We start from the raw sequence: 54879 nt of genomic DNA, 5'->3' as shown, positions 1-54879 counted from the left end.
CTCCTGGAGCGGATATCGAAGGAGCAAGTTGACTTGCTTGTCGACCAGTTCGCAGAGAGCGATATCCTCACTCCGCCTCTAGAAACTTGCCTCTTTCCGCTGGTCACCATCCAGATGAGAGATGCGTTTGAGGGGGCGGTATTCTCGCTCTCGACAGCGACTGGTCTTGCAGCACAAACGCCGCTCGCGAACCTGCCACGCGGCTACGTCGATGGTCATCTATTCCCGCCATTCAGCGACTGGAAGCACAAGACCCAAACCCCGACGAGCTGGCTCCTTGTCACCGCTCCATCGCCTGAGGTGGCAAAAAAATATCGAGCATCGATCTTAGGGGCGATCTCCCTCACCGTAATGCATCACTACCGACACCAGTTTACCGGCCGGAAGGTTTTCGGCGGAGTGGTGGGCGTTCGTGATGGATGGTCCTTTTCCGACAGCTCGCCACATACGCCGGCACTCGGCGAGGACGTTGTGCTAGGGGTCGAGGATGGTGTTTGGCTTGAAGTGATTGATAGGGCTCTCGCTTCCAGCAGCGAGGCCGATATCAAGAAGCTGAAATCGCTGCAGTACTTCTACAGGGCTTGGTTTCTACCGGACAGCGAGCGGTTCCCAATAGACTGCATCACGATCGACTCGATGTTTGGGGATGCAAACGGCGCAACGGAGGCTGTTGCGCGCGGGGTGGATGAACTGTTCGGGGGAAAGCTCGATCGTACCCGTGTGCTTCTGCTGATGCGATTGCGGAACTCGGTAATCCACGGCGGAGCGCCGGATGTCTACGATTCCTCGAAGTACGCGAGGTACTACCGAGACTATGGCGACGATCCGATCGCCGACATGAGCGCCCTTGTCGCCGAGTGCCTCCGACGAAAGGTTTTCGATGGGCAGCTTCGAGAGCAACCTGACCCCTACGCTGAAGTGATCGCGCAGGCTGTCGCAGCGGGTAGGTTTCCTGCGAGGGAGCCAGCGGGAATCCTCGCTCCCTTAGCCACGGCGGCGGCGTGACCACTTGACCACTTGCGCCGTCCACAACAGAATTCGTGGCGATGGGATGCAGCTCTGCATGCTCCCCCGGTGCTTCCCCGAGGTTTCAAGGGAAGCTTCCGGAGAGGCCAATGCTTGTTAAGACATCGAAATCGTTGGTGCCGCCGGCAACGTCAGCTATCGGGCAACAGGAAAGATCACCTCAACGGCCGACATCGGGCGCATTGCTGACCGGCTGATTTTGGGCCGTATCCGGACAGTCCGCTTGGGACCCTGGATCGGTGTACTCGGACGCTCGGAGGTCGTCTCGGCGGGGCCCTCTACTCTCGCTTCATACCTGCGCCGACGCAGAACCGTCGTTAGGTGGCCGAGCGGGACAAAACGCGACAGAAAGAAATGGCGTGAGGCCCTACCAATCCGCCAACGGCGGCGATAATTGTGCGAAATGCCGAAGCGATCCCGAAGCCACCAGCTTGAAGCCGAATCCATCCGGCGGTACGAGCAGGCCCTGCCGAGCCGTTGGGTTTGTCGGCGCAAGGACGAGGATTATGGTGTCGATCTCGAGGTCGAGGTCTTCGACGACCGCGACGAGGCAACGGGGCTGATCTTTCTTGTGCAGCTCAAAGCGACCGACGATCCGACAGAGGCGCTTTCAGTTGCGATGAAGATGGATCGGCTCCTCTACCTAGGTAGCCTCGACTGCCCCTCGATCGTGGTGCGCTACTGCAGCGTGGACGATAGCTTCCACTGGAAGTGGCTTTCCAATGTGTTCGCCGAGATCGGCCAACCCGAGACCAAAACCGTGACCATACGCTTCTGCGAAACCGATGCTTGGTCGGACGCTGATCCAGAAGCCATCGTCCGCACGTTTAAGGTGTACCGGACAATCCGCCTGGCCTCGCGACAGCTGTCGCTCGGCTTGGGCATCGATGAGAGGCGCTGCGGTGGCCCACATTCGTTTGAGCTGAGTTGCGCAGTCGCCGAGATCACGTCTTCCTGCCGGATCGTAGGGACGTCATTGGACCCCAGCGAATGCCTCCCCGTCATGGTTCACCTCGACGGCGAATATCTGCGGTCGCGGATAGACATGATCGCGTCGATCACTGTCCACCTTAAGAGTTTCGATCGTCACGAGATTGCGGCACAGCTCTCCTACGTGCTGGCCCACTTCGCATGTGGATATGAGTTCATCTCGCAAGCACGCGATTTGGCAACGCTGATTCGGCAGCGCCGCTACAGATGTCAAAGCCGAAATGTTGCGGCGGTAGTCGCTGCCCGACTGAACGAGCACCCAACTTTGGCAGGTGACCTTGCCGCCCTGAACGGCATCCACGAGCGCCAGGATGAGGCATACCTTCTCTACGTCCACAGCCTCCTGAGCAGTAGCCTTCCCTTCGAAGAGCGTCTGGCCACGGCGTCGAGGTTCTATGTCGACGCGCTTGAGTTCCATGCGGCGGAGACGCCGGAGCGGCAATCGGCGATCCACTATTCCTTCGGGAATGCCCTGCGAATCTCCGGCGCGATGTCGAGGGCTGTCCGGCAGTACAACTTGGCCCGCCGGAAGTATCCCGACTACCTTAGACGAGGCTATTTCCTGGCAGAACTGGCTGCTGCTCTTTTTTTTCGCGGCCGTCACCGAATGGCAGCTACTCTTTACGACCATGCGTATGAGGCTGACGCGAAACCGCAGGTCGCGATCTGCGCGGGTGACGCGCATTTGTTCTGCGGGCACTTCGCCGAGGCGCATCGATGTTACGATGCCGCAACCAATTCTGACGACATTTGCGAAAGCAGCGAAGCTGCGCTGAAGGATTGGATGGCCACTTGGGTGGAACAGTTTTCTTACCGTAACTACCTCACTTACAGTCCCCATATCTGGATGTCGGTCCTTGAGCAGAGCGTCGAGGCAGAGCGGCGCGACCATGCGATAGGGGCCTGCCTGATGTTGTGTTACTTGACCGAGGACAATCTTCCGTTCTGGGCTCGGGCGATCTCGTTGACGACCGGTGGCGAGGACCGCGACCTTCTATTTGCAGTGATCGCTGGCGCGGTATGGACACACGGCCAAGCTGCCTATGCTCTGTTTCGCGACGGTTTTCGTCGAGCGGGGGGCTCAAGTGATGCGCTGCGAAATCTCGACGGAATGGTAGGCGATCTCTTCGCGCAACGGACTTCTAGTAGTAAGGGTGGCGTCACCACACGACTTCTTCGCGAACATCACTACGACAGTGTAGTCGAGGAGCCAACCAATCCCTAGAAGGGGAATCTACGAGGCGACGATTAAAGGTCTTTTTGGCGATGGCTAAGACTACCGCATTCAGATTCGCGATCGCGGACGCCAAGCCCCGGTCCGAATGCTGGTCGTTTTTTGTCAACCACAATGACGTCTACCTAACGAGTAACGCATATAGGCGCATGCTTAAACTCAGCCTTCACCAAAGTGGTGTTTGTCAGGTCGCGCTGTTGGAAGGGTTTTTCGCGCAACACTTGGAATGGCGGGAGGACGGTCCCGATTTTCGTTCGATATTGCGGTGGCAACGTCTCTCGACACAAGAGGACCGGGGGCAGGTTGCCGCCTCAATCCTGTTTGCGTCCGACGGTTTCTGGCCTGAACAGGAAGCCATACCAAATACGAAACAATACACGGCATTGGCACCGCCTCCCCACATGTGCGGGCGGATGGTGAATGTCGTCTACAGCCGCGAGGATCCAAATCGAATAGCCAAGCTTGGAGTATGGACCGACGAACTGCTCTTCTCTACTCAGCTCCCGAGCGGCGAATTCGTTTGCCTTATGCAGTCTATCGAACCATTGCCGGAGGACTTTTTCGCCTTTGCACCCGTTTTGAGTCCATACAGCATTACACTCGGCATCGATGAGAACGAAATGGACGATGCGCGAGGCATATCATGCTTCGATTGTGCGCAACTTTTTGAAGGGCATGGCTGCATCCGCTCGCTTCACAATATGCGCTTGATGTCGGTTGCCGTGGCGAATGAATAGCTTTCGGCTACCTCTAAGGCGGTCCGATAGAGAATCCTGGTATGGCATGGCTTTCCGAAGCAAGAAGACGCTCGAGAAACTAGACGACAGCAGCTTCGTCCCGCAGCCCGGACCTCCGTTGAGCAAGTGGCAAAGGTCTGCTTCCCGCCTAATTCGACATTTTGTCGAAGAGAAGGATGTCTGCTTCCGGGCTGGTCGAGCACGACCATACACGGCCGACTTGCGGCGCAAAGCTGCCGTTCAAGCATGGTACTTGGGAGTTCGTGTCGGCGCGCTATCAGACACAATGTACCAGAAGTCGATCCCTTCAGAGCTATCTAAAAACCGAATCTAGTATCCTGCCTTATCCATGAGCACTCGCAATTCGGGCTGAGGAGCGACCCAGAAAGTTCGAAAAGCTTCCAGGAACCCCAGGGGAGTTGGAGGCGGATCGTACGTTGCGGCCCATAGATATGGCAGCGAACGCCGCAATGAAGCGGCTGTCATCGTCGGCAAAAGAGGGTCCAAATCGGACTGTCGGCGGCTCCGTCGTGCGAACGAAAAATGACGAGAAGCAGAACTTTCGTGTGCGGTTTTTGCACACAACATATCGTAACTAGCTGATATTGCTTATCTATCGGCCCTGTCCATCATCGCCACGGGTCGCGATTTTCTACCGCACGGCATCGAACGCACCTTGCTCACGCTGCATGCCGGCGATAGCAAAAGAACGCGCCCTCAATAGTGGGTCTTGCGATGTAGCGGTCTCCCGACTCGAACCCCCGCAGCCGCGGTCTGCTATCCTATTTTCACGCCGTTACCGCCGTTTGTCGCATTGGCCGGACAGATCCATTCCAAGCATAGCAAGGAAAGGGTAGCGTGATTGCTTCTTAGGTGAATGCTCCACTGTCGCGGAACTCAGCCCGCGAGGCGATGTGCAGCGAGAAAAGCAATGAAACGCGCACTTGGCGGGCTCCTGCTGTTCGGCATTAATCGAGAACAGGCAGCGGTAGCTATCGGCGTCAGTCCAACGACGTTCGACCAGATGGTCGCGGATGGCCGTATGCCACAACCGCGGATGCCCAGCAAAGAGCGCTATGTCTGGGATGTGGAGGAACTGGCAGAGGCATTCGGGCGGCTACCACACCGCAACAACAAACTTGACGGCGTGTCCTCCAGCGATAATCCTTGGGATCGCAGATGATGGACGTGGCGAGCACCATGGTGAAATTCAATCTGAAAGGCGTTGTCGAAGACAGGGATCGGCACGGCAATATCCGGCTGTACTTCCGGGCACCGGGTAGAAAAAAGATCCGTCTGCGAGAAAAGCCAGGTTCAGCCGAGTTCCACGAAGAAGTGCGCTGCGCGCGAGATGGCGTTCCCTATGCTTCGGCTCAGAATGTGGTCGGGCCTGTAGTGAGGCCAGTTGCCCCTCGCGGCAGTCTGATGTGGCTTTGCCAGGAGTATTTCCGGCGCGGTGGCGCAGAGGTCGGCGAAGGCACGATGCTTCGACGACGAACAATACTCGAAGGCGTTGCAAACTGCCTCACCCGCTGAGCGGGCCAGTCAATCCGGACTTCTCGACGAAGGGTTCATTACCGTTCGCGGCCATGAAGCGGGCTCACGTCAAGGAGCTCCGTGATACCCGGTCAGACGCTCCGGGGGCAGCCAACAATATTACAAAAGCCATTAGCGCAATGTTCGCTTGGGCCAAGGATGCCGAGATGGTCGAGGTCAATCCGGCAAACGGAATAAAGCGCCTGACTTCCGGCAATGGCGAAGGTTTCCACACCTGGGAAGTGTCGGAGATCGTCCAGTATGAGAAACGACATGCGCGCGGCACTATGGCTCGTATGGCGCTGGCGATTTTCATGTTCACGGGTTTGCGACTGTCCGATGCCGCAATCTTCGGCAGACAACACATTACCCAGGTTCGCAACAAGGATACCGGGATCTGGGAGAAGTGGATCAGGATCAAGCCTGGCAAGACCGACAAGAGCAAGGTGCGCAAGGAAGCGATTGTTGTCGAACTGCCTCTGCTCCCAGAACTCGAGGATGAGCTTTCCTTCGCCCCGGCCGGCAACCTGACATTCCTCGTCACCGAGTATGGTCGGCCTTTCTCGGAAAACGGCCTTGGTAACAAGATGCGCCAATGGTGCGACGAAGCGGGGCTCCCGGGCTGCAGCGCCCACGGGGTCCGCAAGGCAGGCGCCACCGTTGCCGCAGAAAACGGAGCCACACATGAACAGCTGAAGGCGATTTACGGCTGGACGACCTATCAGCAGCCTGATCATTACATCCGCAAGGCACGCCGCCGGATAGTGGCGCAGTCTGCCCGGACCCTTCTGGTATTCGATCGAAACGAGAACGAAAATGTCCCACTTTTGGCGGGGGTGGAAGAGAGTGGGACAAAAAAGTACAAAAAACCCAATTAATCAACGGCTTCGAAAGCTAATGGTGGGCCCGGAGGGACTCGAACCCCCAACCAAGCGGTTATGAGCCGCCGGCTCTAACCATTGAGCTACAGGCCCCACGCGGGCTGGATTAATGTTTTTCGCATCGCGGCACAAGGCTTTCCCCGACGGGCTTCCGCAGATCGCCCAAATCAACCCATAATCACGCTCTACGCGACCCCTTGCGACTTGATCGCAGACCAAGGAGATTTTCATGACCAGACATCTTTTGCTTCTCGCGCTCGCCACTGCAATCGCTTTTCCGGCGATGGCTGGAGCCGCCGATCTGCCGACGCCGCCCCGCATCATCGTGTCGGGCGAAGGCGAAGCAACCGTAGCCCCCGATCTGGCGGTCCTGACGCTGAGCGTCATGCGCGAGGCCAAAACGGCGCGCGCCGCGCTCGATGCCAACAATGACGCCATGGCCGCCGTGATCGCGGCGATGAAGTCCGCCGGCATCAAGGACCGCGATCTGCAGACCGCTGGCATCCAGATCAACCCGCGCTACAACTACACCAACAAGCCGGACGGCAGTCAGGAAGCCGAACTCGTCGCCTACCAGGTGACCAACACGCTTTCGGTGCGGGTGCGCGACGTCGACAAGACAGGCGAGGTCCTCGACAAGGCGGTGTCGCTGGGCGTCAATCAGGGCGGCGGCATTGCCTTCACCAATGACAACCCGGCAGCCACGGTCACCGAGGCGCGCAAGAAGGCGGTCGCCGACGCCATGGCCAAGGCCAAGACGCTGGCCGAAGCCGCCGGCGTCAGCCTGGGCCGGGTGCTCGAGATCACAGACCAGAACATCAGGCCGGCGCCGATGCCGATCAATGCCAAAGCCTTCGATGCCGCGGCCGGCGCGGCTCCGGTACAGGCCGGTGAGAACGCCTACAATGTGCAGGTCACCGTCACCTTCGAACTGAAATAAGCGGCTCTGACGATCCGTGGCTGAGCCTGGCCACGGCAATCATCAACCAATGGCGTGCATGAAAAACCCGCGGGATTGCTCCCGCGGGTTTTTTCGAGCCACACCCTTCAAACGGAAAAGGGCTCGGCTAGTCCAGACCAATCTTCGCAGAAGATCGCGTCTCCCGGCTGATCTTCGCAGAAGATCAGCCTCTAGGGTCCGCCAAACCCAAGCTTAGCGATAGATGACCGGGCAGCCGCGCTCATTGGCGAACACGACGACGACGCGGTCGCCATCCTGGCGGCCCGCCACTTTCACCGTACGACGGCTGACGTCGACGATCCGGACGCGGTGGAGGCCCATGCGTTCGGCCTTGTCGAGGGCGCGGTCCGGCGAGCAGCCACGGCGCCAGTTGCCACGGCGCTCGTCACGGCGATGGCGATAACCGTCGTCACCGGTATAGACGCCAAAACGCGGGTCGTTGTTGTTGCCGAAGCCGAGATAGAGGCTGTCGGCGTGAGCAGGAACGGCCGCCAGCGTGCCGAGACCGACCAGGGCCGAAAGGGCTGCCGTCTTGATCGTGTTGAACATCGTCTTCTCTCCTTTTTGCGGGCCTTCGCCCCTTGTGAACCGATGAGGGGAGAATGCGCTTGCCTGTCTGAACTCTTTACGAACCTGCCGTTCATCTCCGGTTCATATGGCGGGAAAAGGAAAGTTCCCGCCATTCGCCATCGTCCCCAGCCCTCGGTGAAGGCCAGAACGCCTGACTCGGCGCCCGGTTCCGACCCCGCGGATTGGCCGAATGTCTTCAAACGCGAGGCTCTTGCTCACCGCCGCTGGTCCTACGGCTCCTCGTCCAGTACATAGTCAAAATAGTCTTCCGGCTCGGCAAGATCGGTTTCGCTCGCCTTGACCCGGCCGCGCATCGAGATGCCGGCTTCATGCACGGTCTCGGCGCTGCCCGACACCAGCCGGTGCCACCAGTAGAGGTCGCAGCCCTCGGCCACCAGCCGATAGGCGCAGGTGCTGGGCAGCCAGCTGATGGTTCGCACATTCTGTGGCGTCAGCCCGACGCAGTCGGGAACGCGCGCCAGCCGGTTGACGTAGTCCGAACAGCGGCAGGTCTCGGCATCGAACAGCCGACAGCCGACGCTGGTCCAGTATATCTCGCCGGTGTCCTCGTCCTCAAGCTTCGAAAGGCAGCATTTACCGCAGCCGTCGCACAGCGATTCCCACTCGGCCGGGCTCATCGCCTCCAGCGCCTTGGTTTTCCAGAATGGCGTTTCCATTTCCGGGATGTGGCCCCAGCCGCGGGCAAGGTCAAGCGCGGCAATGGTCGCAATTGCGGCTATCGCCAGGTGAATGACATGAAGTTGCCTTCAAAAGGTCGGTCAATCGCCCCGTACGGCCTCTATCCGTGCCAGACTGGAACCAATCGGCACAAGATCGGTTTCGGCAAGGATGGGACCCCACAAGGAGAATTTCGATGAAACGCCAACCACGGATTCTGGCAGGCACGGCACTCGGCCTGCTTATGGCATCCGCGCCGTTGGGCGCGTTCCCGCTTCAGGGAAGTGTCGCGTCCGGCCTTGCCCAGCGCACGGCAGCCCCATTCATCCTGGCGCAAGCAGCATGCGCCGAAGGCGAAGCCTGCGCACAACAGCAGCAGGCGGAACCCGAACAGAAGCGCGAGCGCAAGAAGGCCGAGCCTGAACAGCAGGCCGCGCCTGCCCAGAGCGAACAGCCCGCCGAGGAGCAGCAGCCACGCCGGAAGAAGCGCGACCAGCAGCAGCAGGCTGAGCAGGCGCCGGCCGAACAGGCCGCTCCGGCCGAGGAACAGCAGCCGCGCAGGAAGAAGCGCGACCAGCAGCAGCAAACCGAGCAGGCGCCGGCCGAACAGGCCGCGCCAGCCGAGGAACAGCAGCCGCGCAGGAAAAAGCGCGACCAGCAGCAGCAAACCGAACAGGCGCCGGCCGAACAGGCAGCGCCAGCCGAGGAACAGCAGCCGCGCAGGAAAAAGCGCGACCAGCAGCAGCAGACCGAGCAGGCGCCGGCCGAACAGGCAGCGCCAGCCGAGGAACAGCAGCCGCGCAGGAAGAAGCGCGACCAGCAGCAGCAAACCGAGCAGGCTCCGGCCAACCAGGCGGAACCGGCCAACGACAATCAGCCCGGCGAGCAGGCCAAGCCGCGCAAGAAGAACAGGCAGGACCAGCAGGCCCAACCTGAAGTCGCCCCGGCACCGAAAGAGGCTCCCGCTGGAGAGGCGACGGTCCCTGCCGGCGAACAGCCCGCGGCCCAGGGCGAGCAGCCCCAGGACACGACGAAGAAGCGTGTCAGGAAACCTGTTGGCGAGCAGCCGGCCACAGCCGAACAGCCAGCCACCGGCGAACAACCGGCCAATGGTCAGACGGCAGCACCGGCACAGGGCGAAAACCCGGTGCAAGGCGAAGCACCGGCCGATCCAAACGCCGCTCCCATCCTGGACAGCCAGAAGGACGCCGAGCGCAGGGGCGGCCGCAAGCAGGGCGACAAGATCGTCCCCCAGGATGGCGAGCAGCAGAATGGCGGGCAAAATGCCCAGCAAGGTGGCGATCAGGGCCGCAAGCCGGTGGCTGCTCCCATCGACCAAGGTCCGCCGCCCACCGACGACAGGGCCGCACAACAGGAGATCAAGCCCGAGAAGATCGCGCCGGTGACCGAGGAAAAGGGCACGCGCGTAGAGCGTGCGCCCGATGAGAACGTCCGTGACCGCCGGCGTCCGAAAGGCGTCGACGTCGTCAGGGAGCTCGGCGACCGCGTCATCCTGCAGTTCAACAACCAGACATTCGTCGAGAGCAATGACGCCCCGCGCATGACCCGCGGCGCCAGGAACGTCTATTATGAGGATCTCTCGGGCGACCGCACCCGGGAAATCGTCGAGCGCGACAACGGTGTCCAGATCGTCACCATCCGCAACCGCTATGGCGACGTCATCCAGCGTTCGCGCATTGCGCCGGATGGACGCGAATATGTGCTGAGCTATGTCGACGAGCGGCACTATCAGGATGAGAGCGACTGGCGCGATCCAGGCGATGACCTGCCGCCGATGCGGCTGACAATCCCGCGCGAGGAGTACATTCTGGACTCCGAGGATGTCGAAGATCCGGACGACTACTACACCTTCCTCGAACAGCCACCGGTGGAGAAGGTCCAGCGCCTCTACTCGATCGACGAGGTCAAACGTTCGGCCCGCGTGCGCGACATCGCACGGCGCGTCGATCTCGACACGCTCAACTTCGAATTCGGCTCGGCCTCGATCTCCGACACCGAGGTGCAGAAGCTCGAGGGCGTCGCCACCGCCATGGAGAAGCTGTTGAAAAAGAACCCGGCCGAGACCTTCCTGATCGAAGGTCATACCGACGCGGTCGGCACACCGGAGGCTAACCTGGCCCTTTCCGATCGCCGCGCGGAATCAGTGGCGGAAGCGCTCACCAACGCCTTCGGCATCCCGCCGGAAAACCTGACGACGCAGGGCTATGGCGAGGAGTATCTGAAGGTCAACACGTCGGCGCCGAACCGCGAGAACCGGCGCGTCGGCATTCGCCGCATCACCTCGCTGGTGGCACCGGTCGCCAGCAACAATTAGGTCATGATTTCAAAACCATGACCCGGTTTGTGGAATCGGCACGAGAAGCACCCATCCCCGGCACCGCCGGGGATGGGTGGATGTGACGGGTTCAACAAGAATTGTACGGGCATTAGACACGGCTCATTGAATCGCGAGCCCAGCCACCCCAGATTCGGTGCTGGGCGTTCCCTGCCCCGTCCCGACTCCAGCGGGACGCATTGAACCCCGCCGGACCTTGTTCGGCGGGGTTTTTTGTCTTGCAAACGGTGGCGGCGTGGCCGAATACGACCATTGTCTGAGAGATAACCAGCCGGAATCATCCCATGAAGCGTCTCGAACTCGCCATCGAATCGATCATTCTCGCTTCACGCTGGTTGCTCGTCGTTTTCTATATCGGCCTGGCCCTGGCATTGGCCGTCTATGCGCTGTCATTCGGCAAGAAGCTTTATGAGTTCATTACCCTGGCGTTCACGCTCGGTGACACCGACACCATCCTCAAGATGCTCGGCCTGATCGATGCCGCACTGGTTGCCTCGCTGGTGGTGATGGTCATCATCTCGGGCTACGAGAACTTCGTCAGCCGCTTCGACGACCAGGAGGGTGGCGTGCACTGGCTGGGCACCATCGATGTCGGCTCGCTGAAGGTCAAGGTTGCCTCGACCATCGTCGCCATCTCGTCCATCCACCTTTTGCAGGTGTTTTTGAACTCGTCGACCTACACGACCGACCAGCTGATGTGGCTGACCATCATCCATCTCGCCTTCGTCGTCTCGGCCCTCATGCTCGCCTATATCGACCGGCTGATGGGCCTCGGCAAAGGCAAGAAGGATGAGGCGTAAGCAAGCGCCTGCCGGACCTTGAATCACTCCGGCAGGTTGGCGCCCTATCGCTTTGTGAGCAAGGCTTTGCCGTGGCTCAGCCACGGCGGATGGCTTAGCTCGACGCTCACAATGACGCGGATCTAGTAGATGCTCTTGATCTTGCTGTCCGTGCGGGCAAACACCTCGTCAGGGACAAAGAAATCTCCGGCCAGAGGCCCGGTCGCACCTGGCGCATAGGCTGAAAAGTCGCTGACGCCCTCGGCGCGCAGCACCTCCTCGTCGATGTAGAAATTACCTGTTGTCTCGCGCGCCGGCCGCATGAAGATGGCATGCGCGGCGTCGGCCATGATGTCGGGCAAACGGCTCATCGCCGCCACCGTCGCGCCGCCGAGCAGATTGCGCACCGCCGCCGTGTCGATGGTCGAGATCGGCCACAGTGAATTGACAGCGATGCCGTCCTTGGCGAACTCCGCACTCATGCCCAGCGTGCACATCGACATGCCGAACTTGGCCATCGTGTAGGCGACGTGATTCCTGAACCACTTGGCCTTCATGTCGAGCGGCGGCGCCAGATTCAGGATGTGAGCATTTTGCGCCAACTTCAGGTGAGGAATGCACATTTTCGAGACCAGGAAGGTACCGCGCGTGTTGATCTGATGCATCAGATCGTAGCGCTTCATGTCGGTCTCCAGCGTGCCGGTGAGTTGGATGGCGCTGGCATTGTTGACGCAGATGTCGATGCCGCCGAATTTTTCCACGGTCCTGGCGACCGCCTCGGCCACCTGCGCCTCCTCGCGGATGTCGCACAAAACAGGCAGCGCCTTGCCGCCAGCCTGCTCGATCTCTTCGGCAGCGCTATAAATCGTGCCCGGCAGCTTCGGATGCGGTTCGGCGGTCTTGGCCGCGATCGTCACATTGGCGCCGTCGCGCGCCGCGCGCAGCGCGATCGCCAGCCCGATGCCGCGCGACCCACCGGAGATGAACAGCGTCTTTCCCTTGAGCGACATTTCCTTGCGCCTCCCTTGCAACACAACAGGCGCAAACCTTTGCGCGGCGGGCGACCGCAGCGCAAGACCCGACACGCTGGACACCGCGTTACGCAGCGTAGGGTTTATGACTAAACCAGCACCAACCCTTGGCGCATCGCAATGGCAATCGCATCGGTGCGGTTGGCCGCACCGAGCTTGATCAGGATTGCGGCGACGTGGAACTTCGCGGTGTGCACCGAAATGTTCAGCCGCCGCGCAATCACCTTGTTTGGGGCGCCCTCGGCCAGCAGCGCCAACACTTCCGCCTCACGCGGCGACAGCGAAGGCCGGGCGGCATGCTCGTCGGAGGCCTCCTCCTCGAACGGCTCGCCATCGCCGGCACGGAAATCCTCATGGCGTCCGCTTCCGCGCTCGCCCGAGACGCGATAGCCGGCCGCGGCCAGCCGCGCCGCCGCGGCGATCAACAAATCCTCCGCGCCAGCGGACATCACGGCCAGCACCTCACCGGCGGGCCGCTCGCCGCCAGCGCGTCCGGTCAGCAGCACCCGTGGAATGAGGGCCGGCACGCCATCACCAATGCTGTCGTCAACGATGGCGACGTCGGCTCTTCCACCGCCGGCCACGACCGGCAGCAGGTCATCGCTCGCGGCCAGCGAGGCCGCCAGGCGCTCGGCGCGTGACGCATCGCCAAGCGCAATCAGCACCACCAGCCGCCGCGAGACGGCACCGTCATGCATGATCCTGTCGCTGGTGAGCGTGTCCATGGATGCCCTCAGCTCAGCGGCTTTTCGCCGATTGTCAGCACGACATCGCGCTGTTCGCCGCCGCGCACGACACCGAGCGTCACCGAAGCGCCGGCACTGTCGGGTCCGAGCCTGCGGATCAGGTCCCGCGGGCCGTGCACCGCCTCACCGTTCCACGCCACGATGATATCGCCAAGAGAGAGACCGGCGGCCTTGGCGGGACCCTCGTCATCGAGGCTCATCACCATTGCGCCCTGCGCGTCGCGGTCTCGTACCGGGTGCAGGCCGGCGCCGAGATAGCCGCGCGCGACATGGCCCTTTTCGCGCAAGGTCGCGACCGCCCGCTCGATCGTCTCGTAAGGCATGACCAGCGCCCGGTGACGCGGTCCGAACAACAGCATGCCGATCAGCGCACCCTTGGCGTCGAGAACCGGGCCGCCCTCGAAACGGCCGCCGGCGCCGACGGCAAGATTGATGCGCCGGTCGATGGTGCCGCCGCGCATCGAGCGCCAGGCCGGGCCGACTTCGCCCACCGAGCCCGAAACAGCCAAAGCCGAACCGTCGCTGCTGCCGATGGCAATGGCGATGTTGCCCGGCCGCACCGCATCGGCCTTGGCCAGCGGCGCGGCGCTGACGGCCTCCGCCGGCTTCAGCAGGGCAACACCGGTCGAAGGGTCGCGGCCAACCAGCTCGGCCTTCACCGTTTCCCCCGAGGCCAACACCAGATCGATCTCCTCGCCGGCCTCGACAGCCTCTTCAGCGGTGACGAAATAGCCGTCACGCCAGTGGAAGGCGCTTGCCGTGCGGTGATGATGCGTAGCGAAGCCAGCCGTTGCCGGCGCGGCCTTGGCGGCGAGATCGGCGACGGCTTGCGAAAACGCGCTCAGATTGAAATCGCTCATTAATGGTCTCCTGGGTTCATCCATGCCCCAGATATCGCTCGACAGCGCGTCCGCGGGTACTCGCCTGACGGCTAGTTGCCGGTTTGACTGGCCATCTGGTCAGGTCGCTGCGGTTCCAGCCGCTCCGCACATATAGTCACGATCAAGCCTGAACACACGGAGCCCTCCCATGGCCGTCGCCGTCGCCAAATTCCAAACCGATGACACGTTGCTCGACGCCTATTCGACGACGGTTGCCGACGCGGTCGACCGCATCGGTCCGGCCGTCTGCCGCATCGAGCGCGTTGGCGGTCAGGGCGGCCATGGCTCCGGCTTCGTCATTGCGCCGGACGGGCTGGTGGTCACCAACTTCCATGTCGTCGGTGATGCCAGGACGGTGCGCGTTTCGATGCCGGACGGCGCTTCGAGAGAAGGGCGTGTTCTTGGCCGCGATCCCGACACCGACATCGCGCTGGTGCGCGCCGACGGCAGCTTTGCCGACGTCGCACCGCTGGGCGATTCCAAGCGGCTGCGGCGCGGCCAGATCGCCATTGCAATCGGCAACCCGCTCGGTTTCGAATGGACCGTCACCTCCGGCGTCGTCTCCGCGCTCGGCCGCTCGATGCGCGCCTCCACCGGCCGGCTGATCGACGACGTCATCCAGACCGACGCAGCGCTCAATCCCGGCAATTCCGGCGGACCGCTGGTATCGTCGGCCGGCGAGGTCATCGGCGTAAACACCGCCATGATCCATGGCGCGCAAGGCATCGCCTTCGCGGTTGCCTCCAACACCGCCAATTTCGTCATTTCGGAGATCATCCGCTTCGGCCGCGTGCGCCGCGCCTTCATCGGCGTCTCGGCCGACACCGTCAATCTGCCGCGACGCGCCGCGCTCCTGTCGCAAGTGTCGACGAATACAGCGGTGCGGCTGCGCAGCGTCGAGAAGGATGGCCCGGCGGCCAAGGCCGGCTTGAAGGAGGGCGACATCATCGCCGCAATAGACGGCCGCCCGGTCACCGGCGTCGACGACCTGGTGCGCGTGCTCGACGCCGAGCGCATCGGCCGCGAGACACAATGCACCGTGGTGCGCCGCACCGGCGTCAGCCAGGTGACGGTGATGCCGGTTGCGCGAAGCTAGTGCAGTCACCCAGAAGTGTGCCGCGGTTCTGGGACAACGACATGTATCAACACAAAGACTTTAAGGCCGCCGTTGCTCACTCCCCCTTCGAGGGAGCAACGGCGACATAGGCTCCCTTCAGGAGAGCTACGAGTTGCGCCTGATGATGCGTGCCTGTCTTGTCGAAGATACGACCAAGATACGTGCTGGCCGTGCGATAGGTGATGTTGGCGCTTGTCGCCGCCACACCAAGGCTATCCCTCGATGCCAATGCCGCCGCCAATCGCGCCTCGGCCGGCGAGAGGTCGAAAAGGCCCGTCAGGATGGTCGGCGAAGGCACCAGATTCGTCGGGTTGAGAGCCGTGGCTGCGATCAGTATGTCGGCGCCTGAGAGAAGTTCGTGCGCCAGACGGCGAAGAGGGATGAGGTGAACGATCATGGCCTCGCTATTCTCGCTTGGCGCTATGGGCACGGAGCGACCCGACGCAGCGTCACCAGTCCCGCTTGCAATCGCCTGCTGAAACAACTTGTTTGCCTTGGCATCGGCAAGGGCGAGCCCATCACGGGCCGTCGGCACGAACACAAGGGGCAGAGCGTCAAGCAGTTGATTGGTCGCCAGAACGCGTCCCCTGCTCGTCATCACCGCGGCCGGCAGGCCGATCGCCGCAAGCGCCGTAGTCGTAGCGCGCGCTCGTTCCAGCCGCAGGCGCGCACCAATCAGGCCGGCGCGCGCCAAATGTGGCCTCATGCGGTTGAGCTGGTCCAATTCGTCTCGGGATGGCCGATCATTGGTCAGCCAACGCTCCATCGTAAACAACAGAACTTCGCCTGTAGGCAGGGATATGAACGTACCGACTTCGCCACCGATTCCCAATGGCAGCGTCCGGTCGAGCCGCGTCCGATTGTTCTCGAGCGCCTCCTTGGGGAAGTAATCCGCGTCGTAGACGAATTCCGAGGGTGGGGGCAGCGTCAGCAGGAGTTGGGAGACACTGCTGCTCTTGAACCCGCCTTCCGCAGAGATGCCCTCCAGTATCGGCCGGACCAGGTCCGACGCGATGAGCATCGGGTCCAGCCGATCATCGAATAAACCCATACCGCCTCCGGCCGAGTTCGACAGTTCGCTCAACCTGTCGAAGACGTCTGGCCATAAATCGGGGACGAACGCCGCTTCATAAATTCGATCGACAAGATCTTCGGTCATTCAATGGTCCGCTCGCCACCTGCACTCGCATGATTGCATCGCACATCTGCTCAGAAATCAAACCTTTCTCGGCTTGGCATTACCGGATGATCATAAATTGCGTAGGAAACAGCCAACACGAAAACATCGTTCAGGTGCCCACCGCCCCCTCCGCGTACTGCGCCAGAAACGCCTCGCTCGGCGGAATCGGCTTGATCACGTCGATCAGCACGCCATTGGGATCCCGCGTGATGAAATGGCGCTGGCCGAAGGGTTCGTCGCGTAGAGAGCGCAGGATCGGCAGCCCGGCCGCGACGATCCGTTCATAGACCGCATCCGGGTCCCTCACCTCGAAGTTGATCAGCAGGCCCGACGCGCGGCCGCGCCCCTCTTCCGGGATCGTCTCATGATCGCCCTGGACGATGCCGAGATTGACTCTTCTGTCCTCCACCGATTGCAGATGCACATACCAGTCGCTTTCGAATAGCGGCTGGAAGCGAAAATGCTCGATATAGAACGCCGTCGTGCCGGCGACGTCGCCGGTCATCAGCACCGGGTAATAGCTCGTCGTCTTCATCTTTCCTTCTCCCGTCGATTAACATACAGTCTGCATGTAACTTCATTTAACATACAGGCTGCATGTATGCAACGCGATTCCGCGCGTCGTTCCAACCGTGACCGCACCGAGGCGACGCGCGCCGACCTGATTGCCGCGGCACGAAAGCTGTTCACCGAAAAATCCTATGCCGAGACCGGCACGCCGGAGATCGTCGCTGCCGCCGGCGTCACGCGCGGCGCGCTTTACCATCACTTCGCCGACAAGCAGGCGCTGTTTGCCGCCGTGGTCGAGCAGGAGGCGATGGCGGTGGCTGAGGAGATCGAGCGCGCTTCGCCGCCATCGCTCAATGCCCGCGACGCGCTCATTGCCGGCTCCGACGCCTATCTCACTGCGATGCGCGCGCCCGGCCGCACGCGGCTGCTGCTGCTCGACGGCCCGGCCGTGCTTGGCCGCGCCGTCATGGACGCGATCGACAACCGCCACGGCAACCGTTCGCTGCGCGAAGGGCTGGTCGCGGCGATGCGGGCGCAGACGATGACGAGATTGCCGGCCGACGCGCTGACCGCGCTGCTCGGCTCCGCCTTCGATCGTGCCGCCCTGGCCATCGAGGCCGGTGCGTCAGCTCAGGACTACCGCGCCGTGCTCATGGCACTGATCGATGGCCTGTCTCTTCCTCAGGCACCTCGCCCGGTTCGAACTCGTTGAAGCAGCCGAGCTGGCGCTTGAACTGGTCGATCAGCCAGGCCGCCGCGGGCTTCGGGCTGCGATCGTTGCGGTGCATGGCAAACAGCGGCGAACTCACCTCCCTGAAGGATTCGAGGTCGATTTCGACCAGCCGGCCACTCGCCAGGTCGTCTGCTATCAGCCAGCGCGGCAGCCCGCCCCAACCCAGCCCCTCGCGCATCAGCATATGCTTGGTGCGCACATCCGTCAGCCGCCAGGTGCGGTAGGCGAAGACGCCGAAGTCGCGCCCCTTGGTGCGCTCCGACTGGTCGGTGACGACAAGCTGCGTGTGTTCGCGCGCATCCTCGATCGCCACCGGCTTCGGCAGCAGGGCCAGCGGATGGCTGGGCGCGGCGGCCAGCACGATCGACATGAAGCCGATGCGCACGAGATGCACATCGACATCGCCCAGCAGGCCGCCAATGCCAAGGTCGGCCTGCCCGCTGACGACATGATCGGGGATCAGGCCGAGCGTACCGATATGCAGGCGCAGCATCACGGTCGGAAACTGCGCCTCGAACGCCTTCAGCACCCGCACCAGCACCGGCGACGGCAACGCTGCGTCGACCGACAGCGCGACTTCAGCCTCGAGCCCTTGATGATGGCCGTCGACGCGCGAGCGGATGCGCTGCAGCACACCGATCATGCGCCGCGCATCCTCCAGCATCGCCCGGCCGATCTCGGTCAGTTGCGGCTCGCGGGTACCCTCGCGCTCGAACAGTTTCAGCCCCAGCTGCGCCTCGAGATTGGCTATGCCGTAGCTGATGACGGACTGTGCCCGGTTGAGCCTGCGGCCGGCGGCCGAGAAGCTGCCGGCTTCGGCGACTGTCACAAAGATCTGAAGTTGATCGAGCGTCGGATTGGGCCGCATCGTGATATCTAACTTATAGATGGATCGTATAGAAAGTATACCAGTTTATTGAATGGATCGAAAGTCCCATATCTGGCGGGACAAATCATTCCAACCGCTGGAGAGCCCAAAATGTCCATTCTTCTCATCACTTCGAGCCCGCGCGGCGCCGCCTCCCATTCGACCCGCATCGCTACCGAATTCGCTGAAAAGCTCGTCGCCGCCGATCCGTCGAACACGCTCGTCGTGCGCGACCTCGTCGCCAATCCGCTCCCTCATATCGACGCCGACTACGCGAGCGGCATCTACGTGCCGGCGGAAGCGCGCACTGCGCGCCAGGCTGAGGTCGTCGGCGTCTCCGATGTCGTGCTCGACGAGCTGTTTGCTGCCGACACCGTGATCCTGGCCACAGGCTTCATCAACTTCAACATCTCCTCGACGCTGAAGTCCTGGGTCGATCATATCTCTCGTTCCGGCAAGAGCTTTTCCTATGGCGAGAACGGCCCCAAGGGTCTCGTCACCGGCAAGAAGGTCTATATCGTGCTGGCTTCGGGCGGCATCTATTCCGAAGGTGCGGCCGTGCAGTTCGATCACGCCATTCCCTACCTGCGCGGCGTGCTCGGCTTCCTCGGCATGACCGATGTCGATGTCATCCGTATCGAAGGCGTCGGCATGGGTCCTGACGCGGTGACCGCAGCGCTCGCCAAGGCGACCGCCAAGGTCGATGCCGTGGTGGCAGCCAGCCAGGGTGTCGCGGCTGCCGCATAGGGAAAAGACTTAAATTGGAGGGCAGGCGCTTGGCGCCCGCCCTTTTTCAATGCGCTCCCCGCTTGTTTTCCTGACAGTAAACAGCGCGAAGCGACCAGAGTCCTTTGGGTGTGACTTGACGATCCACCTTGGTTCACTCACAATCACAATGAACCAAGTGGATCGAAACCATGACGGCTTTCACCGTACGCCTCCCCGACGACACGACAAACAGGCTCGACCAACTTGCCGAAAAGCTCGATCGCTCGCGCTCTTATGTGGCCGCCAAGGCCATCGAAGACTTTGTAGCTCGTCAAGAGTGGCAACTCGCTGAGATAGAGGCCGGATTGGCCGAGGCCGAGCGCGGTGAGTTCGCCAGCGAACAAGAGTTGGCCGCCGTGATCGGGAAATACGTCAAGCCCGCCGGCTGATCCATGAGCCGCAAGACAATCCGTTGGACCAAGCGGGCTTTGCGTCGGCTTGGCGAAATCGGCGCGCATATCGAGAAAGACAGTCCCGAAGCTGCCGCCCGTGTCATTGGGCGCATCTTGTCCGCAGCGGAGTTGCTTACCGAACAGCCGGCTATGGGTCGCGTTGGACGCATCAAGGCGACGCGAGAACTCGTTTTGGCCGATATCCCATATATCGTCCCCTATCGCGTAAGCGAAGATGCCGTCGAAATACTTACCGTCATACATGCCGCCCAACAGTGGCCAAAGAGCCTCTGAGCCAACTGGCCGCTGCCTTTCTAGCCGATGAAATGCCTGAGCAACCCCGCCGAAGCGACTCCGATCAGCACAGTCGGCAGCATGGAAAGCCGCGTGGCGGCCACCAGCGTAACAGCCAGCGCCAGAATATCCGCCGGGGACTTCGACACGAAGGCCGGTGCGATGACAGAGATCAGCACGCAACCGGGCGCAGCTTCCATCACAGCCGTGGCACGGGCGCTGAGTGTGCGGTTGCGCAGCACGACATAGCCGCCGATGCGCGTGAGATAAGTGACGCCGGCCATCAGCACGATGGTGAAAAAGGTCGTTGCATCGATCATGCATCACTCGCCATCAGCCAGGCCGCGACCAGACCCGACATGGCGCCCGCGGCGACATACCAGGCGCCGGGAACGAAGAGATAGACCAGTGCCGCCACGACCAGGCTGACCAGCCAGGGTCGCGCCGCCGCCATCCCCGTCCACATGCCGCGCATCAGCACCAGGAAGACAGCCGGGAACGCCATGTCGAAACCATAGGCCCCGACGTCGCCGAGCATCGGACCGAGCAAGGCACCCAGCGTGGTGAAGACCACCCAGGTGAGATACATCGCCAGCGCCGCGCCCATATAGTAGCGCGGGCTGAAGGCCGGCATGATGCCGGCAGCAGTGCGCTGTCTGGCATCGGCCAGACCCAGCGCCCAGCTCTCGTCGCACATAAAGAAAAGCGCCGGAAACACCTTGCGCCGCGGCAGGTGGCGCAGGAACGGCGCCAGTGCCGCACCCATCAGCAAATGACGGCTGTTGACCAGGAAGGTGATGGCGACGATGAGCACGATGTGCGGCGGCGACGTCCACAATTGGATCGCCGCGAATTCCGAACCGCCGGCGAAATTCAGCCCTGTCATCGCGGACAGTTCGACCGTGCTCAGCCCTTTTTGCGTGGCCTGGGCGCCAAGCACCAGCGCATAGGGGATGGTGCCGAACAGCACCGGCGCGCAGGACGCCACGCCTCGGCGGAATTCGGATCCCGAACCATTGCCCGCCGCCTCGACTGCCTGTGAAATGCTCATGTGTCTCCACTGGCGCGCCTCGCGGCCGCCGCTGCCCTGCGTTTGAACTCTCATGACACTGGCGGCAAACATACCCACAATTCTCCGCAATATGGTTGCGAATATTGTTGTACTTCAACTAGGTTCGGCATTGAGTGCCATTAATTTCAAAATAGATGGAATCTAGAGCCATGAAGCTGGATGAGATCGACAAGCGGATCCTGCGGGCGCTGCAGCGCGACGGCCGCATGGCCAACAACGATCTGGCCAAAGAGGTCGGCCTGTCGCCCTCTCCTTGCCTGCGGCGCGTGAAGCTGCTGGAGGAAGCCGGCATCATCGATCGCTACGTCGCAGTGCTGAACCCCGGCAGCATCGGCAAGGGCCTCACCTTCTTCACCCGCATCTGGCTGAAAACGCAGGATGAGGACACGATCGAGCATTTCGCCACCGAAGTCGCCAAGCTGCCGCAGGTGATGGAGTGCTATTTGATGCTCGGCGATTGCGACGCCATGGTGCGCGTGGTGGCAGCCGGCATCGACGATTACCGCCGCTTCCAGTCGGAGCATCTGAGCCGCATCAAGGGCGTGCAGAACGTCAAGACCGACGTCCCCAGCCAGACGATCAAATACACGTCGGAACTGCCGATCTGAGCTGCCGAAAACGGCGTCACGTCAAACTGGATAAAAAATGCAACCGGATTGTAGGATCGAACCCGGTGCCGGCGTCCTTCGGGTGCAAGCAGCGCGCAGCGCTGCCTTTAGGCATGGGAGATTTGAATGAGCCTTTCCTATCGTTGGGTCATCGTCGCCGCTGGCGCGCTGATGTCCTGTGTCGCCATCGGGACGATGTTTTCGCTGGCGATATTCCTGGAGCCGATGGCGATCGACACCAACTGGTCGCGCGCCGGCATTTCCAGCGCCATGACGCTCAACTTCCTGGTGATGGGCCTTGGTGGCTTCGCCTGGGGCGCGATATCGGACCGTTTTGGCGCCCGCATCGTCGTGATGATCGGCGCGGTGCTGCTCGGGTTGGCGCTGGTGCTGGCCAGCCGCGCCGGTTCGCTGCTGAGCTTCCAGATCACCTATGGCGTCCTGGTCGGTCTCGCGGCAAGCGCCTTTTTTGCGCCGATGATCGCGCTGACCACAGGCTGGTTCGACACCAACCGCAGCCTTGCCGTCTCACTGGTCTCGGCCGGCATGGGCGTGGCGCCGATGACGATCTCGCCCTTCGCCCGCTGGTTGATCTCCGCCTATGACTGGCGCACCGCCATGTTCGACATCGGCATTACCGCCTGGGTGCTGCTGTTGCCGGTGGTGCTGCTGGTGCGCCAGCCGCCGAAGCCCCTCTTGGTCGACACCGGCTCCGCGCCGGTTGCCGAAGGTGCCGGCCTGACAGTCAGCCAGGCGCTGCGCTCGCCGCAATTCATCGTGCTCGGGCTGACCTTCTTTGCCTGCTGCGCGGCGCATTCCGGACCGATCTTCCATATGGTCAGCTATGCCATGCTGTGCGGCGTCGCCCCCATGGCAGCGGTCTCGATCTACAGTGTCGAAGGTCTGGCAGGCCTTGGCGGCCGGCTCTTCTACGGCGTGCTGGCCGACCGGCTGGGCGTCAAGCCGGTGCTGATCGCGGGCCTGGCGATCCAGGCGATCGTCATTGCCGCCTATCTGTCGATCAGCCAGCTTGAGCAGTTCTACATGCTGGCCGTTATCTTCGGTGCCACCTATGGCGGCGTCATGCCGCTCTATGCGGTGCTGGCGCGCGAATATTTCGGCCAGCGCATCCTCGGCACCGTGTTCGGCGCCGCCACCATGCTGTCCAGCCTCGGCATGGCATTGGGACCGCTTGCCGGCGGCATGGTGTTCGATGCCTACGCCAACTATTCCTGGCTTTTCATCGGCTCTGCTCTTATCGGGCTCGGCGCGGTCGGCATCGCCATCGCGTTCCCGCCACTGCCACGCAGGGAACTGCAGCCGGCTTAGTTCGGGTCGACTTCCAAACCTTGCTGGCCAGGCGCGCAATCAGCCTGGCCCGTTCGGTTCGCCGCGGATCCTGTCCTCTGTTTCATCCGTTCTCCCTTGTGCGAGTGCGGAAGTCCACGGCCAACGTTTGCACCAAGCGACGACTTCGCGCACCCGTCCACCAGTGAGGGTACGATTTGAGCCGAAGGCGCGCGGCTCCGCCACGGCCAGGCTTGAATGGCAGGCAACGGTCGATGGATCGAAAAGCTCTCTTAAGCATTTAAGCTTTGGCTAATAGTAGCCTCAGGAGAGAAACGATGAAAAAGACGCTGCTCATTTTGAGCCTGCTCATTCCGCTCTCGGCGTGCTCCCGTACCGAACAAGGCGCCGCCGTCGGCGGCTTGGGTGGCGCGGCCGTAGGCGCCGCGGTGGCCGGAGACCCTGTGGAAGGAGCGGTTGTCGGCGGTGCGGTCGGAGCGATAGCCGGGGCGGTCATCGGCCACGCCAGCGAAGCCGGCCAGTGCAGATATCGCGATCGGTACGGCCGGGTTTACGTCGCACGGTGCCCGGACGGTTACTGATCTCAAGACGCGTGATCTCCTTCGATCACGCGTCTGCTTGGGGGTTAATCGAATGGCCTATCGGATCAAAAAGTTGCCGGGTTTCTTGTTTGCCGCTGTTGGCGCTGCCGCGTTGAATATCGCGTCCACGATTGCGATTTCGGCCGCGCCGGTTGATGCGAAGACGATTGCCGATCACTTCTCATCGGTGAAATCTATGTCAGGGGATTTCGTGCAGTCGGGCCCGAAGGCGGAAAGAAAACATGGCAGGTTTTTTCTCCAACGCCCGGGCAAGATCCGGTTCAATTATGCTGGCCAATCTGGGATCAGCGTGATTGCGGATGGTAAATCCCTGGTGGTTTACAACAGGAAACTGAAGACATCGCGGCTCTATGCTCTCTCGAAGACGCCGCTGAAGCTGCTGCTCGACAACAAGGTCGACTTCTCCGGCAGTCGCCTCAAGAGCATCAGAGACGACGGCGCCCAAGTTACCGTCAAGCTGGCCGACAGATCGGCTTTCGGCAATTCGAACATCTCCATGGTGTTCGACAGAAAATCGCTCGATCTGCGCAGATGGAGCCTCACCGACGAGAAGGGACTTACCACAACGGTGACTATATCGAATGTGAAGCAGGGCGTTCGCGCTCCCGAGGGCACCTTCGTTATCGATTATGCGGCGAACCGTGAATTCAACACCACAACGAAATAGCGGCGGCCGCAGAATGGTCACAGCACCGGAACCAATATGATCAGCGGCGGTTTAATCCGTGAAGGGACCGGAACCGCAAAGGACGCGGCACAATGATTGAAATTCACAGCATCGAAGCGGCCAACGCCAGACTGCGCATAAGGAGAGCTGAGCACTCTCTGAAGCGCGCGAATGACTTGCTGGACGAGGAAGGCGGCGTCGCTCTTAATCTGGCATTGTGCGGCCGGATAAGGGCCGCGAGAAGGCATCTGATCGAGGCCAGGGCCCGCCTGATGACGATCGATCCCGCCAGGACGAGTTGATCCGCCGGCGGTCGTAGGTCAACCCGGACCGAGAGGTCCATCGTGGCGCAAAGGCCCGCATGGACCTGTGGCGGTGATCTACCCAAAAATCCGGTCGCCCTGCTCGTCGACCAGTTGGATGCCCTTCTTGATCGAGATGTCGACGGCGTCGTCGAGCCCGGCGAAACGGTCGGCACGGATGAATTTGTGTTCCTTCACCACACCGTCGATCTCCTTGGAGACGACGCCGCACGTCTGGTATTGGCCATCCGCCTTGTAGGGCGTGGCGCTGATCAGGAAGCCCTTGTGCTCGACCTGCTTAGCTGGCGCTGCACTTGTTGGTCCAGCCGTTTCGGCTCCGCTGGCGCCACCGCCGAAAAGACGCTTCAGAAAAGACATCGGGCTTCCTCCAACAGCATTCATCCCGCACCATGTAGAGTGACGCGGGATGAATTTCACTATCGGTCCTTGGCCCAGCGGGCAAGGGCTGCGTCCGGTCGGCTGGACGAGCTTACTTGCGCGACAGCGCTTCCAGCGCCTCGGCGGCGGCTTCGAGGATGGCGATCGCCTCGGCCTGCTTGTCGGCCGGGGCGTCGACGAAGTCACCCAGAGCCGCGCGCAGTCGGTGGCGGACTGCGCGGAATTCGTCGCGCGCTTCCGAACGATCCCCGCGGCTACCCCGGCCGCCACGACGCCCGCCCTCTTCACTCTCGTCGTTCCAGCCGAACCAGTCGCGCGCCTTGGCCATTTTGCGGCCGAAGCGCTCTAGATGGTCGAGCACGCCATCGATCATCTCGCGGTTGTCGGCGAGATGCGCCTGGCCAGCTTCGGTGATCGAAAACACCTTCTTGTTGCCGTCGGCGGCGGAGGCGGCATAGCCGGCCTCTTCCAGGAAGGTCAGCGTCGGGTAGACCACGCCCGGGCTCGGGCTGTAAATGCCGCTGGTGCGCTCTTCCAGGGCCTTGATGATGTCGTAACCGTGGCGCGGCGCCTCGGCCAGCAGCGACAACGTGATCAGCTTGAGGTCGCCGTCGGCCAGCATGCGCCCGGCGCGGAACATGTCGCCCGGGCCGCCGCGCCCGCCACCGCGACCGCCCTGCCCGAACGGGCCAAAACCGCCGCCCCCTCTGCCACCAAATTTGCCGGCCATGTGCATGAACATGCGTTCGCCGAAATGATTGTTCCCAAAATGTTTGTGCATTGATTGCTCCTTGAGTTGTATCTTACGATATATCTTAATTAGGCAAGCCAATCGATGGAGTCAAGATATATCTTACGATGTATCTGAATGCGGCGCCAGAGGCTTGCTTTCACTGGAACGTGCCGCTAGAAGGCCGGCGAGCGCCTCGGCTGCTCCGTAAGCGTCTGACGTCAAGCAACGCATCCCAACCCGGTCTTCCGGGCAATTTTGCCGGCCACGGCGAATGGATGCCAATGCGACGGACCGGACACTTTCAGGGAACACCCGAAATGAATGCAAGATATCAGCGCAGGAAACTGCCTGCGCGCTATGCCGCTGTTCTCAGCCCGCTGGTGCTGTCGCTGTTGATGACCTTCATCGTCTCGTTCATCTCGACGTTGAAAAGCCTTGGCTTCCACCCCGAGCTGCCGTCCATCTGGCTGACCGCCTGGGGCCTGTCCTGGCTGGTGGCGTTTCCAACGCTGCTGCTGGTGCTGCCGATAGTGCGCCGCATCGTCGGCGCGCTCTGCGAGCCGGCCAGCCGATAGCTCACACGAAAAAGGTCCGGAGATGTCCTCCGGACCTTTTGCCCTGCGGTCATCAATGACGAACCGCTACCAGCGACCCTTGCGCCGGTTCCAGGCATAGAGAAGATCGGCGAAGCGGTCGTAGGCAAAGCGTGTCAGCGGCAAGATAAACGGATTGCCGAACACCATCGCCAGCCAGCCCTCGCCTGGCGTTGCCTGCCAAACGGCAATCGCGACATCGGCGCCGACCAGCAGCCTGCCCGCCGCATCGGTGGCGTGCAGCCGGCGGCGGATGTCGTCAAGCGACGCGCCATGTCCGGTAAGCGCTGCCGGTTCAAGATTGATGTCTCGGAACTCGATCCGCCCGGCCTTGACCGCCTCGATCAGCCGCCGCTTCTGCCTGCCGATACCGGCATCGCAGACCGGGCAGCGAGTGTTGTACCAGACGGTCAGCATTTATCCGTGGCCATGCCTGTGGTGCAGGTCGGGATAATGTGGATGCCGGTGGCGCATCGGCGCATGCCGGTGCCAGTGCGAATGCGGCTCACTCACCGGCCCGTCATGATGGTGCTGGTGGTGCTCATCATGCACATGGCTGTGCTCGTGCTCCAATTCCTCATGATCGTGCTCGTGCTCATGGCGTTCCGACAGATGCAGCCACAGGCCAACGCCCATCAGAACTCCGGCGGCCGCCAGCTTGAGCGTGACGGCGTCACCCAGGATGGCGATTGCCAGCAACGCGCCGATGAAGGGAGCGAGCGAGTAATAGGCCCCTGTCCGCGCGGTGCCCAGATGACGCAGCGCCACGATGAACATCACCAGGCTGACCCCGATGCCGAAGAAACCGACTGCGGCGGTCGCTGCAATAACCGACGCCGGGGGAAACAAGGCCCCGCCGGCAAGCGCCAGCCCGACATTGACGACACCCGCCACCAGCCCTTTGAGCATGGCGATCACCACCGGGTCGGTGGCGGAGATCCTGCGCGTGAAATTGTTGTCGATCCCCCAGGCCAGACAAGCCCCTGCCACCATCAGGGCGCCACGGTTGAAGGCGACGCCCTCACCTTGCCACGACAGAAGAATGGCACCCGCCAGAATGGCGAAAGCGCCAAAAAGCAGGCGCCGGTCGACATTCTCGCGATAGACGAGCCAGGCGATCGCCATCGTCGCCAGCCCTTCCAGGTTGAGCAGCAGCGCCGAACTGGACGCCGTGTTGAGGGTCAAGCCGAACATCAGCAGCACCGGCGCGATAACGCCGCCCATGCCGATCGCCAGCGCCAGCCAGGGAACATCCCCAGCGGTCAGTTGCGCCTCCCCGGCCGCGGCCTGCCTGCCCCGAAGCAGGCGGTACAGAGCCAGCCCAAGACCGGCACCGAGATAGAGCAGGCCGGCCAGCATGAAGGGATTGACGCCATTGAGCAGCAGCTTGCTGAGCGGCGGCGTCGCCCCGAACAGGGCGGCAGAGCCAAGCGCGAGTGGCACGCCGGGCCACAGATGCGAATGGGAATGCGGTTCGGACATGATCTCACCCTATGATGGCAGGTGTGTCACTTGCGGCGCATGGCCGCCTTCGGCCCGATGCACTTGTTGTCGCGAAACAGCGCCCACTCCTCGCAAAGGCGCCCATTGGGCAAGCGGCAAAACCCATATTCGTTGCCGGCCTTGTCCTTCCTGATCACCAGGCGCCCGCCGATATCGCCACAATGGACGGATGCCGGATTGGCCATGCCGACCGGTTTTTGCGCACTGGCGCCGGCGGAAAACGGCAGCGGCGACAAAGCGGCAAAGCTGGCGACCAATATCGAAACCTTCTTCATCGCGATCTCCCCGGCCGCATTCTATCACGGCGAAGCGCCCCGTCTTGCGGCAAAGCGCCACCAGGCCGGCACCAACCAGCGACGTTCGAGAAACCCTGCCGATTCCTTCACCCGAGCGAGGTGATGATCTCGCGGTAGGCTAGTTCGGGAAAGGCCTTCAGCGTCCGCGTCCTGACATTGCCCGCTGCCGCCAGCATCAGCGAGAAGCGCGCCAGCACCGCGTCGTCGGGCGCTTCGACCACAGCCACCATATCGTATTCGCCCATGGTCAGGTAGAACGCTTTGAACGACCCGCCCATGTCTCCCAGTTGCCTCCTGGCGGCGTCGAGCCGCTTCGGTGACTCGCGTATGTTCCTGGCACCCTGCTCCGTCCAGTTCATCAGCACGATGTAGCTTGTCATGGCACACCTCCCTCCGGGGCCACGGAGCACGGCGGCTTCGCCGGGGCGGGCATCCGGGTTGTCGCCCAGAAAATGCATCCGACACCGAAATTATCCTCCCGAAGGGCCTGGCCCGCAAGAGTGCGTCGCACAACAAAAAAGGGCGCCATTGGCGCCCTTGAACTCTTTGCATCGGTAAGTCTCAGCTATCCAGGAAGCTGCGCAGCTTGCGCGACCTGCTCGGGTGCTTGAGCTTGCGCAGCGCCTTGGCTTCGATCTGGCGGATACGCTCGCGGGTGACCGAGAACTGCTGGCCGACTTCTTCCAGCGTGTGGTCGGTGTTCATGCCGATACCGAAGCGCATTCTGAGCACGCGCTCCTCGCGCGGCGTCAGCGAGGCCAGCACGCGCGTGGTGGTCTCGCGCAGATTGGCCTGGATCGCCGCGTCGATCGGCAGGATCGCCATCTTGTCTTCGATGAAATCGCCCAGATGCGAATCCTCCTCGTCGCCGACCGGCGTTTCGAGCGAGATCGGCTCCTTGGCGATCTTCAGGACCTTGCGCACCTTTTCGAGCGGCATGGCAAGCTTTTCGGCCAGTTCTTCCGGCGTCGGTTCGCGGCCGATCTCGTGCAGCATCTGGCGCGAGGTGCGCACGATCTTGTTGATCGTCTCGATCATGTGCACCGGAATACGGATGGTGCGCGCCTGATCGGCGATCGAACGCGTGATCGCCTGCCGGATCCACCACGTCGCATAGGTCGAGAACTTGTAGCCGCGGCGGTATTCGAATTTGTCGACCGCCTTCATCAGGCCGATATTGCCTTCCTGGATCAGGTCGAGGAACTGCAGGCCGCGATTGGTGTATTTCTTGGCGATGGAGATGACGAGGCGCAGATTGGCTTCGACCATTTCCTTCTTGGCGATCGCCGCTTCGCGCTCGCCTTTCTGCACCTGATTGACGATCTTGCGGAATTCCAGGATCGAGATCGCCGTTTCGGTGGCGAGGTTCTGGATCTCGGCGCGCAGGTCCTTGATCGCATCCTTCTCGTTCTTGGTGAATTCCTTCCAGCCGCGCGAGGTCAGATTGCCGATCGAGCGCGTCCAGTTCGGGTCGAGCTCGGAACCCTGATATTCCTTCAGGAACTCTTCGCGGCGCACGCCGTAGCTTTCGGCCAGCCTGAGCAGCTTGCCTTCGTTCTGCACCAGGCGCTTGTTGATGTCGTAGAGTTGCTCGACCAGCGCCTCGATGCGCGCCGTGTTGAGCGACAGCGACTTCACCGCCTTGATCAGCTGGTCCTTGAGCTCCTTCAGCCGGCGGTCCTGGCTGGGCGACAGCGTGCCGGCGGCGGCCAGACGGTTCTCGACCTGCTGGTCCTGCAGCTTGCGCAGCTTTTTGTAGGTGTCGGCGATAACGTCGAGCGTCTCCATCACCTGGGGGCGGAGTTCCGCTTCCATCGCGGCCAGCGACAGGCTCGCTTCGTCCTCGTCTTCGTCGTCGTCATCCGTCAGCCCGCGCGTATCGGCGCCGACATTCGTGATGTCGTCTTCGTCGTCGCGCGAACGGCGCGGCTTGTCCTCGACCTTGGCTTCCTCGACGCGCTCGACCACCGGCGCCTGTTTGGCCTCGGGGCCGGCATAGGTGGCTTCGAGATCGATGATCTCACGCAGCAGGATTTTGGATTCGTTGAGTTCGTCGCGCCAGATGATGATGGCCTGGAAGGTCAGCGGGCTTTCGCACAGACCCGCGATCATCGTCTCGCGGCCGGCCTCGATGCGCTTGGCGATGGCAATTTCGCCCTCGCGCGACAACAGCTCGACCGAGCCCATCTCGCGCAGATACATGCGCACCGGATCGTCGGTGCGATCGGTCGGTTCTTTCTTGGTGGTGGTGGCGGCGACCGCGGTGCCGGTCTGCTCAGCCAACTCGTTGGCGTCTTCCTCGGCATCGGCCGCGGTGTCGGCGGCCTCGGGCTCCTCGCCCTGCTCGTCGTCCTCGACCACGTTGATGCCCATGTCGGACAGCATCGCCATCGTGTCCTCGATCTGCTCGGAGGTCACTTCCTCTGAGGGCAGCACCGAATTCAGCTCGTCCATGGTGACATAGCCGCGCTTCTTGGCGGCCTTGATCATCTTCTTGACAGCATCATCGGAAAGGTCGAGCAGAGGGCCATCGGTGGCGCCTTCGCGTTCGGTTTCGACCTCTTCCTTTTCCTTTGTCGCCATAGTCTTTATCTTCTCCTAGCGGCCGAACTTCAAAGCCGCGTAAGCTGTCGGACCAGTCAAATCGGGTGCGCTCGCTTATGAAACGCGCTTCACCGGGCCAGTAACTGCATCAACTCGTTTCGTTTGGTGTATGTCGTTGCCCAAATCGGGTTTCCCCTTTTGGGCGACATGCATTAAGTCCAGATTAACCCTGATATCTGTGGCAGGCGGGCTGCCTGTCCAGTGACCAGTACCTCACATCGCTTATTTCCCGTCGACGCGGGTTCGGGTTAACGTTTCGAATCGTCCTGATTCCGCCAATCTGCCAGAAGGTCAAGCGCCTCTCGCATGATTCGCATGAAAAAAGCGAATCAATTACCCGACTTAGCCCGTTACGCGCCATTTGGACGCGCAACGACGCTTTCTCAATTCACTCGCTTCCAACTAAGCTCGCCCAGCCCTGCCCGAGGAGACGCCAAACCCTTCGATCAGCGCTTCCGTGGCCTGCACATCCTGGAATTGCGCCTGAATTTCGATCAGATGCCGGTAGTTTTCGTCTGTGGGATCGGTGGCGAGCGCCGCTTCCGCCTGTTTCAGCTCCTTATGTAAGGTGCGCGCGCTGCGCTGCAAGTGCAGCGCCTGGCTGAAAGCATCGCGGGCATCTTCAAGGGCGGCGGTCTCCAGCGCCGGCCATTGCCGCATCCGCCGGATCAGCCCGACGGCCCGCTCCCAGATATCGGCACAGCCGGCGCGTTCGATCGTCGCAATCACCGCCTGACGGTCATTGGCCATGTCATGCGCCATCGCATCGAGGATTGCCGCATGCAGCCGCCTCAGGTCGGAGTTGGCGAGATCGAGGAACTCGATATGGGCGAAATTCTCGTCGATCAGCGCCGGATGGTTGATCAACGCCACGATGATCGTCGCCTCGCGCACCGACATCCCCTCGCCGCCGCGTTTGACCAAAGCCGACTGGCCGAGGCTTTCGGTGATCGCAATGCGGCCGCCACCGCCTTTGGCGAACTGCCCGCCGGGCGCGGCCGTCTTGCCCTGGCCCTGTTTCCAGTCCTGCCGACCTTGACGCCCACTGCGCTGCGAGCCGAAGAAGCTCAGCACACGCTCGCGCATCTCCTGCTGGTAGTGGTAGCGCAGGCTTTCGTCGCGGATGCGGCTGGTCAGCTCGCGCAGCGTCTTCTCGAGTTCGGCCCGCCGCTCCGGCGTATCGAAGACGCCGCCCGCCGTCTCACGCATCCACAAAAGGTCGACCAGCGGCCGCGCCTCGGCCAGCACGCGACGAAACGCATCCGGTCCTTCGGCCTTGACCAGATCGTCGGGATCCTTGCCTTCCGGCAGCAGCGCGAAGCGCGCCGAACGGCCGGCCTGCACAGATGGCAGCGCCATGTCGGCGGCCCGCCACGCTGCCTTCAGCCCGGCCTTGTCGCCGTCGAAGCACAGCATCGGCTCCGGCGCCATGCGCCAGAGCAGTTCGAGCTGGTTCTCGGTAAGCGCGGTGCCGAGCGGCGCCACGACATTCTCGAAGCCGGCCTGCGCCAGCGCGATCACGTCCATATAGCCTTCGACGGCGATGACCGTGCCGCCCTTGGCCAAGGCCTTGCGGGCGCGGGCGAAATTATAGAGTACGTTGCCCTTGTGGAAGAGCTCGGTGTCAGGCGAGTTCATGTATTTGGCCAGCGCGTCCGGCTGCAAAGCACGGCCGCCGAAGGCGATGATCTTGCCCCGGGAATCCGGAATCGGGAACATGATGCGGTCACGGAACCAGTCATAGGAAACCGGGATGTCGTCGCCGTGGCGTACCAGTCCACAAGCCTCGATGTCGGCCTTGGGCACGCCCTTGGCGGCGAGATGCTCCTTCAGCGCATTGCGGCTGTCGGGCGCAAAACCGAGCCGGAACGATTGCTGCGTCGCCGGCGTCAGTCCGCGGTCGCGCAGATAGGCACGCGCCTTGGCGCCTTCCGGCCCCTGCAGCCGTTCCTGGAAGAAGGTGGTGGCCATCTCCATGACGTCTGTCAGGCTGGCGCGTTCCTTTTCGCGCCGCTCCTCCTGCGCATCGCGAACCGGCATCGGCACACCGGCCATGTCGGCGATCTTTTCGACCGCTTCGGGAAAGCTCATCCCATCGAGTTCGGTGAGGAACTTGAAATGATCGCCCGAAACCGAACAGCCGAAACAGTGATAGCGGCCCTTTTTGTCCTCGCAGTGGAAGGACGGGCTCTTCTCGCCATGAAACGGGCAGCACGCCCAATAGTCGCCGCGCGGCGCGTTGGTTTTCTTCCTGTCCCACGCAACGCGCTGGCCGATCACCGATGAAATCGGCACGCGGTCGCGTATCTCGTCGAGGAAGGCGGGTGGAAAGCGCATCGGGGAACTCGTTTCCCGATTATATAATCATACCCGCGAAATCCGACGACCCTTAATGCGGGCCATACCCGGTTTCCACAGGCAAAAGAGGCGGCCGTTGCGGGCCGCCTCTTTCCAATATCCGCCTGGGGAGCGATCAGTGCGCGGCAAGCGCGCCGAAAATGACGCCGGAGAGCACACCGACCAACACATAGTCGTTGCCGACGCGGATCCATTCCTGGCCGCGGCCGGGACGATGCAGGCCGTAGCGGCCGTAGTCGCGGATCGGCTGGTGCTGTCTCCAGCCTGAATATTTGTGGCCGTTGCGCCAGTTGTTGCGCTTTACGATGACCTTCTTATGGATGACGCGCTTCTGGATGAAGCGCTTCTTGACATCCCTGTTGGTGGGCTTTTGCCAGTCGACCTGGCTGTAGTTCGACTGCGGAGCGTTCGGTGCGTTCAGCGGTGCGGCTTGGCCGGTGAGCGACGTAGCGGCCAGCATCGAGAAAGCGAGTGCGGAAAGGACAATGCGTTTCAAGAGAAGTCTCCTTGGTTGTCGATGCCAGAGGAATAGCGGGCCACCGATGAACCGAAACTGAACGCCTGCATTACAATTGCGTAATGAATTCCTTGATTTACCCGATAGAGCTGAACATAATCGCAAAGGTCAGGAGTCTGTCGCGCTGCTAACTCGGCCTATCCGTTGCTTCGCGTCCGCCCCGCAATGCAACCATTTGCGCGTCCGTCCATTTTCCGACACCGCCCGTCGCGCTGCAACGGCCCTTGAAATCGACAAGATTTTATTATCCGGCTAAAATATTCGAGCTATTATAAGCCACCGCCATGAACATGATTCGTACCCTCGTTTTCCCTTCTGATCGCCACGCCAAACAGGACGCGCATCCGGTTTGCATGCGGGGGACGAAATGAGCGGGTCCGTCGTCCTTCTGCATCTGGCCGGCGCCGTGGCGCTGATGCTGTTTGCCACCCGCATGGTGAAGACCGGCGTCGAACGCGCCTATGGCGACGTGCTGCGCCATCGCCTGCGCGCCACCATGCGCAATCCGATCATGGCGGTGCTGGCCGGCACCGGCCTTGCCATCGCCCTGCAAAGCTCCACCGCCGTCACGCTGCTGGTCGGCTCCTTCGCCGGCTCTGGCATCGTCTCGGGCGCCGCGGGCCAATTGGCAGTGCGCGGCGCCGAGATCGGCTCTGCGCTGGTGGTCAAGCTGCTGACCTTCGACCTCACCTTGCTGGTGCCGCTGTGCCTGATCACCGGCACGGTCATGTTCATGGCCACCGAGCGGCGCGACTGGCGCCAGACCGGCCGCATTCTGGTCGGCATCGGCCTTTTGATCCTGTCGCTGGAGATGATCGGACAGGCGTCTGAGCCGCTGCGCAACAGCCAGCTCATGCCGGTCATCATCAACTACTTCTCGACCGATTCCATCACCGCCTATCTGCTGGCGGCGCTGATCACCTGGCTGTTCCAGTCGAGCATCGCGGCGGTGCTGTTGATGGCGACGCTGGCGGGCCGCGGCCTGATCACGCCTGAACTCGGCGTCGTTCTTATCCTCGGCGTCAATCTCGGCTCCTCGATCATCGCGCCGATGCTGACCCGCTCGTCGAGCCCCGAGGTGCGCGTCGTGCCGATCGGCAACCTCCTGATGCGCGGGCTTGGTTCGCTTGTCATGCTGATCCTGGTCATGATCTTCAGGCCGCACTTCGCCTTTCTCGGTTCGACGGCGGCGGACCAGATCGTCAATGCCCACATCCTGTTCAATGTGCTGATCCTGCTCGCCGGCCTGCCGCTGGCAGGGTTTGTCTACCGCGCTTCGGAGAAGATCGTCGCACTTGGCATCAAGCCCGTGCCGGCCGCCTCGCTTGACGTCGTCGAGCTGTCCGCGCTCAACGAAAGCGCGCTCGACGTGCCGAGCCAGGCGCTTGCCAATGCCACCCGCGAGGTGGTGCGGGTCTGCGAGACGATCGAGATCATGCTCAAGCGCATCATCGAACTCTATGAAAGCGCCGACGCCGACAAGATTAAAGCGCTGGCCGCACTCGACGACCGCGTCGACCGCAAGCACGCCGCGATCAAGCTCTACCTCGCCAAGTTGACCAGGAACGCGCTGACCGAGGACGAGGCGCTGCGCTGCCAGGAGCTGATCGGCGCCTGCGTCAAGCTGGAGCAGGTCGGCGACATCATCGTGCGCAACATGCTGGTGCATGTGAAAAAGAAGTTCGAGCGCGGACTGGAATTCACCGACGAGGGCTGGGCCGAGCTGTGCGCCTTCCATAGCTCGGTGCTGGCCAATGCGCGGCTTGCCTTCAACGTTCTGGTGTCGCGCGATCCCGAGACCGCCCGCCAGTTGGTGCTGGAAAAAGACCGGCTTCGCGACCGCGAAAAAGAAACCAGCGCCAGCCATTTCGTGCGCCTGCGCGACGGCACTGCCAAGAGCGTCGAGACCAGCTCGATCCATCTCGACACCATCCGCGACCTGAAGCAGATCAATTCGCTGCTGGCCTCGATGGCCTATCCGGTGCTCGAAGAGCGCGGTCTGCTGACTGGATCCAGGTTGAAGGCGAGCTGAGAAGCAGCCGATCTCCCCCCTCGTGAGGGAGATTGGCACTTCATCGCCTCGCGCCCCCACTGAAGAAAACCTAAACTCGCGACAAAAATTTCTGGATTGCCCGCGACGCTCATCCGTGGTTTGAGGCCGTTCCAGCTAAGGCTTCCCCATGTCGCTTCCGCTCATTGCGCTGTTCATCGCCGCCTTTGCCTTCGGCACCACTGAATTCGTCATTGCCGGCGTGCTGCCGCAAGTGGCGGAAGGGCTCGGCGTCTCGGTTCCCTCGGCCGGCTATCTCGTCTCCGGCTATGCCTGCGGCATCGCCATCGGCGGTCCACTGCTGGCGCTCGCCACCAAGTCGCTGTCGCGCAAGAGCCTGCTGCTCGGCCTCGCCATCGCCTTCACCATCGGCCAGGCGGCTTGCGCGCTGGCGCCCGACTTCACCTCGATGCTACTGTTGCGCATTGCCGTGGCGGTCGCGCATGGCGCCTATTTCGGCGTCGCCATGGTCGTCGCCGTGGGTCTCGTGCGCGAGGACCAGCGCGGCATGGCTGTCGCCGTCATCCTGTCTGGCCTCACCGTCTCCAACGTCATCGGCGTGCCGGCCGGCACCGCGATCGGCAACATCTGGGGCTGGCGCGCCACCTTCTGGGTGATGTGCGCGCTCGGCGTGGCGGCAACGCTTGCCATGGCAGCCCTGTTGCCGCGCACCACCGGCTCATCGGCCAGGCCTGCCGGTTTCGCCCGCGAGGTCCGTGTGCTGTCCCGCCAGCAGGTCTGGACTTCGCTGATCCTGATGCTGATGCTGATGATCGGCCAGTTCGGCCTGTTCACCTACATCACCCCGACACTGCTGGAAGTCACCGGGCTCGACGAGAACCTGGTGCCATGGGTGCTGCTGCTCAACGGCGTCGGTGCCACCCTGGGAGTCTTCCTCGGCGGCAAGCTCTCCGACTGGAAGCTGATGCCGTCATTGATCACCATGCTGGCCTTGCAGGCGGTGACGCTGGCCGTCATCTACGCCGTCAGCCCTTATCCCCTGCCGATGGTTGTGGCGATCGTCGTCTGGGGCGGCCTCAACTTCGCCATCGGCACACCGATCCAGACCCGCATCCTGGCCTGGACGGCGGACGCCTCGAACCTCGCCTCGTCGCTCATTCCGTCCGGCTTCAATGTCGGCATCGCGCTGGCCGCGTCGTTGGGCGCCGCGATGCTGAACAGCGGCTATGGCTACCGCAGCCTGCCGCTGCTCGGCGCCATAGCCATGCTGGTCGCCGTCGCGGTGGCGCTGGCATCCTATGTCTGGGAAGGGCGCAGCAACGCCACGCCGCCGCTGACGGCCCCAGCGGAATAGACCACTTCACCCGCGCCAGCGCAGCAGGCGCATGGCGTTGGCGGTGACCAGCACCGTGGCGCCGGTATCGGCCAGGATCGCCGGCCACAGGCCGGTGATGCCCAAAATGGTCGTGACCAGGAACACCGCCTTCAGCCCGAGCGCAACGCTGATGTTCTGGCCGATATTGGCCATCACCGCCCGCGACAGTTTTACCATCCGCGCGACGTCCATGACGCGGCCATGCAGGATCGCCGCGTCCGCCGTCTCCAGCGCCACATCGGTGCCGCCGCCCATGGCGATGCCGATGTCGGCGGCGGCGAGCGCCGGTGCGTCGTTGATGCCATCGCCGACCTTGGGATCTTCAGCCCTTCGCGCTGCAATTCACCGATGATGCGCTGCTTGTCCTGAGGCAACAGCTCCGCCCGAGCCTCGATGCCGAGCGAAGCGGCAATGGCTTGCGCCGTGCGGCGATTGTCGCCGGTCAGCATGATCGTGCGGATGCCTTCGGCCTTAAGCGCCGCAATGCCGGCCGCCGCATCCGGTCGCGGCTCGTCGCGCATGGCGATCAGCCCTGCCACCACGCCGTCGGCGACCAGCACTGACACGGTCTTGCCCTGCCCGTTGAGGCTGTCGACGGCGAGGCGCTGCACTTGCGTCATGTCGGCGCGTTCGCCCACCGCCGGACCGGAGCCGAGGAAGACGGCGACGCCACCGACGCTGCCCTCGACACCTTTGCCCGAGATCGCCTTCGCCGCCAGAGCCGGCGGCACCGGCGCACCATCAGCCTTGGCCCTGTCGAGGATCGCCATGGCCAGCGGATGGCTGGAACCCTGCTCGAGCGCCGCCGCCAGCGCCAGCACGGTGCGTTCATCGCGGCCATAGGCCATGATGTCGGTGACGACAGGCTTGCCCGCCGTCAGTGTGCCGGTCTTGTCGAAGGCCACCGCCGTGATCCGGCGAAAGCCCTCCAGCACCGCACCACCTTTCATCAACAGACCACGCCGCGCGCCGGTCGCAAGACCTGCGGCTATCGCCGCCGGCGTCGAGATGACGAGCGCGCAGGGGCAACCGATCAGCAGGATCGCCAGGCCCTTGTAGATCCATTCGTTCCAGTCGCCGCCAATGAGCAGCGGCGGCAACAGCGCAACCAGCGCGCCGACCGCCAGCACCGCCGGGGTGTAGGTGCGCGAGAAGCGGTCGATGAAGCGTTCGGTCGGTGCCTTGGCTTCCTGCGCCTCCTCCACAAGCCGCACGATTCGGGCGATGGTGTTGTCGGACGCGGCAGCCGTCACGCGAACCCTGAGCACGCCGTCTGTGCTAATGGTGCCGGCAAAGACGGCGTCCGCGACGCCCTTGCGCTTGGGCGTGCTCTCGCCGGTCACCGGCGCCTCGTCGATATCGCTCGATCCCTCGATGATCTCGCCATCGGCCGGGATGCGGTCGCCCGGCCGCACCAGGATGATGTCGCCGACGCCGAGATCTTCGGCGGGAATCTCAGATGTGCCGCCCGCCCGCTCGACCAGTGCCGTCTTCGGCACCAGATCGGCAAGCCCCTGGATGCTCGCCCGTGCGCGGCCGGCGGCGACACCTTCCAGAAGTTCGCCGATCAGGAACAGCACCACCACGGCGGCCGCTTCTTCCGTGGCGCCGATCATCACGGCGCCTATCGCCGCGATGGTCATCAGCATCTCGATCGAGAACGGCGTGCCGGCCAATGCCGCCATCAGCGCGCGCCGCGCGATCGGCATCAGGCCGACCAGCAGCGCGCCCAGGAACACCCAACGCTCAGCCACTGGGAACAGATGGCCGATGCCATAGGCGGCGAGAAGCGCTGCCGCGCAGGCCAGCGTCAGCACTGCCCGGCGGGAACGCCACCACGCCTGCCCCGGCTCGGCATGGCTGTGAAGGTGGGTAGAGCCAGCGGTCTGCTGGCCCGCCGACATGCCACCATGATCGTGACCTTCGTGATCGTGGCCCTCATGATCGGGATCAGCGTGGTCATGCGCTTTGGCCGCCGGTGCACGCCCATCGGCCTTGACGATGCCATAGCCCAGCCGCGCCACCTGCTGCAGCACTTTGTCTTCCGGCAGTGCGCCGCCGTGGCTGACCGTCATGCTGGCGCCGGTCACCGAAACCGAGACATCGGCGACGCCGTCGAGGCGACGCACCGCCGTATCGATCTTGGCCGCGCAGGAGGCGCAGTCCATGCCGCCGATCTTGAACCGTGTCTGCCTGATTGTTTCCTGCTTGAGGAGCGTCGTCATCACATCACCTGCCTGTCTTGCCCGCGCGGCGTCGCCGTATGGTCTTGAATGCTGATGTCAGGCATTGTAATTGCTCTAGTGACTAGAGCTTCAAGAGGCAAATTCATGTTTTCCATCGGTGATCTCTCGCGCCGCACCGGGGTCAAGGTGCCGACCATCCGCTACTACGAGCAAATGGGCCTTGTTGCGGCACCCGAGCGCTCGGAAGGCAACCAGCGCCGCTATTCCAGGCAGGAGCTGGAGCGGTTGGCCTTCATCCGCCACGCCCGCGACCTCGGCTTCGCCGTCGAGGACATCCGCTCCCTGATCGAGTTGAGCGGCCACCCCGAGCAGCCCTGCGGCCACGCCGACAAGATCGCCGAGGAGCAACTGATCTCGGTGCGGGAAAAGATTGCCCAGTTGAAGCGGCTCGAGGCCGAGCTCGAACGCATCGCCACGTGCTGCAATGGCCAGACGGTCGGCGACTGCTACGTCATCCGCGCGCTATCGGATCATGCGCTGTGCGCCGATGAGCATGATTGAGAGGTTCGAAGGACAAGCTTACGCGTCAAAGTCGGCGCCGCCCCTCATCTGGCTGCCGCCATCTTCTCCCCGTAAACGGGGCGAAGGACGCTGTCATCAATGGTTTCGCCAATCGCCAACGTTGCAGAGATGGCACCGAGGTCGCGACCAGCCCCTTCTCCCCGTTTACGGGGAGAAGATGCCGGCAGGCAGATGAGGGGCGGCGGCGAGTTCGAAATGAGGGGGTGAACTCAATCCGACGAGATCGCCCTACAGCTCGATCCGGAACCGCAAGCTCTCCGCCCCGCCATAGGCGGCGTCCTCGAAAAAGCGTTCGACGAGCTTGCCGCCATTGGCCAGGATCACCTTGTGCGAGGCCGGATTGCCCGGCTTGGCGGTGATCTCGACGTGAGCCAGGCCGACCGCCCTCGCCTCCTCCAGCATCAGCCGCAGCGCCTCGGTGGCGTAGCCACGCCGTCGCTTCCACGGCACCACCGCATAGCCGATATGACCGAGCACATGCTTCGGCAATTCCGACGTGCCCTTCTGCCAGCGAAAGCCGATCGAGCCCGACGCCTCGCCGTCCCAGATCCAGCGGCGGAAGCCCGGTAGGCGCGGCACCTTTTTGCCGTCTGGCAAACTGATCGCGCCACCCTTGGCCTGGGGATCGTCGAGGTCGGCAAGAAAGGCCACGGGATCCTTTTCGATGGCCGCGAGCTGCTCGCGCGTCGCCTCCATCAGCCGCACATTGTCCGGCGACCAGCCGCGTTCGAGCGCCGCCTTGTAGGACGGCAGATGTTCGAGCGCGGGTTTGACGATTTCGATCATGGTGCACTGGCGGAGACGCGACACCGGCAAGATAGCATCCCTGCCCAGGAAGGCACGGTCCACCAAAGCGCAATCTCTTACGACAAGGCCGCGCTCCCATCGCTGGAAACGCGGCCCCGATCTCATGTCCTTGGGAGGATTGGCACTCCGGCGCGGCTGCGCCGGAGTGCCTTATGCGAGTTCAGGCAATGTCGAAGCGGTCGGCGTTCATCACCTTGGTCCACGCAGCGACGAAATCCCTGGTGAATTTCGCCTTGGCGTCCGCCGACCCGTAGACCTCGGCAAGCGCGCGGAGCTGGGCGTGCGAGCCGAAGATCAGGTCGGCACGGGTGCCGGTCCACTTGACCGCCTTGGTCTTGCGGTCACGCGCCTCGTAGACTTCGTCGGAGCCGGCCGCCGGATCCCAGACCGTGTTCATGCTGAGCAGATTGACGAAGAAGTCGTTGGTCAACGTACCCGGCCGGTCGGTGAGCACGCCGTGCTTCGACTTGGCCGTGTTGGCGCCGAGCACGCGCAGACCGCCGACCAGAACCGTCATCTCGGGCGCGGTCAGCGACAGCAATTGCGCGCGGTCGACCAGCATGGCCTCGACCGACATCGGCTGCTTGCCCCTGACATAGTTGCGGAAGCCATCGACTTTCGGCTCGAGCGCGGCAAAGGAATGGACATCGGTCTGTTCCTGTGAAGCATCCATGCGGCCCGGCGTGAACGGCACCTTGGTTTCGTGGCCGCCGTCCTTCGCCGCCTTCTCGACCGCGGCGACACCGCCGAGCACGATGAGATCGGCCAGCGAGATCTTTTTCCCGCCGGTCTGTGCCGCGTTGAACTCCTTCTGGATGGCTTCCAGCTTCGCCAGCACCTTCGACAGTTCAGCCGGCTGGTTGACGTCCCAATCCTTCTGCGGTGCCAGCCGGATGCGTGCGCCATTGGCACCTCCGCGCTTGTCGGAATTGCGGAACGTCGAGGCCGAGGCCCACGCAGTCGAGACCAATTCGGAGACCGACAGGCCCGATGCCAGGATCTTCGCCTTCAGCGACGCAATGTCCTGCTCGCCGACCAGTTCATGGTCGACCGCCGGGATCGGATCCTGCCAGATCAGCTCTTCCTTCGGCACGAGCGGACCGAGATAACGAACGATCGGACCCATGTCGCGATGGGTCAGCTTGTACCAGGCGCGGGCAAACGCGTCGGCGAAATGGTCCGGATGCTCATGGAAGCGCCGCGAGATCTTCTCGTAGGCCGGATCGGCCCGCAGTGCGAGATCGGTGGTCAGCATGGCAGGCGCGCGGCGCTTGGACGGATCGTGGGCATCCGGCACGGTCCCGGCACCGGCGCCGCCCTTCGGCGTCCACTGATGCGCGCCGGCCGGGCTCGTGGTCAGTTCCCATTCGAAGTTGAACAGATTGTCGAAGAAGTTGTTGCTCCACTTGGTCGGCGTCGTGGTCCAGGTCACCTCGAGGCCCGAGGTGATGGCGTCGCCTGCAATGCCGGAGGCGTGCTTGCTCGACCAGCCAAGGCCCTGCGCCTCGATGCTCGAGCCTTCAGGCTCCGCGCCCACCAGCGAGGCATCGCCGGCGCCGTGCGTCTTGCCGAAGGTGTGACCGCCAGCGATCAGCGCCACGGTCTCCTCGTCGTTCATGGCCATGCGCGCGAAGGTCTCGCGGATGTCGCGTGCCGAGGCCAGCGGATCCGGCTTGCCGTTCGGCCCTTCCGGATTGACGTAGATCAGTCCCATCTGGACGGCGCCGAGATGGCCCTGGAGTTCGCGGTCGCCGGAGTAGCGCTTGTCGTCGAGCCACTTGGTTTCCGAACCCCAATCGACGTCCTGTTCGGGTTCCCAGACGTCGGCGCGGCCGCCAGCAAAACCGAAGGTCTTGAAGCCCATCGATTCCAGCGCGACGTTGCCGGTGAGGATCAGCAGGTCGGCCCAGGAGATCTTGCGGCCATATTTCTGCTTGACCGGCCACAGCAGCCGGCGCGCCTTGTCGAGATTGGCATTGTCCGGCCAGCTGTTGAGCGGAGCAAAACGCTGCTGGCCGGCCCCGGCGCCGCCACGGCCATCGCCGATGCGGTAGGTGCCGGCACTGTGCCAGGCCATGCGGATGAACAGCGGCCCATAATGGCCGAAGTCGGCCGGCCACCACTCCTGCGAATCCGTCATCACCTGGTGCAGGTCCTTGATCACCGCATCGAGATCGAGCGACTTGAATTCCTCGGCATAGTCGAACTCTTCGCCCATCGGATCCGAAAGGTTCGATTGCTGATGGAGAACGCCAAGATCGAGTTGGTTGGGCCACCAGTCACGGTTGCTCCTGCTGGAGGATCCGTGTGCAACGGGGCATTTGCCGGCGCTGGGATCATCGGTCTGTGCGTCCATGTTCTTCTCCGATCGTGGCTGTGTTGAGCTGTTCAACTGCTGCGTGAACAGGGACGTTGGATGTCCCTGGAGGCGGTCCGTTTCATGGCTGGCGCGATGACCATATGCCCGATACGCGACCGAATATGTTGGATGTCCCGTTGCCGCGGGCATGCGCCTCACCAGGCGGTCCCGGCTGCTCCTCATCTTCGTTGCGACTCCTATAGCAAAGCCGCTTCATTAATTTAAGTTGGATTTCCTGATTACAGCGATAAGATGACATTATGACAAACCTGACGCTGAAGCAGTTGCGTTATTTCGAGGCGCTGGCGCGGCACAATCATTTCGGCCGTGCCGCCGATGCCTGCGCGATCTCGCAGCCCGCGATCTCGGTGCAGATCCGGGAGTTGGAGGAAACGCTTGGCACGGAGCTTTTCCAAAGAGGCCCACGCCAGGTCCGGCTGACCAATTTCGGCGAGGAATTCGCCTTGCGCGTTCGCGACATCCTGCGCTCGGTGGATGAGCTGACAGATCTGGCCCGCGCCTCGCGCGACCGGCTGGTGGGACGGTTGCGCATCGGGGTGATCCCGACGATCGCACCCTACCTTTTGCCTGCCATCATCGGCAACCTCGCCCGCATGCATGACGGGCTCGATATCCACGTGCGCGAAACGCAGACGCAGAAGCTGATCCAGGAACTGGCCGACGGCCGGCTCGACGCGGCCATCGTCGCCTTGCCGGTATCGGAAGCGTCGCTGACGGAAATCGTGCTGTTTGCCGAGAACTTCGTGCTGGTCCGGCCCGGCGAGGATGAGGGAAAGCCGGTGCCCAACCGCGAAATGCTGCGCGAGATGCGGCTGCTCCTGCTCGAGGAAGGCCATTGTTTTCGCGACCAGGCGCTGTCGTTCTGCAACATGCATTCGGTGCGCCCAAGGGAGTTGCTGGACGGCAGCTCGCTGTCGACCCTGGTGCAGATGGTCGGCGCCGGCGTCGGCGTCACCTTGATCCCCGAAATGGCCGTGCCGGTGGAGACGCGCTCGGCGGCGGTCTCTATCGCCCATTTCGCCAACCCCCAACCGTCGCGGACGATCGGCATGATCTGGCGCAAGACAAGCCCGATCGCCAAACAGCTGCTGCTTATATCCGAAGTGGTTCGCCAGGCGGCCGAAGCATTGCGCGCGCAGCACGGTTCGGCATCGGTTGCGCAGCCTCCGAATCTGCCGGCAGCGGCCCAATGAAGGCAGGCTGACCTGATCGTCAGCCTGCCGCCTGGAACCGGATTTCGCCCTTGTTGAGGAAGCAGGTCTTGTTGAACAGCGACAGGTCCAGAGCGTTCGGCAACCGCACATCGCTGATATCGGGACATGGCTTCTCCGCCGGATCGTATGACCGATCGATCTGCGAGATGAAGACGAGGATCAGTCCCCTGTCGCGGGCAAAGGCCTTCAGCGTGCGAACCTGCGCCATCAGGTCCGGGTTTTCCCGCTTCTGATCGAGCAGTTGCAGATAATCGATCACCACCAGCGTGCCGCGCGGCGCCGAACCCAATGCCTTGACGATATAGGCGGCACTGATGGCGTCGGAATTATCGAATGTGAACTGGTCGTTGAACTGCACCGGGTCCGCCCCGATGGCGTGAAACCGGTCCAGCACATCCCTTTGCGTATATTCGAGCGTAAAGAACACGCCGCGATGGCCTGATTTCATGGCTTCGACCGCGAGTTCGAGGCTCATCAGCGTCTTGCCGTTTCCGGGTCGCGCACCGACCAGAACCAGGTCGCCGGGCGCAAGTTGCGCAAACAGCATGCCGGCGGGCGCCGCCTCGGCTGCCTTGGCTGCAAGCAGGCTCCAGCTGGTGAACCCTTCCTGTGCTGCAACACGGTCGAGCGCTTCGTGCAGCGCAATCTTGCCCTCGCGAGACAAAAGCCTGGCTTGACGCTTGAGATGGTAGATGGGCGCGGACAACTTCATCGCAAAACCTCCTGGTGCGAGCCGTTTTTGCAATCCCTCCTTATGCCAAGTGCTCGAACAGTCGGTTCGGTGATTGGATAGCGCCCTGCATGAACGATGCTTTCCCGGCGGAGGGAGGTGGCGTGGGCCGCGCCAGAATCAGATGATAGCTCAATCCCTGCGTATCGAAAATCGCGGACCTCCAGGGATCAGGCTCCGGACTCGCGGCTCTTCACGATAGGAATTTTTTCTTGACTTCCTGCCCTCAGCTATGGTACATATTTGTCCATGGTGCTGATTTGCGCCAATGACCCGCCGCACAGGCGGGTTTTCGTTTGATGCTCCGTCAGCCAACGCGCCGACGGCCTCCGAAGGGACCCGCCAACCCGAGTTCGTTGCCCTGCTTCAAGGAAGCGAAGACGTCCGCCGCAAGCCTGGAGCCAGCATGTCGGCGTAGGCCGTTGCATGCATCGACCTGCTTTACGGCTCTTCATGCGGGTACGCTAAACAAGATGTGTTTCGCCCGATAATGCGAGGCCATCTATGATCGATTCTCGCGGCAATGCCGCAAGAAATCGCCATTCGCTTCGACAAGGAGAATTGATCCGGTGCGGTTGAGATCTGTTTCTCTGGGTGTCGTCGCCAGCCTTCTCGTCGTCATCGCCGTGGCGGTATCGGCCCGATCCTTTGCCGCACCATCTGCCGTTCCAGCCTGGCTGCAGGCTCATGTCGGCGACAGCGACGGCCAGATCTCGCAAATTGTCCTCGAACGAGCCCGCGCGCTTTACCGGAAGAAGGTCGCGCAAGGCGCTGTCAAGAACCCCTGCTACTTCGCCATGGATGCCACACGCCCCAGCGATCTGGGCAATGGCGTGCTCGGCCGTCGCTATTACGTCATCTGCGAGGCCAGCCAGTCGTTTAGCGCGATTTCGTCAGGCCACGGCAGCGGGCGGAATTTGAAAGGCGTCGTCGATTTTTCAAACGGCAAACGGTGCGCGAAGAACTTCGGCAATGCGATGGATTCATCGTTGACGGCCGGCGGCGCCTATATGACCAGCGAGGCCAAAACCTCGTTCAAGGGCTATTACCGCACCGGCGCGAAGCAGGACGCGGTTTTCCAGCGCACCTTCATCCAGTTCGACGGCGAAGGCGAAGCCGCGAACGCCAGGCAGCGGGCGATCGGCGGTCACGCTGCCCAGGTGCTGCATGGCATGTGCCTGCGCAAAAACCCGAACAGCTCGCACGCCGACCATGACGGCTTCGTGCCGTTCGGCAAGCTGGTGGACTATGCCGGCGGTCGCAGCAATGGCTGCACCAGCTGGTCGCCGGCGGATGCCAAGCGGATCATCCCGATGGTCAAGGACAATCCGACGACGCTCTACATCTACCCGGAATCGCGCGACATCACCGCGGTCGCAGCCGACCGTTCACAGCCGGGCGCCTACTGGAACGCGTCCTGCCTGAAGGAAATCGGCACACCGAAATTCTGGCCGAGAAAGACCCTTGAGCCGATCATCGCCCAATACAGGAAGGATCATCCGGCACCGCCGCCACAGCCGCTGCCGATCTGCGAAGCGTCTTGAAGTCCGCATAGCGCCGCCGCGTTGATTAAGACCGTGCTGCTTTATGTTCGTCGTGCGAACCGCATTGATCGGCGGCCCTGCGACCCACCAGCAATGATTCAATCCGATCTCCAAGGTCAGCGCGCCAGCAGCTTCGGCCCCCGCCTCTCTCCTCGGCGTCGCTACTCAAAACAGCTGTGTGCATAAGGGCCGGATGGATCAGACTGGTTGAATGCTCTGGCCGAGGAGAGAATTTCCGGCACCACGTTCAGCCGATTGCGGTGGTTGGAACCAACGGCCTGCTACCCAGTTAGAAAGCCAGCAAGTCTGGTTGTAGCCTTGCCGCCATGTGAATCAAAACCCGCCGACGCTGTCTACGGCCTAGCAGGAGTGGCGACCTTGCAGCGGCGGTGGCCCGCTGGGAAACCGGTGTGCCTGCCTTCGCAATCTGGGCTGCACAGCCGCTGACGACAGCCCAGCAGACACCGTCGCCGACAGCCAAACAACAGGAGATATGCCGACATGAAAGCAGCCCGCATCCATGCTTTTGGCGGACCTGAGGTTGTTTCGATCGATCAAGTCCCCTTGCCTCAACCGCTTGACGACGAGGTTGTGCTCAGGGTTCGCGCCGCGAGCGTCAATCCGATCGACTACAAGATCCGCGAAGGTTCGACGAGCGAAACCCTGCCGGTCACGCTCGGGCGCGACGTGTCCGGCACGGTGGAAATATGCGGCACGCGGGCGCATACGTTGAAGAAGGGCGACCCATTATTTGCGATGCTTGGTCATGACCGGGGCGGCAATGCCGAATTTGTCGTGGTCAAGGCGACGGAGGCGGCTGCGAAACCGGATCGTCTAAGCCATGTCGAAGCCGCGGCGGTGCCGCTTGCCGGCATCACTGCATGGCAGGGCCTGTTCGACCATGGCGGCCTCAAATCCGGGCAACGGGTTCTCATCCATGGCGGCGCCGGCGGCGTCGGTCATCTGGCGATCCAGTTCGCCAAGGCCGCGGGCGCGTTCGTCGCGACAACCGTTTCCGCCGAGGACGTGGTTTTCGTCCGTGAGCTCGGCGCCGATCAGACGGTCGACTACAAGAACCAGGGTTTCGAAGAGGTCGTCGATGCGGTCGACCTGGTGTTCGACCTTGTCGCGGGCGACACGCAGGACCGCTCCTGGGATGTGCTCAAGCCAGGCGGAACACTCGTTTCCACTCTTTCCGAACCGTCGCAGGAAAAGGCAAATTTGCGCCGGGCGCGTGGCGTCTCCTATCTGGCCGAACCGAATGCGGCGCATCTTGCCGAGATCGGCCGCCTCATCGAGGCCGGCAAGGTCACCCCCTTCGTGCAAGCCACGTACCCTCTTGGAGAGGTCGCCAAAGCGGAAGAACGGCTGGAAAATGAGCATGTGCGTGGCAAGATCGTGCTTGAGGTTTCCGCCTAGCGAGTTGGTGCTTCTGCCGTCCCTCTCGAACGGGTTATCCGATCCGCGCGTCGCCGTCGCTGTCCGGCACGTTCGGAAACAACACCTTCAGCTTGTGTTCCGCGCTTGCCCAACTGCGCGTGTGATGTTGCCAGAGGCACCAATTGCTCACCGCAAAGGCTAGAATGCCGACAGTCACGGCGAGACTGACTGTCGAGCCAATGACAACCTTGAGCATCACCCCGGCAAAGACACCGGCGATGGCACCGTTGACGACATTCACCATCCCTGCGGTTCCGGCGAACGCTTGCCAGGGCCTTGGCTTGAGGCCGACATCGGCCAGCAGAGCCGTTTGGTTGTCATGAGTGGAGTGAACCAGGTAGCGCGCCATCGAGGGAGTAAGCTCGGTGTAGTAGTGCCTGATGCGCGCCATGCCACGGGCGTGGACCATGTCTTCGATGGCCACCTGCACAGCCCTGACGAATGTCACCAGCCCGATGAAGTAGAGGCATGGCAACAGGATCAGGCTGAACAGCATGAAAGGAAGCCCCATCCTTGTCACCTGGGCGACGAAGGCAAGGGCGATCGTGGCGCTGGATACCGAAGTCAGGAACAAATTTGCGCGCTGATTCGCCTCCTGAATCGTCGCCGCTCTGGCGGTCCCGAGCACCAAATGCTCCGTGGTCATCATCTGCAGGAGTTGCTGCCGGTTCTCGCCTTCATCGGTTTTTGTCTTCCTTGCAGGCATCGCAAAAAACCTGTTGCGGGACGCGCTCCCCCACCCAACCAACTCCTCAAAGCCGCCCACCCAAGGAACGAACTGCTTCCGAAGGGGTTCCAGCGCAACCAAGAGCCGTTCCGTGATCCCGGAGCAGAGCCGGATCACCGACCGAGCCAATTTTGCCGACAGATAGCGAAACGATTGTCCCCGAGCATCGTTTCGAAACCAGACATGAATTTGATGAGGAGGCGATGATGAGCGCTACCGGTTTGGATGTTTTTGACAGGACGCTGCAGACGACCAACATCTGGCTCGACGAGATCATGGAGGTCCGGATCGGCGGATTGCATGGCACATATTGGGCGCGGTCTTGCGGACCGTAAGGGACAGGCTGCAGATCGGGCTTGCGGCCAAACTTGGGGCGGAACTGCCGCTCCTGGTACGCGGCGCTTATTACGACCACTACCGGCCCGCAGCCGAGCCGGACAAAACGCGCTCCCTTGAAAACTTCTCGCAGCACATCGGCGAGGAATTGAAATCGATCCGCCCCGTCGATCCCGAGGAGGCGGCACGCTCGGTGTTCCGAGTTCTTGCACGGCATATTGATCTTGGCCAATCGGCCAAGGTGCGCGATGCCCTGCCGAAAGAAATCCAGGCGCTTTGGCCCGAAAGTCTCGGCGTCAAATAGCGACGCTCCCCAGGCAGCCGTGCCGAGGCTGGCGCCCCGAGGGCGTCAGTCTCGCAAACGGTTGGCGGCATGATCCTGGTGCTGCTCGGTCGCGATCTGCCTGGAGTCCAAACCGCGTTCTTTGGAATGCTGCGCCTTGTCGCGATTGGACAGAACCTGGTTTTCTTCGAGCTTGTCCTTTGGCGTTACGGTCATGGCGCCTGTGCCAGAACCCTTTCCCTGTGAACCTGCTCCGATGTGTTTCTTGCTCCCGCGTGCCATGGGCTGCCTCCAATCTATGACAAATGTTCCAGGATCGGTGCTCATCTAGTCGTCAGGACGATTTTTGTGATGGACGCTTTCCTGATTTTTGCCGCGAAGGATGTTGCGGTCGTCCGGATCGACGAGGTTAGGTGTGTCGGTTCTCATGTCCGATCCTTTGCGCAGCGCTTCGCGTTCCGCCGCTGATCGTTTCAGATCCGCCTCTGAATCGAAATCCTTGCCGGCATTCTTTGTGTTTTCCCGCTCTTCAATGATGCGAATTTGTTGGTCATGGGTTTTGCGTCCAGTCATCGCTTCCTCCGGTGTGTTCGTGTTGGCGCTCGAAAGTCATCGGCCGCCTCTAAGGTCGGGTCACGGCGCTTGCCTGTCCGAGCCGGCTCTCGTGCTGATAATGGCAAGGTGACGGGATCGTTCCGAAGGCGTTGAATAAGCTTTTCGCCAGATGGCTCGGTTCACCGAGGCGCTCACGTTGACCGAGGCCGCCGCCCCGCCTTCTGAACCAGTACGTCCTTTGAACGTTTCGGCGACCGCCGGACTGGTGCCGGACGCCTTTCCGTCGCGCTCCAGTTCAGCGCAGGAAATCGACCACAGCCTGGATGAACTCTGCCGGATATTCGATGTTCGACAGATGGACCGCGGGCAGCACTATAAGCTTCGCGCCGGGCACCGCCGCGGCAATCATCTCACCGTGGCTGGCTGCTGTCACCGTGTCGTGCCGACCGGCGATCACCAGCGTCGGCCGCGGTATCAGTGCTACGGTGCGGCGAAGATCGGCGTCGCGAACCGCTGCGAACAGACCCGCCAGACCTTGCCGGTCGATAGCCAGCAGCATGGTGCGAAACTCTTCGACCACCGGCTCGTTGGCGGCAACCATCGACGTGGGGAACCAGTTGCTCAGGAACGTCTCGGCGGTTTCCGACATGTCCGGTGCCTGCCGCACCGCGGCAATCCGCTCGTCGAAATAGCTTGCCGGCGAGAGATGGGACGAGGTGTTGCTCAGGATCAGCCGGTCGATCCGCTCCGGCGCGTGGATGCCGAGCCACTGCGCGACGAACCCGCCGAGCGACAGGCCAAGGAAATGTACGCGTTGCAGGTCGAGCGCGTCGAGCAGCTCGATGACGTCGCGGCCAAGCCGGTCGAGCGAGTAGGCGCCGACGGGAACGCTCGATCCGCCATGGCCGCGAAAATCGTAGCGCAAGACACGGAAATGCTTCGACAATTCGCCGATCTGCCTGTCCCACATGTGCAGCGTGGTGCCGATGGAATTCGACAGCACCAGCACCGGCTTGCTTGCCTCGCCATCGAAGCGGTAGGCGATGCGCGTGCCGTCGCCCGTTGTGACGAAATTCAGCTCATTCATGATGAAGATTCCTTCTGGAACGTTGAACGAGACAGAGCCTAGCCGTGGAGCGATTTTGTTGATATTACAAAGATAGAACAATCTCTGTAGTAAAAACTGACATGGCCGAATTCACCCTGCACGACCTGCAATGCTTCGATGCAGTGGTCCGCACCGGCGGTTTTCAACCTGCGGCGGCCATGCTGTATCGCTCGCACCCGGCGGTGTTCGCCGCCGTCGCCAAGCTGGAACGACAGCTCGGCCTCATCCTTTTGGACCGCAGCGGCTATCGCGTGCGTCCGACCGAGGCCGGGCTTTCGTTCCACCGCCGAGCGCTATCGCTGCTGCGCGAGTTGGACGGTTTGCGCGTCCATGCCGCCCAGTTGGCGATGGGTGAGGAAAGCGAGATCCACGTGGTGATAGGCGACCTGTGCCCGCGCCCGCATGTGCTGGGCATGCTCGGGCGGTTCTTCGCACAGTGCCCCGGCACGCGCCTGCATCTGCATTTTGAAGCGGTGGGCGGCCCATGGGAGCGTCTATTCGATGACGAAGCCGATCTGATCCTGCACTGGGTCGACAAGGGCGATGCGCGGGTGGAATGGGTCGATCTGTGCAAGGTGTCCTTCATTCCCGTGGTGGCGCCGGGCTTTCTGCCCGGGCGTATCGAGCAGCCGATCACTCTGGATCAGATGCAGGCACTCACCCAATGCGTCATGCGCGACAGCGCCCGCCATTCGCCACAACAAAACTATTCGCTGATCGAAGGCGCGCCGCAATGCCTCGTCGCCGACCAGGGCATGAAGAAGGAGATCATCCTGCAGGGCCTTGGCTGGGGCCACCTGCCCCGCTTCCTGATCGAGGAAGAACTGCATGACGGGCGCCTGCAATCCATTGCCGGCCGCCATCTGCCGGGCCGCACCGACGAACTGGTGGTGGCGCGGCGCCGCGACCGACCGCATGGGCCGATCGCCAACCGGCTGTGGGATCATATCCAGCAGGAAGCGCCGACATTGCGCCGTGCATTGGAGCCGACGGGGCCCGCCGGACAGACACCCACCAACCAGTCGCGAAAGGCGCAAGTGGCAACGCCAGGACCTCTCGGGTCCCGTCCAGCGATCACTTCTTGACATACGCTCCAGGCTGGCGGCCGCTCTTCGGAGCCTTGGCGTCCTTTGAACGCTCCGCGATAGCGGGGCCGGCGCCGGACGTCTTTTCGGTTGCGGCGCTCGGCGTGACTTGCCTTGGCGGGTTTTGTCCCTCCGACTGGCGGGTTCGGTCTTCTACTTCATCCTTCCTGCGGGTGAGCCCCATTCCGCCGGCGGGCTTCTTGTTGGCGGCCGCATCCTGGGAGAATTCATCGGAAGCGTCGGCATCGATCTTTGCCGGATATTTCGTCGCACCGGTTTCATAGCGGGTTTCGTTCTCAGTCATGACATCTCTCCAGTTGCATGACGGATAAACATCTCAGCGGTATCCGAGTTCCAACTCCTGGACTTCGATTCCGGACGGATCTGGGTTCCGGGAGCGCCCGGTCGGCCACCCAAGCGACGAGATGAGCAGCACCCTACTGCAGCAGGCCCTTGACGATGCCGCTCGCCTTGCCGAAATCCATCTGGCCGGCATATTTCTGCTTCAGTGCGGCAATCACCTTGCCCATGTCCTTCTGGCTGGCCGCACCGGTCGCGGCGATCGCCTCGCGCGCCGCAGCCGTCACCGCCGCATCGTCCAACTGCGTCGGCAGGAAGGTGCGGATGATCTCCATCTCGCCGCGCTCCTGCGCGGCGAGATCGGGCCGCTTGCCGTCGTCGAAGGCTTTGGCCGATTCCTCGCGCTGCTTCACCATCTTGGCCAGGATCTGCAGGATCTCCTCGTCGCTGGCCGGCTCCTTGCCCGAACCGCGATTGGCGATGTCGCGGTCGTGAATAGCCGCCTGGATCAGCCGCAATGTCGGCAGCCGGTGCTTGTCCTGCGCCTTCATCGCGCTCTTCAGGGATTCGGCGATTTTTCCGCGCATGGTGCATTCTCCTTCGATCGGCGCGGACAATAGCGCCGGGGGCGAGCCAAGGCAAACCCTGATATGCCGGGGCAAGCCACTGATTTTGCTAGGCGAAATAAAACATGGCGGCATTTCGCATGATCATTGACCGCCCTGCCCCCTTCCCCTATGTACTGGGCCTTGCATGAACGGAAATTTGACTGCGTGGGAGCCGCGAAATCGCCGCTTCGCGCCGTTTGCCGCGCAGATGGCCCGCCGGGCCGGTTGCAGCGCGCGGCCTGATAGGAGTGCCGCATGGCCGAGATGACCGCCGCCTCGACGCCCGCCTGGGCCACTGAAAAGCCGACCGCCCTTCTGGTGCTGGCCGACGGCACCGTCATCGAAGGTCGCGGTCTCGGCGCCACCGGCTCCGCCGTCGCCGAAGTCTGCTTCAACACGGCGCTGACCGGCTACCAGGAAATCCTCACAGACCCTTCCTATGCCGGCCAGATCGTCACCTTCACCTTCCCGCATATCGGCAACATCGGCACCAATGACGAGGACATCGAGGACCTCAATCCCGCCGCCCGCGCCGGTGCCGTCGGCGCCGTGTTCAAGGCCGATGTCACCAATCCTTCCAACTATCGCGCCGGCGCCGGTCTCGACCAATGGCTGAAGAAGCGCGGCATCGTCGCCCTGTCGGGCATCGACACGCGCGCTCTGACCGCACTGATCCGCGAAAAGGGCATGCCCAACGCCGTCATCGCGCACGCGCCCGACGGCGTGTTCGATCTCGACGATCTGAAGCGGCGCGCCGCCGCATGGTCGGGCCTGATCGGGCTCGACCTCGCCAAGGATGTCACCTCGGGCCAGTCCTCGGTCTGGCGCGAGACGCCCTGGGTGTGGAACGAAGGCTTTGGCGAACAGACCGAACCGACAATGCATGTCGTCGCCATCGATTATGGCGTCAAACGTAACATATTGCGCCTGCTCGCCGGCCTCGGCGCCAAGGTCACGGTGGTGCCGGCCAAGACCGGCGCCGAAGAAATCCTTGCCATGCAGCCGGACGGCATTTTTCTCTCCAATGGCCCCGGCGACCCGGAAGCCACCGGTGATTATGCCGTGCCGGTCATCCGGGATCTGTTGAAGACCGACATCCCCGTGTTCGGCATCTGCCTCGGCCACCAGATGCTGGCACTGGCGCTGGGCGGCAAGACCGCCAAGATGCACCAGGGCCATCACGGCGCCAACCATCCGGTCAAGGACCACACCACCGGCAAGGTCGAGATCGTCTCGATGAACCACGGCTTTGCCGTCGATGCCGACTCGCTGCCATCAGGCGTCGAGGAAACCCACGTCTCACTGTTCGATGGTTCGAACTGCGGCATCACGCTGACTGGCCGGCCGGTGTTCTCGGTCCAGCATCACCCGGAGGCTTCGCCCGGCCCGCAGGATTCGCACTATCTGTTCCGTCGCTTCGTCAATCTAATCCGCGAGAAGCGCGGCGAGGAATTGCTGGCCGAACGGGCTTAGCGCGATCCGCTTGCGCCGCCCCTCATCTGCCTGCCGGCATCTTCTCCCCGTATAGTGACGGGGAGAAGGAAGCTGGCCGCACTCTTGGCGTTCTTCTCGCAACATTGATAATTGGTGAAACCATCGGACAACAGCATCTTTCTCCCCGTCACTATACGGGGAGAAATGCCCGGCAGGGCAATGAGCGACTATCTGTGGTGTCAAGTTGCATTGGCGAACTCCATGCGCGCATCGCGTGCTTTTGCATTGAGAATGACGAGGAGTTTTCGCGCCAGCGCCATGCGGATGACCATTTTGGTTTTGCC

Annotated in this window: 56 protein-coding genes, 1 tRNA gene and 3 pseudogenes (1 of these 60 only partly in view); 29 read left to right on the top strand and 31 right to left on the bottom strand. The window is 62.4% G+C overall.

Annotated elements, in window-relative coordinates:
* From NP503_RS00300 to NP503_RS00275, 6 genes are all read left to right on the top strand, one after another.
* Window positions 1–1005, top strand: the 3' portion of a protein-coding gene (locus tag NP503_RS00300) for a hypothetical protein (protein ID WP_127268971.1). Its footprint begins 315 nt before the window's first position; 1005 of the gene's 1320 nt are visible here — the last part of the coding sequence; its start codon lies beyond the left edge, outside the window; it ends in the stop codon at window positions 1003–1005.
* A 424-nt stretch (window positions 1006–1429) separates the two neighbouring features.
* A complete protein-coding gene (locus NP503_RS00295) occupies window positions 1430–3241 on the top strand; it encodes a DUF4365 domain-containing protein (RefSeq protein ID WP_127271159.1) in 1812 nt (603 codons plus the stop codon).
* Window positions 3242–3399: 158 nt separating this feature from the next.
* Window positions 3400–3987: a hypothetical protein gene (locus tag NP503_RS00290; RefSeq protein ID WP_127269284.1), complete on the top strand. Its 588-nt coding sequence runs from the start codon at window positions 3400–3402 to the stop codon at window positions 3985–3987.
* A gap of 931 nt (window positions 3988–4918) precedes the next feature.
* Window positions 4919–5170, top strand: coding sequence for an AlpA family transcriptional regulator (locus NP503_RS00285; RefSeq protein WP_127269285.1), 252 nt, complete (start codon window positions 4919–4921; stop codon window positions 5168–5170).
* Window positions 5167–5523, top strand: coding sequence for a hypothetical protein (locus NP503_RS00280; RefSeq protein ID WP_127269286.1), 357 nt, complete (start codon window positions 5167–5169; stop codon window positions 5521–5523). Before NP503_RS00285 ends, NP503_RS00280 begins: the two co-directional genes overlap by 4 nt.
* Window positions 5524–5690: 167 nt before the next feature.
* Window positions 5691–6401 (top strand): tyrosine-type recombinase/integrase, encoded by a 711-nt coding sequence (locus NP503_RS00275; RefSeq protein ID WP_164748679.1) that lies wholly within the window; start codon window positions 5691–5693, stop codon window positions 6399–6401.
* Between the two features lie 20 nt (window positions 6402–6421).
* On the opposite strand, the gene NP503_RS00270 is transcribed toward NP503_RS00275, so the two are convergent.
* Window positions 6422–6497 (bottom strand) — tRNA-Ile (locus NP503_RS00270).
* Window positions 6498–6633: 136 nt separating this feature from the next.
* On the opposite strand from NP503_RS00270, the gene NP503_RS00265 reads away from it, so the two are divergent.
* Window positions 6634–7344, top strand: a complete 711-nt coding sequence (locus NP503_RS00265) for an SIMPL domain-containing protein (RefSeq protein ID WP_127269288.1) — start codon at window positions 6634–6636, stop codon at window positions 7342–7344.
* A gap of 213 nt (window positions 7345–7557) precedes the next feature.
* On the opposite strand, the gene NP503_RS00260 is transcribed toward NP503_RS00265, so the two are convergent.
* Window positions 7558–7914, bottom strand: coding sequence for a hypothetical protein (locus NP503_RS00260; RefSeq protein WP_127269289.1), 357 nt, complete (start codon window positions 7912–7914; stop codon window positions 7558–7560).
* A 251-nt stretch (window positions 7915–8165) separates the two neighbouring features.
* Entirely contained in the window at window positions 8166–8612 is a 447-nt protein-coding gene (locus NP503_RS00255; RefSeq protein ID WP_127269028.1) for a YcgN family cysteine cluster protein, read from the bottom strand.
* 197 nt (window positions 8613–8809) lie between these two features.
* On the opposite strand from NP503_RS00255, the gene NP503_RS00250 reads away from it, so the two are divergent.
* Together NP503_RS00250 and NP503_RS00245 are read left to right on the top strand one after the other, a co-directional pair.
* Entirely contained in the window at window positions 8810–10948 is a 2139-nt protein-coding gene (locus NP503_RS00250; RefSeq protein WP_127269029.1) for an OmpA family protein, read from the top strand.
* A gap of 305 nt (window positions 10949–11253) precedes the next feature.
* Window positions 11254–11769 (top strand): TIGR00645 family protein, encoded by a 516-nt coding sequence (locus NP503_RS00245; protein WP_127269030.1) that lies wholly within the window; start codon window positions 11254–11256, stop codon window positions 11767–11769.
* Between the two features lie 122 nt (window positions 11770–11891).
* On the opposite strand, the gene NP503_RS00240 is transcribed toward NP503_RS00245, so the two are convergent.
* The 3 genes from NP503_RS00240 to NP503_RS00230 all read right to left on the bottom strand — a co-directional run bounded on the left by NP503_RS00240 (window position 11892) and on the right by NP503_RS00230 (window position 14385).
* Window positions 11892–12758 (bottom strand): NAD(P)-dependent oxidoreductase, encoded by an 867-nt coding sequence (locus NP503_RS00240; protein WP_127269031.1) that lies wholly within the window; start codon window positions 12756–12758, stop codon window positions 11892–11894.
* 110 nt (window positions 12759–12868) lie between these two features.
* Window positions 12869–13504, bottom strand: a complete 636-nt coding sequence (locus NP503_RS00235; protein ID WP_127269032.1) for a helix-turn-helix transcriptional regulator — start codon at window positions 13502–13504, stop codon at window positions 12869–12871.
* 8 nt (window positions 13505–13512) lie between these two features.
* On the bottom strand, window positions 13513–14385 hold the full coding sequence (locus tag NP503_RS00230) for a S1C family serine protease (protein WP_127271164.1): 873 nt from the start codon (window positions 14383–14385) through the stop codon (window positions 13513–13515).
* A gap of 169 nt (window positions 14386–14554) precedes the next feature.
* Here NP503_RS00230 and NP503_RS00225 point away from each other — a divergent pair, with 169 nt between their 5' ends.
* Window positions 14555–15502, top strand: coding sequence for a S1C family serine protease (locus NP503_RS00225; RefSeq protein ID WP_127270143.1), 948 nt, complete (start codon window positions 14555–14557; stop codon window positions 15500–15502).
* Window positions 15503–15578: 76 nt separating this feature from the next.
* Here NP503_RS00225 and NP503_RS00220 read toward each other — a convergent pair whose 3' ends face one another.
* Both NP503_RS00220 and NP503_RS00215 read right to left on the bottom strand, forming a co-directional pair.
* Window positions 15579–16682, bottom strand: a complete 1104-nt coding sequence (locus tag NP503_RS00220; protein ID WP_127270141.1) for a helix-turn-helix transcriptional regulator — start codon at window positions 16680–16682, stop codon at window positions 15579–15581.
* 130 nt (window positions 16683–16812) lie between these two features.
* Window positions 16813–17238, bottom strand: a complete 426-nt coding sequence (locus tag NP503_RS00215) for a VOC family protein (protein WP_127270139.1) — start codon at window positions 17236–17238, stop codon at window positions 16813–16815.
* A 66-nt stretch (window positions 17239–17304) separates the two neighbouring features.
* Here NP503_RS00215 and NP503_RS00210 point away from each other — a divergent pair, with 66 nt between their 5' ends.
* Complete coding sequence (locus tag NP503_RS00210; protein ID WP_127270137.1) at window positions 17305–17925, top strand: TetR/AcrR family transcriptional regulator; 621 nt, start codon at window positions 17305–17307, stop codon at window positions 17923–17925.
* Here the strand turns inward: NP503_RS00210 and NP503_RS00205 are convergent.
* Complete coding sequence (locus NP503_RS00205; RefSeq protein ID WP_127276274.1) at window positions 17864–18814, bottom strand: LysR family transcriptional regulator; 951 nt, start codon at window positions 18812–18814, stop codon at window positions 17864–17866. The genes NP503_RS00210 and NP503_RS00205 overlap by 62 nt on opposite strands.
* A 111-nt stretch (window positions 18815–18925) precedes the next feature.
* Here NP503_RS00205 and NP503_RS00200 point away from each other — a divergent pair, with 111 nt between their 5' ends.
* The 3 genes from NP503_RS00200 to NP503_RS00190 all read left to right on the top strand — a co-directional run bounded on the left by NP503_RS00200 (window position 18926) and on the right by NP503_RS00190 (window position 20268).
* Window positions 18926–19561, top strand: a complete 636-nt coding sequence (locus NP503_RS00200) for an FMN-dependent NADH-azoreductase (RefSeq protein WP_127268106.1) — start codon at window positions 18926–18928, stop codon at window positions 19559–19561.
* 170 nt (window positions 19562–19731) lie between these two features.
* A complete protein-coding gene (locus NP503_RS00195; protein WP_127256140.1) occupies window positions 19732–19971 on the top strand; it encodes a CopG family ribbon-helix-helix protein in 240 nt (79 codons plus the stop codon).
* A 3-nt stretch (window positions 19972–19974) separates the two neighbouring features.
* Entirely contained in the window at window positions 19975–20268 is a 294-nt protein-coding gene (locus NP503_RS00190; RefSeq protein ID WP_127268105.1) for a type II toxin-antitoxin system RelE/ParE family toxin, read from the top strand.
* Window positions 20269–20288: 20 nt separating this feature from the next.
* Here NP503_RS00190 and NP503_RS00185 read toward each other — a convergent pair whose 3' ends face one another.
* On the bottom strand, window positions 20289–20588 hold the full coding sequence (locus NP503_RS00185) for an AzlD family protein (RefSeq protein ID WP_127268104.1): 300 nt from the start codon (window positions 20586–20588) through the stop codon (window positions 20289–20291).
* Window positions 20585–21319, bottom strand: coding sequence for an AzlC family ABC transporter permease (locus tag NP503_RS00180; protein WP_127268103.1), 735 nt, complete (start codon window positions 21317–21319; stop codon window positions 20585–20587). The genes NP503_RS00185 and NP503_RS00180 overlap by 4 nt, the downstream gene beginning before the upstream one ends.
* Before the next feature lie 170 nt (window positions 21320–21489).
* On the opposite strand from NP503_RS00180, the gene NP503_RS00175 reads away from it, so the two are divergent.
* The 5 genes from NP503_RS00175 (at window position 21490) to NP503_RS00155 (ending at window position 24827) form a co-directional block, all read left to right on the top strand.
* Complete coding sequence (locus NP503_RS00175; protein WP_127268102.1) at window positions 21490–21948, top strand: Lrp/AsnC family transcriptional regulator; 459 nt, start codon at window positions 21490–21492, stop codon at window positions 21946–21948.
* Window positions 21949–22074: 126 nt separating this feature from the next.
* Window positions 22075–23277 carry an MFS transporter gene (locus NP503_RS00170; RefSeq protein WP_127271347.1) on the top strand — a complete coding sequence of 401 codons (1203 nt, stop codon included), beginning with the start codon at window positions 22075–22077 and terminating at the stop codon, window positions 23275–23277.
* Window positions 23278–23573: 296 nt separating this feature from the next.
* A complete protein-coding gene (locus NP503_RS00165) occupies window positions 23574–23837 on the top strand; it encodes a YMGG-like glycine zipper-containing protein (protein WP_127268100.1) in 264 nt (87 codons plus the stop codon).
* Window positions 23838–23889: 52 nt separating this feature from the next.
* Window positions 23890–24525, top strand: coding sequence for an outer-membrane lipoprotein carrier protein LolA (locus tag NP503_RS00160; RefSeq protein ID WP_127268099.1), 636 nt, complete (start codon window positions 23890–23892; stop codon window positions 24523–24525).
* A gap of 92 nt (window positions 24526–24617) precedes the next feature.
* Entirely contained in the window at window positions 24618–24827 is a 210-nt protein-coding gene (locus tag NP503_RS00155) for a hypothetical protein (protein WP_127268098.1), read from the top strand.
* 78 nt (window positions 24828–24905) lie between these two features.
* Here NP503_RS00155 and NP503_RS00150 read toward each other — a convergent pair whose 3' ends face one another.
* Window positions 24906–25205: an HlyU family transcriptional regulator gene (locus NP503_RS00150; protein WP_127268097.1), complete on the bottom strand. Its 300-nt coding sequence runs from the start codon at window positions 25203–25205 to the stop codon at window positions 24906–24908.
* A gap of 112 nt (window positions 25206–25317) precedes the next feature.
* The gene (locus tag NP503_RS00145; RefSeq protein WP_127268096.1) at window positions 25318–26007 is read right to left on the bottom strand and encodes a PadR family transcriptional regulator; all 690 of its coding nucleotides are present in this window, start codon (window positions 26005–26007) and stop codon (window positions 25318–25320) included.
* Between the two features lie 269 nt (window positions 26008–26276).
* On the opposite strand from NP503_RS00145, the gene NP503_RS00140 reads away from it, so the two are divergent.
* Window positions 26277–26534, top strand: a complete 258-nt coding sequence (locus tag NP503_RS00140; protein ID WP_127268095.1) for a DUF2798 domain-containing protein — start codon at window positions 26277–26279, stop codon at window positions 26532–26534.
* A 66-nt stretch (window positions 26535–26600) separates the two neighbouring features.
* Here NP503_RS00140 and NP503_RS00135 read toward each other — a convergent pair whose 3' ends face one another.
* The 7 genes from NP503_RS00135 to NP503_RS00105 form a co-directional block, all read right to left on the bottom strand.
* Window positions 26601–26969: a thiol-disulfide oxidoreductase DCC family protein gene (locus NP503_RS00135; RefSeq protein WP_127271346.1), complete on the bottom strand. Its 369-nt coding sequence runs from the start codon at window positions 26967–26969 to the stop codon at window positions 26601–26603.
* Window positions 26970–28034 carry a DMT family transporter gene (locus NP503_RS00130; RefSeq protein WP_127271344.1) on the bottom strand — a complete coding sequence of 355 codons (1065 nt, stop codon included), beginning with the start codon at window positions 28032–28034 and terminating at the stop codon, window positions 26970–26972.
* A gap of 26 nt (window positions 28035–28060) precedes the next feature.
* A complete protein-coding gene (locus NP503_RS00125) occupies window positions 28061–28330 on the bottom strand; it encodes a DUF333 domain-containing protein (RefSeq protein ID WP_127271342.1) in 270 nt (89 codons plus the stop codon).
* Between the two features lie 107 nt (window positions 28331–28437).
* Window positions 28438–28731, bottom strand: coding sequence for a GYD domain-containing protein (locus tag NP503_RS00120; RefSeq protein ID WP_127271340.1), 294 nt, complete (start codon window positions 28729–28731; stop codon window positions 28438–28440).
* Between the two features lie 181 nt (window positions 28732–28912).
* Window positions 28913–30934 (bottom strand): RNA polymerase sigma factor RpoD, encoded by a 2022-nt coding sequence (gene rpoD / locus NP503_RS00115; protein WP_013530149.1) that lies wholly within the window; start codon window positions 30932–30934, stop codon window positions 28913–28915.
* 423 nt (window positions 30935–31357) lie between these two features.
* Window positions 31358–33292, bottom strand: coding sequence for a DNA primase (dnaG, locus tag NP503_RS00110; protein WP_127271338.1), 1935 nt, complete (start codon window positions 33290–33292; stop codon window positions 31358–31360).
* Between the two features lie 136 nt (window positions 33293–33428).
* Entirely contained in the window at window positions 33429–33809 is a 381-nt protein-coding gene (locus tag NP503_RS00105; protein WP_127270906.1) for an RcnB family protein, read from the bottom strand.
* A 388-nt stretch (window positions 33810–34197) separates the two neighbouring features.
* Between NP503_RS00105 and NP503_RS00100 the strand changes: the two genes are divergently transcribed.
* Together NP503_RS00100 and NP503_RS00095 are read left to right on the top strand one after the other, a co-directional pair.
* Window positions 34198–35862: a Na/Pi cotransporter family protein gene (locus NP503_RS00100; RefSeq protein WP_127271336.1), complete on the top strand. Its 1665-nt coding sequence runs from the start codon at window positions 34198–34200 to the stop codon at window positions 35860–35862.
* A 148-nt stretch (window positions 35863–36010) separates the two neighbouring features.
* Window positions 36011–37195: an MFS transporter gene (locus NP503_RS00095; RefSeq protein WP_127271335.1), complete on the top strand. Its 1185-nt coding sequence runs from the start codon at window positions 36011–36013 to the stop codon at window positions 37193–37195.
* A gap of 6 nt (window positions 37196–37201) precedes the next feature.
* Here the strand turns inward: NP503_RS00095 and NP503_RS00090 are convergent.
* A pseudogene (locus NP503_RS00090) lies at window positions 37202–39441 on the bottom strand (heavy metal translocating P-type ATPase).
* A gap of 105 nt (window positions 39442–39546) precedes the next feature.
* Here NP503_RS00090 and NP503_RS00085 point away from each other — a divergent pair.
* Window positions 39547–39963, top strand: coding sequence for a helix-turn-helix domain-containing protein (locus tag NP503_RS00085; protein ID WP_127269040.1), 417 nt, complete (start codon window positions 39547–39549; stop codon window positions 39961–39963).
* Window positions 39964–40212: 249 nt separating this feature from the next.
* On the opposite strand, the gene NP503_RS00080 is transcribed toward NP503_RS00085, so the two are convergent.
* Window positions 40213–40770 (bottom strand): GNAT family N-acetyltransferase, encoded by a 558-nt coding sequence (locus NP503_RS00080; RefSeq protein WP_127269044.1) that lies wholly within the window; start codon window positions 40768–40770, stop codon window positions 40213–40215.
* Window positions 40771–40951: 181 nt separating this feature from the next.
* Window positions 40952–43147, bottom strand: a complete 2196-nt coding sequence (katG, locus tag NP503_RS00075) for a catalase/peroxidase HPI (protein WP_127269041.1) — start codon at window positions 43145–43147, stop codon at window positions 40952–40954.
* Window positions 43148–43410: 263 nt separating this feature from the next.
* Between katG and NP503_RS00070 the strand changes: the two genes are divergently transcribed.
* Window positions 43411–44364 carry a hydrogen peroxide-inducible genes activator gene (locus NP503_RS00070; RefSeq protein WP_127269042.1) on the top strand — a complete coding sequence of 318 codons (954 nt, stop codon included), beginning with the start codon at window positions 43411–43413 and terminating at the stop codon, window positions 44362–44364.
* Window positions 44365–44383: 19 nt separating this feature from the next.
* Here NP503_RS00070 and NP503_RS00065 read toward each other — a convergent pair whose 3' ends face one another.
* Window positions 44384–45097, bottom strand: coding sequence for a DNA helicase (locus NP503_RS00065; RefSeq protein ID WP_127269043.1), 714 nt, complete (start codon window positions 45095–45097; stop codon window positions 44384–44386).
* A gap of 587 nt (window positions 45098–45684) precedes the next feature.
* Between NP503_RS00065 and NP503_RS00060 the strand changes: the two genes are divergently transcribed.
* Window positions 45685–46659, top strand: coding sequence for a hypothetical protein (locus tag NP503_RS00060; protein WP_127271332.1), 975 nt, complete (start codon window positions 45685–45687; stop codon window positions 46657–46659).
* Between the two features lie 501 nt (window positions 46660–47160).
* Entirely contained in the window at window positions 47161–48078 is a 918-nt protein-coding gene (locus NP503_RS00055) for an NADP-dependent oxidoreductase (RefSeq protein WP_127271019.1), read from the top strand.
* Window positions 48079–48112: 34 nt separating this feature from the next.
* Here the strand turns inward: NP503_RS00055 and NP503_RS00050 are convergent, their stop codons facing one another.
* Entirely contained in the window at window positions 48113–48907 is a 795-nt protein-coding gene (locus NP503_RS00050; protein WP_236382652.1) for a hypothetical protein, read from the bottom strand.
* Between the two features lie 125 nt (window positions 48908–49032).
* Here NP503_RS00050 and NP503_RS00045 point away from each other — a divergent pair.
* Window positions 49033–49466 (top strand): annotated as a pseudogene (locus NP503_RS00045) (DUF2267 domain-containing protein).
* Between the two features lie 45 nt (window positions 49467–49511).
* Here the strand turns inward: NP503_RS00045 and NP503_RS00040 are convergent.
* The 3 genes from NP503_RS00040 to pcaD all read right to left on the bottom strand — a co-directional run bounded on the left by NP503_RS00040 (window position 49512) and on the right by pcaD (window position 51087).
* On the bottom strand, window positions 49512–49727 hold the full coding sequence (locus NP503_RS00040; protein ID WP_127271940.1) for a hypothetical protein: 216 nt from the start codon (window positions 49725–49727) through the stop codon (window positions 49512–49514).
* A 45-nt stretch (window positions 49728–49772) separates the two neighbouring features.
* Window positions 49773–50018 (bottom strand): hypothetical protein, encoded by a 246-nt coding sequence (locus NP503_RS00035; protein ID WP_127271942.1) that lies wholly within the window; start codon window positions 50016–50018, stop codon window positions 49773–49775.
* Window positions 50019–50295: 277 nt separating this feature from the next.
* Window positions 50296–51087, bottom strand: a complete 792-nt coding sequence (pcaD, locus tag NP503_RS00030; RefSeq protein WP_127272595.1) for a 3-oxoadipate enol-lactonase — start codon at window positions 51085–51087, stop codon at window positions 50296–50298.
* A gap of 101 nt (window positions 51088–51188) precedes the next feature.
* Between pcaD and NP503_RS00025 the strand changes: the two genes are divergently transcribed.
* Window positions 51189–52193 (top strand): LysR family transcriptional regulator, encoded by a 1005-nt coding sequence (locus tag NP503_RS00025; RefSeq protein ID WP_127271500.1) that lies wholly within the window; start codon window positions 51189–51191, stop codon window positions 52191–52193.
* Here the strand turns inward: NP503_RS00025 and NP503_RS00020 are convergent.
* Both NP503_RS00020 and NP503_RS00015 read right to left on the bottom strand, forming a co-directional pair.
* Window positions 52183–52497, bottom strand: a complete 315-nt coding sequence (locus NP503_RS00020; protein WP_127271501.1) for a hypothetical protein — start codon at window positions 52495–52497, stop codon at window positions 52183–52185. The genes NP503_RS00025 and NP503_RS00020 overlap by 11 nt on opposite strands.
* A gap of 133 nt (window positions 52498–52630) precedes the next feature.
* Window positions 52631–53080 carry a GatB/YqeY domain-containing protein gene (locus tag NP503_RS00015; protein ID WP_127272594.1) on the bottom strand — a complete coding sequence of 150 codons (450 nt, stop codon included), beginning with the start codon at window positions 53078–53080 and terminating at the stop codon, window positions 52631–52633.
* A 276-nt stretch (window positions 53081–53356) separates the two neighbouring features.
* Here NP503_RS00015 and carA point away from each other — a divergent pair, with 276 nt between their 5' ends.
* Window positions 53357–54574, top strand: a complete 1218-nt coding sequence (gene carA, locus NP503_RS00010; protein WP_127271513.1) for a glutamine-hydrolyzing carbamoyl-phosphate synthase small subunit — start codon at window positions 53357–53359, stop codon at window positions 54572–54574.
* Between the two features lie 200 nt (window positions 54575–54774).
* On the opposite strand, the pseudogene NP503_RS00005 reads toward carA, so the two are convergent.
* Window positions 54775–54879 (bottom strand): annotated as a pseudogene (locus NP503_RS00005) (IS110 family transposase); the annotation flags it as partial.

Source organism: Mesorhizobium sp. SEMIA396 (genome assembly GCF_024518615.1).
Taxonomy (GTDB): Bacteria; Pseudomonadota; Alphaproteobacteria; order Rhizobiales; family Rhizobiaceae; genus Mesorhizobium.
This window is presented reverse-complemented; position numbering and strand designations above follow the sequence as displayed.

What these genes read in the sequence shown, in the direction of transcription:
- NP503_RS00295 (WP_127271159.1), top strand. Translation starts at nt 1,430, where the DNA reads ATGCCGAAGCGATCCCGAAGCCACCAGCTTGAAGCCGAATCCATCCGG.
- NP503_RS00290 (WP_127269284.1), top strand. Translation starts at nt 3,400, where the DNA reads ATGCTTAAACTCAGCCTTCACCAAAGTGGTGTTTGTCAGGTCGCGCTG.
- NP503_RS00285 (WP_127269285.1), top strand. Translation starts at nt 4,919, where the DNA reads ATGAAACGCGCACTTGGCGGGCTCCTGCTGTTCGGCATTAATCGAGAA.
- NP503_RS00280 (WP_127269286.1), top strand. Translation starts at nt 5,167, where the DNA reads ATGATGGACGTGGCGAGCACCATGGTGAAATTCAATCTGAAAGGCGTT.
- NP503_RS00275 (WP_164748679.1), top strand. Translation starts at nt 5,691, where the DNA reads ATGGTCGAGGTCAATCCGGCAAACGGAATAAAGCGCCTGACTTCCGGC.
- NP503_RS00265 (WP_127269288.1), top strand. Translation starts at nt 6,634, where the DNA reads ATGACCAGACATCTTTTGCTTCTCGCGCTCGCCACTGCAATCGCTTTT.
- NP503_RS00260 (WP_127269289.1), bottom strand. Translation starts at nt 7,914, where the DNA reads ATGTTCAACACGATCAAGACGGCAGCCCTTTCGGCCCTGGTCGGTCTC.
- NP503_RS00255 (WP_127269028.1), bottom strand. Translation starts at nt 8,612, where the DNA reads ATGGAAACGCCATTCTGGAAAACCAAGGCGCTGGAGGCGATGAGCCCG.
- NP503_RS00250 (WP_127269029.1), top strand. Translation starts at nt 8,810, where the DNA reads ATGAAACGCCAACCACGGATTCTGGCAGGCACGGCACTCGGCCTGCTT.
- NP503_RS00245 (WP_127269030.1), top strand. Translation starts at nt 11,254, where the DNA reads ATGAAGCGTCTCGAACTCGCCATCGAATCGATCATTCTCGCTTCACGC.
- NP503_RS00240 (WP_127269031.1), bottom strand. Translation starts at nt 12,758, where the DNA reads ATGTCGCTCAAGGGAAAGACGCTGTTCATCTCCGGTGGGTCGCGCGGC.
- NP503_RS00235 (WP_127269032.1), bottom strand. Translation starts at nt 13,504, where the DNA reads ATGGACACGCTCACCAGCGACAGGATCATGCATGACGGTGCCGTCTCG.
- NP503_RS00230 (WP_127271164.1), bottom strand. Translation starts at nt 14,385, where the DNA reads ATGAGCGATTTCAATCTGAGCGCGTTTTCGCAAGCCGTCGCCGATCTC.
- NP503_RS00225 (WP_127270143.1), top strand. Translation starts at nt 14,555, where the DNA reads ATGGCCGTCGCCGTCGCCAAATTCCAAACCGATGACACGTTGCTCGAC.
- NP503_RS00220 (WP_127270141.1), bottom strand. Translation starts at nt 16,682, where the DNA reads ATGACCGAAGATCTTGTCGATCGAATTTATGAAGCGGCGTTCGTCCCC.
- NP503_RS00215 (WP_127270139.1), bottom strand. Translation starts at nt 17,238, where the DNA reads ATGAAGACGACGAGCTATTACCCGGTGCTGATGACCGGCGACGTCGCC.
- NP503_RS00210 (WP_127270137.1), top strand. Translation starts at nt 17,305, where the DNA reads ATGCAACGCGATTCCGCGCGTCGTTCCAACCGTGACCGCACCGAGGCG.
- NP503_RS00205 (WP_127276274.1), bottom strand. Translation starts at nt 18,814, where the DNA reads ATGCGGCCCAATCCGACGCTCGATCAACTTCAGATCTTTGTGACAGTC.
- NP503_RS00200 (WP_127268106.1), top strand. Translation starts at nt 18,926, where the DNA reads ATGTCCATTCTTCTCATCACTTCGAGCCCGCGCGGCGCCGCCTCCCAT.
- NP503_RS00195 (WP_127256140.1), top strand. Translation starts at nt 19,732, where the DNA reads ATGACGGCTTTCACCGTACGCCTCCCCGACGACACGACAAACAGGCTC.
- NP503_RS00190 (WP_127268105.1), top strand. Translation starts at nt 19,975, where the DNA reads ATGAGCCGCAAGACAATCCGTTGGACCAAGCGGGCTTTGCGTCGGCTT.
- NP503_RS00185 (WP_127268104.1), bottom strand. Translation starts at nt 20,588, where the DNA reads ATGATCGATGCAACGACCTTTTTCACCATCGTGCTGATGGCCGGCGTC.
- NP503_RS00180 (WP_127268103.1), bottom strand. Translation starts at nt 21,319, where the DNA reads ATGAGCATTTCACAGGCAGTCGAGGCGGCGGGCAATGGTTCGGGATCC.
- NP503_RS00175 (WP_127268102.1), top strand. Translation starts at nt 21,490, where the DNA reads ATGAAGCTGGATGAGATCGACAAGCGGATCCTGCGGGCGCTGCAGCGC.
- NP503_RS00170 (WP_127271347.1), top strand. Translation starts at nt 22,075, where the DNA reads ATGAGCCTTTCCTATCGTTGGGTCATCGTCGCCGCTGGCGCGCTGATG.
- NP503_RS00165 (WP_127268100.1), top strand. Translation starts at nt 23,574, where the DNA reads ATGAAAAAGACGCTGCTCATTTTGAGCCTGCTCATTCCGCTCTCGGCG.
- NP503_RS00160 (WP_127268099.1), top strand. Translation starts at nt 23,890, where the DNA reads ATGGCCTATCGGATCAAAAAGTTGCCGGGTTTCTTGTTTGCCGCTGTT.
- NP503_RS00155 (WP_127268098.1), top strand. Translation starts at nt 24,618, where the DNA reads ATGATTGAAATTCACAGCATCGAAGCGGCCAACGCCAGACTGCGCATA.
- NP503_RS00150 (WP_127268097.1), bottom strand. Translation starts at nt 25,205, where the DNA reads ATGTCTTTTCTGAAGCGTCTTTTCGGCGGTGGCGCCAGCGGAGCCGAA.
- NP503_RS00145 (WP_127268096.1), bottom strand. Translation starts at nt 26,007, where the DNA reads ATGCACAAACATTTTGGGAACAATCATTTCGGCGAACGCATGTTCATG.
- NP503_RS00140 (WP_127268095.1), top strand. Translation starts at nt 26,277, where the DNA reads ATGAATGCAAGATATCAGCGCAGGAAACTGCCTGCGCGCTATGCCGCT.
- NP503_RS00135 (WP_127271346.1), bottom strand. Translation starts at nt 26,969, where the DNA reads ATGCTGACCGTCTGGTACAACACTCGCTGCCCGGTCTGCGATGCCGGT.
- NP503_RS00130 (WP_127271344.1), bottom strand. Translation starts at nt 28,034, where the DNA reads ATGTCCGAACCGCATTCCCATTCGCATCTGTGGCCCGGCGTGCCACTC.
- NP503_RS00125 (WP_127271342.1), bottom strand. Translation starts at nt 28,330, where the DNA reads ATGAAGAAGGTTTCGATATTGGTCGCCAGCTTTGCCGCTTTGTCGCCG.
- NP503_RS00120 (WP_127271340.1), bottom strand. Translation starts at nt 28,731, where the DNA reads ATGACAAGCTACATCGTGCTGATGAACTGGACGGAGCAGGGTGCCAGG.
- rpoD (WP_013530149.1), bottom strand. Translation starts at nt 30,934, where the DNA reads ATGGCGACAAAGGAAAAGGAAGAGGTCGAAACCGAACGCGAAGGCGCC.
- dnaG (WP_127271338.1), bottom strand. Translation starts at nt 33,292, where the DNA reads ATGCGCTTTCCACCCGCCTTCCTCGACGAGATACGCGACCGCGTGCCG.
- NP503_RS00100 (WP_127271336.1), top strand. Translation starts at nt 34,198, where the DNA reads ATGAGCGGGTCCGTCGTCCTTCTGCATCTGGCCGGCGCCGTGGCGCTG.
- NP503_RS00095 (WP_127271335.1), top strand. Translation starts at nt 36,011, where the DNA reads ATGTCGCTTCCGCTCATTGCGCTGTTCATCGCCGCCTTTGCCTTCGGC.
- NP503_RS00085 (WP_127269040.1), top strand. Translation starts at nt 39,547, where the DNA reads ATGTTTTCCATCGGTGATCTCTCGCGCCGCACCGGGGTCAAGGTGCCG.
- NP503_RS00080 (WP_127269044.1), bottom strand. Translation starts at nt 40,770, where the DNA reads ATGATCGAAATCGTCAAACCCGCGCTCGAACATCTGCCGTCCTACAAG.
- katG (WP_127269041.1), bottom strand. Translation starts at nt 43,147, where the DNA reads ATGGACGCACAGACCGATGATCCCAGCGCCGGCAAATGCCCCGTTGCA.
- NP503_RS00070 (WP_127269042.1), top strand. Translation starts at nt 43,411, where the DNA reads ATGACAAACCTGACGCTGAAGCAGTTGCGTTATTTCGAGGCGCTGGCG.
- NP503_RS00065 (WP_127269043.1), bottom strand. Translation starts at nt 45,097, where the DNA reads ATGAAGTTGTCCGCGCCCATCTACCATCTCAAGCGTCAAGCCAGGCTT.
- NP503_RS00055 (WP_127271019.1), top strand. Translation starts at nt 47,161, where the DNA reads ATGAAAGCAGCCCGCATCCATGCTTTTGGCGGACCTGAGGTTGTTTCG.
- NP503_RS00040 (WP_127271940.1), bottom strand. Translation starts at nt 49,727, where the DNA reads ATGGCACGCGGGAGCAAGAAACACATCGGAGCAGGTTCACAGGGAAAG.
- NP503_RS00035 (WP_127271942.1), bottom strand. Translation starts at nt 50,018, where the DNA reads ATGACTGGACGCAAAACCCATGACCAACAAATTCGCATCATTGAAGAG.
- pcaD (WP_127272595.1), bottom strand. Translation starts at nt 51,087, where the DNA reads ATGAATGAGCTGAATTTCGTCACAACGGGCGACGGCACGCGCATCGCC.
- NP503_RS00025 (WP_127271500.1), top strand. Translation starts at nt 51,189, where the DNA reads ATGGCCGAATTCACCCTGCACGACCTGCAATGCTTCGATGCAGTGGTC.
- NP503_RS00020 (WP_127271501.1), bottom strand. Translation starts at nt 52,497, where the DNA reads ATGACTGAGAACGAAACCCGCTATGAAACCGGTGCGACGAAATATCCG.
- NP503_RS00015 (WP_127272594.1), bottom strand. Translation starts at nt 53,080, where the DNA reads ATGCGCGGAAAAATCGCCGAATCCCTGAAGAGCGCGATGAAGGCGCAG.
- carA (WP_127271513.1), top strand. Translation starts at nt 53,357, where the DNA reads ATGGCCGAGATGACCGCCGCCTCGACGCCCGCCTGGGCCACTGAAAAG.